General features: G+C 51.5%; 39 protein-coding genes, 2 tRNA genes and 1 pseudogene. 31 read left to right on the top strand and 11 right to left on the bottom strand.

Annotated elements, in window-relative coordinates; translation table 11 throughout:
* Window positions 1-150 precede the first annotated feature (150 nt).
* The 3 genes from dnaX to recR are packed head-to-tail and all read left to right on the top strand — an operon-like array spanning window position 151 to window position 3,000.
* A complete protein-coding gene (gene dnaX, locus BN98_RS08490) occupies window positions 151-2,007 on the top strand; it encodes a DNA polymerase III subunit gamma/tau (protein ID WP_019189411.1) in 1,857 nt (618 codons plus the stop codon).
* 26 nt (window positions 2,008-2,033) lie between these two features.
* A complete protein-coding gene (locus BN98_RS05065; protein WP_019189412.1) occupies window positions 2,034-2,369 on the top strand; it encodes a YbaB/EbfC family nucleoid-associated protein in 336 nt (111 codons plus the stop codon).
* A 16-nt stretch (window positions 2,370-2,385) separates the two neighbouring features.
* A complete protein-coding gene (gene recR / locus BN98_RS05060) occupies window positions 2,386-3,000 on the top strand; it encodes a recombination mediator RecR (protein WP_019189413.1) in 615 nt (204 codons plus the stop codon).
* A gap of 28 nt (window positions 3,001-3,028) precedes the next feature.
* Here recR and BN98_RS05055 read toward each other — a convergent pair whose 3' ends face one another.
* A complete protein-coding gene (locus BN98_RS05055; RefSeq protein ID WP_019189414.1) occupies window positions 3,029-3,784 on the bottom strand; it encodes a gamma-glutamyl-gamma-aminobutyrate hydrolase family protein in 756 nt (251 codons plus the stop codon).
* A gap of 69 nt (window positions 3,785-3,853) precedes the next feature.
* Here BN98_RS05055 and alr point away from each other — a divergent pair, with 69 nt between their 5' ends.
* The 3 genes from alr (at window position 3,854) to BN98_RS05040 (ending at window position 7,453) form a co-directional block, all read left to right on the top strand.
* Window positions 3,854-5,086, top strand: coding sequence for an alanine racemase (gene alr, locus BN98_RS05050; protein WP_019189415.1), 1,233 nt, complete (start codon window positions 3,854-3,856; stop codon window positions 5,084-5,086).
* Between the two features lie 113 nt (window positions 5,087-5,199).
* Window positions 5,200-6,177, top strand: a complete 978-nt coding sequence (locus tag BN98_RS05045) for a DMT family transporter (protein WP_019189416.1) — start codon at window positions 5,200-5,202, stop codon at window positions 6,175-6,177.
* Between the two features lies 1 nt (window position 6,178).
* Window positions 6,179-7,453, top strand: a complete 1,275-nt coding sequence (locus tag BN98_RS05040; protein WP_019189417.1) for an adenylosuccinate synthase — start codon at window positions 6,179-6,181, stop codon at window positions 7,451-7,453.
* Window positions 7,454-8,472: 1,019 nt separating this feature from the next.
* On the opposite strand, the gene BN98_RS05030 is transcribed toward BN98_RS05040, so the two are convergent.
* From BN98_RS05030 to BN98_RS05015, 4 genes are all read right to left on the bottom strand, one after another.
* Window positions 8,473-9,729: an FAD:protein FMN transferase gene (locus BN98_RS05030; protein ID WP_019189419.1), complete on the bottom strand. Its 1,257-nt coding sequence runs from the start codon at window positions 9,727-9,729 to the stop codon at window positions 8,473-8,475.
* A 90-nt stretch (window positions 9,730-9,819) separates the two neighbouring features.
* A tRNA-Val gene (locus BN98_RS05025) sits at window positions 9,820-9,893 on the bottom strand.
* Window positions 9,894-9,983: 90 nt separating this feature from the next.
* Complete coding sequence (locus BN98_RS05020; protein WP_019189420.1) at window positions 9,984-10,193, bottom strand: YtxH domain-containing protein; 210 nt, start codon at window positions 10,191-10,193, stop codon at window positions 9,984-9,986.
* A gap of 392 nt (window positions 10,194-10,585) precedes the next feature.
* Window positions 10,586-10,659: transfer RNA gene (locus BN98_RS05015), tRNA-Val, on the bottom strand.
* 1,411 nt (window positions 10,660-12,070) lie between these two features.
* On the opposite strand from BN98_RS05015, the gene BN98_RS05000 reads away from it, so the two are divergent.
* The 9 genes from BN98_RS05000 to BN98_RS04960 all read left to right on the top strand — a co-directional run bounded on the left by BN98_RS05000 (window position 12,071) and on the right by BN98_RS04960 (window position 20,797).
* Window positions 12,071-13,069 (top strand): phosphate ABC transporter substrate-binding protein, encoded by a 999-nt coding sequence (locus BN98_RS05000; protein WP_019189422.1) that lies wholly within the window; start codon window positions 12,071-12,073, stop codon window positions 13,067-13,069.
* Window positions 13,070-13,289: 220 nt separating this feature from the next.
* Window positions 13,290-14,330, top strand: a complete 1,041-nt coding sequence (gene pstC / locus BN98_RS04995; RefSeq protein ID WP_019189423.1) for a phosphate ABC transporter permease subunit PstC — start codon at window positions 13,290-13,292, stop codon at window positions 14,328-14,330.
* The gene (locus BN98_RS04990) at window positions 14,330-15,229 is read left to right on the top strand and encodes a PstA family ABC transporter permease (RefSeq protein ID WP_019189424.1); all 900 of its coding nucleotides are present in this window, start codon (window positions 14,330-14,332) and stop codon (window positions 15,227-15,229) included. Before pstC ends, BN98_RS04990 begins: the two co-directional genes overlap by 1 nt.
* Before the next feature lie 37 nt (window positions 15,230-15,266).
* Window positions 15,267-16,043, top strand: coding sequence for a phosphate ABC transporter ATP-binding protein PstB (gene pstB, locus BN98_RS04985; RefSeq protein WP_019189425.1), 777 nt, complete (start codon window positions 15,267-15,269; stop codon window positions 16,041-16,043).
* Between the two features lie 24 nt (window positions 16,044-16,067).
* Window positions 16,068-16,721 carry a phosphate signaling complex protein PhoU gene (phoU, locus tag BN98_RS04980; RefSeq protein ID WP_019189426.1) on the top strand — a complete coding sequence of 218 codons (654 nt, stop codon included), beginning with the start codon at window positions 16,068-16,070 and terminating at the stop codon, window positions 16,719-16,721.
* A gap of 60 nt (window positions 16,722-16,781) precedes the next feature.
* Complete coding sequence (locus BN98_RS04975; RefSeq protein ID WP_019189427.1) at window positions 16,782-17,465, top strand: response regulator transcription factor; 684 nt, start codon at window positions 16,782-16,784, stop codon at window positions 17,463-17,465.
* 13 nt (window positions 17,466-17,478) lie between these two features.
* Window positions 17,479-18,597 carry a sensor histidine kinase gene (locus BN98_RS07955; protein WP_019189428.1) on the top strand — a complete coding sequence of 373 codons (1,119 nt, stop codon included), beginning with the start codon at window positions 17,479-17,481 and terminating at the stop codon, window positions 18,595-18,597.
* 52 nt (window positions 18,598-18,649) lie between these two features.
* Window positions 18,650-19,597 carry an L-threonine 3-dehydrogenase gene (locus BN98_RS04965; RefSeq protein ID WP_019189429.1) on the top strand — a complete coding sequence of 316 codons (948 nt, stop codon included), beginning with the start codon at window positions 18,650-18,652 and terminating at the stop codon, window positions 19,595-19,597.
* Between the two features lie 12 nt (window positions 19,598-19,609).
* Window positions 19,610-20,797, top strand: a complete 1,188-nt coding sequence (locus tag BN98_RS04960; RefSeq protein WP_019189430.1) for a glycine C-acetyltransferase — start codon at window positions 19,610-19,612, stop codon at window positions 20,795-20,797.
* Window positions 20,798-20,954: 157 nt separating this feature from the next.
* Here BN98_RS04960 and gltS (BN98_RS04955) read toward each other — a convergent pair whose 3' ends face one another.
* The 3 genes from gltS (BN98_RS04955) to BN98_RS04945 all read right to left on the bottom strand — a co-directional run bounded on the left by gltS (BN98_RS04955) (window position 20,955) and on the right by BN98_RS04945 (window position 24,961).
* Window positions 20,955-22,193: a sodium/glutamate symporter gene (gltS, locus tag BN98_RS04955; RefSeq protein WP_019189431.1), complete on the bottom strand. Its 1,239-nt coding sequence runs from the start codon at window positions 22,191-22,193 to the stop codon at window positions 20,955-20,957.
* Window positions 22,194-22,311: 118 nt separating this feature from the next.
* On the bottom strand, window positions 22,312-23,430 hold the full coding sequence (locus tag BN98_RS07950) for a Maf family protein (RefSeq protein ID WP_019189432.1): 1,119 nt from the start codon (window positions 23,428-23,430) through the stop codon (window positions 22,312-22,314).
* A 289-nt stretch (window positions 23,431-23,719) separates the two neighbouring features.
* On the bottom strand, window positions 23,720-24,961 hold the full coding sequence (locus BN98_RS04945; RefSeq protein ID WP_019189433.1) for an aminopeptidase: 1,242 nt from the start codon (window positions 24,959-24,961) through the stop codon (window positions 23,720-23,722).
* Window positions 24,962-25,091: 130 nt separating this feature from the next.
* On the opposite strand from BN98_RS04945, the gene pepF reads away from it, so the two are divergent.
* Window positions 25,092-26,900 carry an oligoendopeptidase F gene (gene pepF / locus BN98_RS04940; protein ID WP_019189434.1) on the top strand — a complete coding sequence of 603 codons (1,809 nt, stop codon included), beginning with the start codon at window positions 25,092-25,094 and terminating at the stop codon, window positions 26,898-26,900.
* Between the two features lie 763 nt (window positions 26,901-27,663).
* On the opposite strand, the gene BN98_RS04930 is transcribed toward pepF, so the two are convergent.
* Window positions 27,664-28,212, bottom strand: coding sequence for a biotin transporter BioY (locus BN98_RS04930; protein ID WP_019189436.1), 549 nt, complete (start codon window positions 28,210-28,212; stop codon window positions 27,664-27,666).
* A gap of 414 nt (window positions 28,213-28,626) precedes the next feature.
* Here BN98_RS04930 and BN98_RS04925 point away from each other — a divergent pair, with 414 nt between their 5' ends.
* The 15 genes and pseudogenes from BN98_RS04925 (at window position 28,627) to BN98_RS04855 (ending at window position 46,545) form a co-directional block, all read left to right on the top strand.
* Window positions 28,627-29,220 carry a TetR/AcrR family transcriptional regulator gene (locus BN98_RS04925; protein WP_019189437.1) on the top strand — a complete coding sequence of 198 codons (594 nt, stop codon included), beginning with the start codon at window positions 28,627-28,629 and terminating at the stop codon, window positions 29,218-29,220.
* Window positions 29,192-30,268 carry a DUF2871 family protein gene (locus BN98_RS04920; protein ID WP_019189438.1) on the top strand — a complete coding sequence of 359 codons (1,077 nt, stop codon included), beginning with the start codon at window positions 29,192-29,194 and terminating at the stop codon, window positions 30,266-30,268. Before BN98_RS04925 ends, BN98_RS04920 begins: the two co-directional genes overlap by 29 nt.
* 203 nt (window positions 30,269-30,471) lie before the next feature.
* Window positions 30,472-31,491 carry a CoA transferase subunit A gene (locus BN98_RS04915; protein WP_019189439.1) on the top strand — a complete coding sequence of 340 codons (1,020 nt, stop codon included), beginning with the start codon at window positions 30,472-30,474 and terminating at the stop codon, window positions 31,489-31,491.
* A gap of 17 nt (window positions 31,492-31,508) precedes the next feature.
* A complete protein-coding gene (gene gctB / locus BN98_RS04910) occupies window positions 31,509-32,309 on the top strand; it encodes a glutaconate CoA-transferase subunit B (RefSeq protein WP_019189440.1) in 801 nt (266 codons plus the stop codon).
* A gap of 41 nt (window positions 32,310-32,350) precedes the next feature.
* A complete protein-coding gene (locus BN98_RS04905; protein ID WP_019189441.1) occupies window positions 32,351-34,111 on the top strand; it encodes an acyl-CoA carboxylase subunit beta in 1,761 nt (586 codons plus the stop codon).
* 176 nt (window positions 34,112-34,287) lie between these two features.
* On the top strand, window positions 34,288-35,481 hold the full coding sequence (locus BN98_RS04900; RefSeq protein WP_084765313.1) for a 2-hydroxyacyl-CoA dehydratase subunit D: 1,194 nt from the start codon (window positions 34,288-34,290) through the stop codon (window positions 35,479-35,481).
* A 1-nt stretch (window position 35,482) separates the two neighbouring features.
* The gene (hgdB, locus tag BN98_RS04895; protein WP_019189443.1) at window positions 35,483-36,640 is read left to right on the top strand and encodes a (R)-2-hydroxyglutaryl-CoA dehydratase subunit beta; all 1,158 of its coding nucleotides are present in this window, start codon (window positions 35,483-35,485) and stop codon (window positions 36,638-36,640) included.
* Between the two features lie 47 nt (window positions 36,641-36,687).
* Window positions 36,688-37,455, top strand: a complete 768-nt coding sequence (locus BN98_RS04890) for an acyl-CoA dehydratase activase (protein WP_019189444.1) — start codon at window positions 36,688-36,690, stop codon at window positions 37,453-37,455.
* A 60-nt stretch (window positions 37,456-37,515) separates the two neighbouring features.
* Window positions 37,516-37,941 carry a biotin/lipoyl-containing protein gene (locus tag BN98_RS04885; RefSeq protein WP_019189445.1) on the top strand — a complete coding sequence of 142 codons (426 nt, stop codon included), beginning with the start codon at window positions 37,516-37,518 and terminating at the stop codon, window positions 37,939-37,941.
* 11 nt (window positions 37,942-37,952) lie between these two features.
* On the top strand, window positions 37,953-39,065 hold the full coding sequence (locus BN98_RS04880; protein ID WP_019189446.1) for a sodium ion-translocating decarboxylase subunit beta: 1,113 nt from the start codon (window positions 37,953-37,955) through the stop codon (window positions 39,063-39,065).
* A 363-nt stretch (window positions 39,066-39,428) separates the two neighbouring features.
* Complete coding sequence (locus BN98_RS04875; RefSeq protein WP_019189447.1) at window positions 39,429-40,454, top strand: TAXI family TRAP transporter solute-binding subunit; 1,026 nt, start codon at window positions 39,429-39,431, stop codon at window positions 40,452-40,454.
* 3 nt (window positions 40,455-40,457) lie between these two features.
* Window positions 40,458-40,949 (top strand): DUF1850 domain-containing protein, encoded by a 492-nt coding sequence (locus tag BN98_RS04870; protein WP_084765302.1) that lies wholly within the window; start codon window positions 40,458-40,460, stop codon window positions 40,947-40,949.
* A gap of 100 nt (window positions 40,950-41,049) precedes the next feature.
* Window positions 41,050-43,017: a TRAP transporter permease gene (locus tag BN98_RS04865; protein ID WP_019189449.1), complete on the top strand. Its 1,968-nt coding sequence runs from the start codon at window positions 41,050-41,052 to the stop codon at window positions 43,015-43,017.
* A 241-nt stretch (window positions 43,018-43,258) separates the two neighbouring features.
* Window positions 43,259-44,476: pseudogene (gene gltS / locus BN98_RS04860) on the top strand (sodium/glutamate symporter).
* Between the two features lie 287 nt (window positions 44,477-44,763).
* On the top strand, window positions 44,764-46,545 hold the full coding sequence (locus tag BN98_RS04855; RefSeq protein WP_019189452.1) for a Na/Pi cotransporter family protein: 1,782 nt from the start codon (window positions 44,764-44,766) through the stop codon (window positions 46,543-46,545).
* A gap of 52 nt (window positions 46,546-46,597) precedes the next feature.
* On the opposite strand, the gene BN98_RS04850 is transcribed toward BN98_RS04855, so the two are convergent.
* Both BN98_RS04850 and BN98_RS04845 read right to left on the bottom strand, forming a co-directional pair.
* The gene (locus tag BN98_RS04850) at window positions 46,598-48,103 is read right to left on the bottom strand and encodes a 4Fe-4S dicluster domain-containing protein (RefSeq protein WP_019189453.1); all 1,506 of its coding nucleotides are present in this window, start codon (window positions 48,101-48,103) and stop codon (window positions 46,598-46,600) included.
* Complete coding sequence (locus tag BN98_RS04845) at window positions 48,100-48,435, bottom strand: NAD(P)H-dependent oxidoreductase subunit E (RefSeq protein WP_276872985.1); 336 nt, start codon at window positions 48,433-48,435, stop codon at window positions 48,100-48,102. Before BN98_RS04845 ends, BN98_RS04850 begins: the two co-directional genes overlap by 4 nt.
* Window positions 48,436-48,485: the final 50 nt, after the last annotated feature.

Below are 48,485 nucleotides of genomic sequence, written 5' to 3'. Positions count from 1 at the left end.
CCGGCGTCCCCATCCGCGCACCGTCCGTACCGCCGGACCCGCGAACCACGGCACCGCACAACGCTCATCCCCTGCACGCCACAGAACCGCACCCCACCCTTCGCACCCCACCTCGTTCATCGCTATGGTAAAATAAGACGGGAGGTTGCCATGCAAAAAGCTCTATATCGCGCCTATCGGCCACAGACCTTTGATGAGGTGGTCGGGCAGGATGCCATTGTGACGGCGCTGAAAAATCAGATCATGACGGGACAGATCGGGCATGCGTACTTGTTCGCGGGGACGCGGGGCACGGGGAAAACGTCGTGTGCGAAGATTTTCGCACGGGCGGTGAACTGTCTGGATTCGCATGACGGCAATCCTTGCAATGCTTGTGCGCATTGCCGGGCGATTTTGGACGAGACGACGATGGATGTCGTGGAGATGGATGCCGCATCCAATCGTGGCATCGATGATATTCGTGAATTGCGCGAGACCGTGATTTATCCGCCGGCGCAAGTGCGTTACAAGGTGTACATCATCGATGAAGCGCACATGATTACGAAAGAAGCGTTTAATGCGCTTTTAAAAATTATGGAAGAGCCGCCGTCGCATCTAATTTTTATTTTGGCAACGACGGAGCCGGAGCGGATTCCGGCGACGATTTTGTCACGTGTACAGCGGTATGAGTTTAAACGCATTGAGCCGGAAGTGATTGCGAAGCGCTTGGCGATGGTGGCCGAGGAGCAACAGCTTAGGATTACACCGGAAGCCTTGCAAGCCTTGGCATTGGCGGCCAATGGTGCGCTGCGCGATGCTCTTTCCTTGCTGGATCAGGTCATGGCGATGGGCGAGACGACGATCACGGAAGAGGTGGTGGATCGCGTGCTGGGTACGGCGGGCTGGGTTTCCCTCGAGGAACTCACACGCGATGTGCTTGCGGATCGCTTGACTGCGGCGATGGCCTATGCGCATCATTTGCTTGAGGAAGGTAAGGAAGCAGGTACGCTCATCAGCGAATGGATGCAGTATTTTCAGCAATTGCTGCTCGTCAAAGGCGGTGGCGCATCGCTGGCATTACCGATGGCGAAAGCCGAGCGTGAAGCGATGGAAGCGATGGTGGCCAACGTTGCGCTATCGCGGCTTTTGGATTCCATCGATGTATTGGTCGAAACGGATGTCTTGTTGCGCAAATCGGACGCGGCGGAGACGCTCTTCTTAGCCACGGTGGCTCGTTTGGTGGATTACACCTCGCCGAAGCGACTGGAAAGTCGACTGGCGGCGGTGGAAGCCAAACTGCAGATGGTGGAGCGATGGCAATCGCCGGAAAAAGCAGTGCAAGAAGCGGTTGACAAAAAGTGGCTTGCCGCGGGACCGCCGGCAGTCATAGCGACTCCCGCTCCCGCGCCGCAGTCAGCTCCCGCACCACAGTCGGAGCACGCGCCAACCGCAGCACCAAAGCCGCAGCCGACTCCAACTCCCGCACCGCAGTCAGCTTCGACACCGCAGCCAGCGCCCGCTCCCGCGACGCCGTCGTCGGGCAGCGCTTCTGCGATCGACCCGCTTGCATGGTATCGTGATCATGCATCGGAATGGCGTAAATTTGTCGTCGGTAAAAAGATTGTGGCGCCGTTTTTCTTGGATCGATTTGATAAAATAGAGGTGTCGCGTTCGGAAGTGTTTGTAACCTTTGCGCCGGAAAACGCCATGCAGGAAGGCGTCCTGAAGGGCAAGGAAAAGGAGCTGTCCGAAGCGCTGTCAGAATTCACCGGGAAGCCGTGGAAAGTACACATCGGTGAAGTGGCGCACACTACGCCGAATTCCGCAGCGCCTGCAAAAGTAGCGCCACCGGCGACAGCAGCGCCATCGCCGGAAAAAGTGCCGGAAAAAGCGCAGACCAAAGTGCCGGAAAAAGCCACGGAGACGGTGGTGCAACCATCGCCGGCGCAAGAAAAAGCACAAACGGAAGACTGGACTTGGCAAGAATTACAGCGCGTGATTCCGCCTGAACTGTTAGAGAAAAAATAAGGTCGTATTTGATCGAGGAGGAGAAGATGAAGGGTTTCAAAGGGCCGTACGGCGGCAACAACATGGGCAATATGATGAAGAAGATGCAGCGTCTGCAAAAACAAATGGAGGAGACGCAGCAAAAAATCGATGCGACAGAGATTGAAGCCAGTGCCGGTGGCGGCATGGTGAAAGTCAAAATGAACGGCAAGCATGAATTGCTGGAATTGGTATTGGATCCGGAAGTGGTAGATCCGGAAGATACGGAAATGCTGTCGGATTTGATCATGGTTGCGGTGAATGATGCGATTCATCAGGCATCGGCGTTGAACGAATCGGAGATGGGACGTCTGACGGGCGGCATAAATATTCCGGGACTCTAAGCGAAGGGAGAATAGCATGAACGAATTTCCGGCATCGGTGGAGGTGCTGATCGAGAAATATCGGCAGCAGCCCACCATCGGAAAAAAGACGGCACAGCGTCTGGCGTTGCATGCGCTAAAGGATCCTGCCGCGACGCGCGCCTTTGCGCGAGCCCTTTGGGATGTCACAGAAAAAGTGCATCGCTGCCGGATTTGCGGCAATATTACCGAACAGGAAATCTGTCCCATTTGTGCTTCCGTGAAACGGGATCATTCCGTGATCACTGTGGTCGAAGAGGTGACGAATCTCTTGGCCATTGAGCGAGGGGCGAGTTACTTTGGCACGTATCATGTGCTTAACGGGTTGCTTTCGCCCATGGATCAGCGTGGACCGGAGGAAATCGGGGTGTCGCGGCTGCTCAAGCGTGTGAAAGATTCGTTGGCGACGGATACCCCGGTGAAAGAAGTGATTTTGGCGCTTTCGCCCACCGTAGAAGGGGAAACGACGATGCTTTTCCTGGCAGATCAGCTGGAAGCCTTTCCGGTGTGCGTATCCCGCATTGCCAGCGGCATTCCGGTGGGCGGATCGCTGGAATATTATGATGAACTGACGCTCGCACGAGCGATGCAGGATCGCCGTTCGATGAACTGAAGCGCCGAAAGATGGCCGATGGCCGACCTTAGCGATTCTTTTTCTCTTGTGCGCAGCGCACCAGCCAGGCAAAGAGTGCCTGTTGTTTCTCATTAGCGGGAGCCATCATTTCCGGGTGCCATTGAACCGCCAGAAAGTCGGGCTTACCGGGGCACTCCAGTGCTTCGATCACGCCGTCGGCGGCACGCGCCGTGACGCATAACGAAGGCGCTACATCTTTGACCGCTTGGTGATGGAAGGAATTGACATACGGCGCTTGGGGAAACAGCCGAGACAGCAATGAATGCGGCGCAATTTCCAGCGAATGCACCCCATAAAAGCGCGGAACCATTTCATTGCTGTGATAGAGGGACTCTGGCTTCTGCGAAGGCAGATCCTGATAGAGGGTACCGCCGAGGGCAACATTTAACAGTTGCATGCCGCGACAAACGCCTAAGATCGGCAGATCGTGTTTTACCGCCAGTTTAGCCAGAGCCACTTCATGGTTATCCTGTTCAGGCACCACCGGGCCGCATTCTTTGCGTGTGGTTTCACGATAAAGCAGCGTATAAATGTCGGCACCGCCACAAAAAATAATGCCGTCGAGCATGGCCAGCTGCTCTTCCCGCTCCACCTCTGTGCGGACGGTCGGAAGCAGGACCGGTACGGCGTCAGCGGCTAAGAGATTTTGGACAAAATCGTCAGTACAGACGTGGTAGCTTTGCCCGGGCACGCCCATATGAAGCAGGCTGCCGAGCGAATCGTTGTGGGTGTAAGTGGTGCTGAGACCGATTACGGGTTTCATAGCAGGCTCCTTTTCTTATTTTTTCTATTGTAGCCTGTCAAGGAATGAAGTCGCAAGGGGGGAGAAAGGATGAAGTCACAAGCAATCCTAGAGGTCAATTGTCACCTGGTGCGCGCCAATTTGGAAGCCATGCGCAAGGGCCGCCATGCGATGCGCCTTTGGGGCGTGGTGAAGGCCAACGCCTACGGACTGGGCGCAGTACCGGTGGCACGTGCGATTCACGATCTGGTGGAAGGCTTTTGTGTGGCGACGGTCTCGGAAGCGATGCTATTGCGCGAAGCCATTCCGGATAAGCCGATTTTACTATTCGGCTATGTAGCACCCGAAGACGTAGCCGAAATGATTCGTCGCCAGATTGAACCGGCGCTTTCCACGGTAGAGGATGCCATGCGCTGGAATGCCGCGGCAAAAAAGCTGGGGGTGCGCCATCCCGTTCATATTGCGGTAGATACCGGGCATCGCCGGGTGGGATTCATCGCGGAGCAAGACGCTGCCGCACGCGATATTGCTGTCGTTGCTAAACTTCCATTCCTTACTATCGAAGGCATGTTCTCGCATTTGGCTACGGCAGATGAAGCGCCGTTTCCGAATGCCTTTGCAGAGGAGCAACTCTCCCGTTTCCGTACGCTGGCGCAAAAGCTTGAGGCGGCAGGTGTTACCATTCCGCTGCGCCACATTGCGAACGATGCGGGCTTGCTCTTTTTGCCCGAAGCCGATCTCTTCGAGGGCGCGCGTTTGGGGATTTGTCTCTACGGCGCGTATCCGTCGGCAGAGTGTGAAGCGGCCACTACAGTTTCATTGCAGATCCCGTATCGATGGACTGCACCGATTTCGCGTGTCAAATGGATGGAGGCAGGGGAAACCGTGGGCTATGGTCGTACCTGGCGCAGCCGGCGTAAGACCAAAGTGGCAACGGTACAGCTGGGTTATGCAGATGGCTATGTGCGATTGCTGTCCGGCCGCACTGCACTATCGGTGAAGGGTACGCTGTGTCGAGTTATCGGGCGCATTTGCATGGACCAGCTGATGGTGGATGTGACGGATGCACCGCCCGTGGAGGTGGGAGATCGCGTGCTCGTCATGGGTGCGGCGGATTGGAACCAAGCCGATTCCAAAGCCCTGCATGCCGAAACAGAAGCCGCCTTCCAAGCGCTTTTTAGCGATGCTCAAGCGGAAGTTTTTCCGGCACCGCAGGTACCGCGGGGCATTGCCGTCGACTGTTTAGCAGATCGTGCTGAGACGATTTCGTATGAAATTTTGAGCGGTATTGCTTCTCGTGTGCCGCGCTTTTATGAAAGCTAAACATTGACAAGCCATACGGTACGGGCGCATAAATACGTTATACGCTCAAAAATACGTTACAATGGATAGCGGGTGAAATGGCGGAAGGAGCAAACCAAAGAAAGGGCCGAACGATGAAAAAAATAATCTCGCCAAAAGCAGAATTTATCGCATCGATGCTGATTTTCAGCACGCTGGGATTTTTTCGACACGGGGTGTTATTTTCTTCTTCGCTGTTGGTGTTTTTCCGTGCACTTATCGGCAGCGCGTTCTTAGCCTTGCTTTTTGCCCTGGGACGCAGCCATTTTGCCTGGGAGGCTGTTAAAAAACATAAAAAACGGCTCGCCATTGCCGGCGCCATTACGGCACTGGACTGGATTCTCCTCTTTGAAGCCTACAAATATACCACCGTGGCCATAGCGACGATGTGCTATTGCATGTCTTCTTTGATTTTCCTGTTGGCTTCGCCTTTCCTTTTTGGCGAAAAGATCACGCGGCGTCGCGGCATTGCTGCCGCCTGCGCAGTGTTTGGTATGACGTTTGTCTCAGGCATGATTTCGGGAAAGCTAACGGGTGGCTTCGGGATTTTCTTAGCCCTGATGGGGGCGTGTTGCTATGCGGCCGTCATGGCCCTGGGCAAGGATCTTTCCGATATCGATGGCATGAGTCTCGCCTGTGTGGAGATGGGCATTGCCTCCTTGGCGGTTTTGCCCTATGTCCTTTTTACGGAGGATTTCAGCGCGATTCAGATAGATCTGCGCTCTATCGTGTATACTGTTATCTTGGGCGTGGCGCATACGGGCATTGCCTATTCATTGTGGTTTAGTGCCCTGCAGCATCTTGCGGCACAAAGCATTTCCCTGTTGAGTTATATCGATCCGGTCTCTTCGGTGTTTGTTTCGGCCATTCTTCTGAGTGAACCGCTCACACCGATCACCGCGATAGGCTGTGTGATCGTCATCGGCTCTATGGTTTATGGGGAGCTTGGCGATGGCAAAGCCAAACAAACGCCGGCGTCTGCATCGCTGTCCCAAGGCGGAACGACAGCGGCAACGGTTCGAAAATCCGTCGGCGTAAACTCTTTACAACCGTCAAACGAATGGAGGAAGTAATATGGCACATGGCGCCATTGTTGGCATTAACTGGGGCGATGAAGGCAAAGGCCGTATGGTCGATCTTCTCACCGAACAATACGACGTGGTCGTTCGCTACCAAGGCGGCGGCAACGCCGGTCACACCGTCGTGAACGACAAGGGCACATTTGCGCTCCATCTGTTGCCGTCAGGCATTTTCCGTCCCGAGGTGATCAACATTCTTGGCAACGGGGTAGCGGTGGATTGCGAGAATCTGCTCAAAGAAATGCAGGAAGTGGAACAAAAAGGTGTACCCCTGGAGCCTTCTCATTTCATGATCTCCGAGCGCGCTTCCCTTGTCCTGCCCTGGCATCGCGACCTTGACGCCCTCGAAGAGGCGCGTCTGGCTGATCGGAAATTCGGCTCCACCAAGCAGGGCATTGCTCCCTTCTATGCCGATAAAGCCGCCAAGAAAACCATCATGGCCGGCGAATTGCTCTATCCCGAGCATCTGCGCAACCATGTGGAACAGTTGGTCGAATGGAAGAATCTTACATTGACCAAAGTTTACGGCGCTCCGGCAACGACAACCGAAGAGGTTCTTTCTTGGCTTAAACAATATGCCGAGCCCTTAAAGCCATACATTCGTAACACCGCCAAGGTTCTCCGTGAAGCCGATCGTGCCGGCAAAAAGATTCTCTTTGAAGCGCAACTTGGCGCTCTGCGCGACTTGGATCTGGGCATTCATCCATACACCACCTCATCCAACTCCCTGGCCGCTTACGCACCCGTCGGCTCCGGTTTCCCCGCCGTGCACATTCAAGACGTACTCGGCGTCGTCAAGGCCTACTCCAGCTGTGTCGGTGAAGGCCCCTTTACCTGCGAATGGTTCGGCGACCAAGCCGAAGCCCTACGCAAAGCCGGCAACGAATACGGCGCAAAAACCGGCCGTCCCCGTCGCGTCGGCCCCATCGATCTCGTTGCCACCGGTTATGGTGTGGACGCCCAAGGCGCGACAGCCATTGCTCTCACTAAGCTCGACGTACTAAGCTACCTCGACGAAATTCCCGTCGTTGAACGCTACCGCATCCATGGCGATGAAACCGACGAATTCCCATTCCCAGAGCTTTTGAATGACGCCGAACCCGTCGAAACCACCCTTCCGGGATGGAAACAGGACATCTCCGGCTGCCGCACCTGGGACGATCTCCCGCAAGCCGCCAAAGACTACGTCCTCTACCTTGAAAAAGCCATCGATTGTCCAATTCGTTACGTCTCCGTCGGTCCCGAACGCGAAGCGATCATTTTGCGATAAGCAGCAGAAGGTGCGACGTTATAATAGCAATCACAACCAGCAATTCCTCTAATACCAGAAGTTGAAGGCGGCCTGCAAGGCCACCTACCATAATGGCATATTACGAAAGCCGACCCGTACAGGTCGGCTTCTTTTTTTGCGAATTGGCCCCCCACGATAACGAATGTCGTGCCTTTTGAGGAAAAATGGCGGAGGCACGGTCAGAAATGCGGGACAGATGGCATGGCCGACCGTGCCTTTTGCAAAAAATGGTCAAAGGCACGGTCGAAATCGGAGGTTGTGGGGCGCGGCCGACCGTGCCTTTTGGAAAAAAACGTCAAAGGCACGGTCGAAATCGCGAGGCAAAGGGCGCAGGCGACCGTGCCTTTTGTAAAAAAGCGACAAAGGCACGGTCGAAATTGGAGGTTGTGGGGTGTAGCCGACCGTGCTTTTTGGAAAAAAACGTCAAAGGCACGGTCGAAACCGTGGGTTGTGGGGTGTAGTCGACCGTGCCTTTTGCAAAAAATGGTCAAAGGCACGGTCGAAATCGCGAGGCAAAGGGCGTGGCCGACCGTGCCTTTTGCAAAAAAGCGTCAAAGGCACGGTCGAAATTGCGAGGCAGAGGGCGCAGGCGACCGTGCCTTTTGTAAAAAAGCGACAAAGGCACGGTCGAAATCGGAGGTTGTGGGGTGTAGCCGACCGTGCCTTTTGCAAAAAATGGTCAAAGGCACGGTCAAAATCGGCGGTTGAGGGGTGTAGTCGACCGTGCCTTTTGCAAAAAAACGACAAAGGCACGGTCGAAATCGGAGGTTGTGGGGTGTAGGCGACCGTGCCTTTTGCAAAAAAGCGTCAAAGGCACGGTCGAAACCGGAGATCAATGGGCACCGGCGTCCTAGAATAGGCGCCTTCGGCGCCGGAAGGAGTCGGCCTGACGGCCGACGATTGGTAAATAAGGAAGGCGCCCCGCCGGGGCGCCTCCTATGGTAAAAAGCCGACCCGCATGGGTCGGCTCCTCACATCCTGCCTTAAAACACCCCTCTTTATTGCTGCGGTTGTGCCAGCGTCACATCCGCTTGCATACCGGGCGTCGCATTGACATGCATGTTCTGATCCACCCAGAGCACTTCCACGCCGGCGTCCTTGTAGTTCTCCAAAATTTTCTGGGCCTCCTCCGGCGTCGCTATAAAGAAAGCCGTGGAGAGAAGGTCGGCCAGACCGGAATCTGCGGTGCGCACGGTTACCGAGGAATACGCAGTAGCCGGATAGAGCGTTTGCGGATCGATGATGTGCGCATAACGCACACCATTCAGCTCAAAGTAGCGTTGATAATCGCCAGAGGTCACCATCGAGGTATTGGCCTTAACAGCGGCCTTCGCAATAATGTCCTGATTGTCAGAACGCGGATGCACAATGCCAACATTCCACGTGGCACGCCCATCGATAGGCGTTCCGATGACCTTGACATTGCCACCAGCGCTGATAAGACCATGCGCAAAGCCCGCTTCCATCAATTTTTTAGCAATGCATTCTGTCGCGTAGCCCTTGGCCACCGCGCCGGCATCGAGCTTGAGATCCGGGTCTTGGAAGTACACGGTTTTCTTTTTCGGATCCAGAACGAGATCATTGATATTGCGATGCTTGGCCGACGCTTCCAGCGCTGCCTTTGTGGGCAAGGTAATCGGGGCATGGGAAGTGGTATCGCTATGCGACGCATCGTGCTCGTGCTCTTCCTGTTCCGCAATAGCCGCCTCACGCGTGTCATGCCAAAGCGTCAGCGTTGCGCCCATGGCAATGTTCACCTTGCCCAGCGTTTTCGCATAGTTCTCTTTGCTAAACGCGAGCATCGAAAAAAGATCATCCTCTACGGCTACCGGCGCCTGGGCGGCCGTCTTATTCAAGGTCATCAGATTTGTGACACCCTCATATTCCTTGTAGTTATCATAAAGCTTATGCAATCGCTCAAATTCCGTCCGACAGAGCGTAAAATAGCGATCGAATTCTTTTTCATCTTTTGTATACGCGACGAACTGAATCATCGTATCAAAAGCATCATAAAAGGTACCGGTATTTTTGTACCATTTGGTCCCATCTTCGCCATCTACCCAGGTGCCTTGCCCCGTAAGAGGCATTTTTTCCAACGCTTCAGTCGTGAGCTTCGGACCCTCGGAATCAGCAGAAACCGAAGAGGCTGCCGAAGAATCGCTTTGCTCTTGGCCATTCGGCTTTGCCGGCGACTGGCAACCCGCCAGCAGGCACATCGCTACTCCAAGCGCAACCGCTTTTTTGACAAATTTCATGACTCCTCCTTTAGCCTTCCGCCATGCCTTGCAGGCGCTGCCTAATAAAAAAGCCCGATCCGCATTCGCAGGACCGGGCGCTTTACGTGATGGACCACACTGGAATCGAACCAGCGACCTCCACGATGTCAACGTGGCGCTCTAACCGACTGAGCTAATGGTCCGTACTCGAAAAATAATAACAGAATCCGGCGATGGTGTCAATAAAAAGAAGGCCGCCCGCCGGCAGCCTTCTCTTATCCTTCATGATAAAATTACTTTCCAATATTGCCCAAAAAGTCTTTGACGTTCTCAACGCCTTCTTTTGCTTTCTCTTTCAAATCCTCAGCGCCTTCTTTTGCCTTATCTTTCAAATCCTCAGCGCCATCGCTAACTTTCTTGCCGACATCTTTGCCCATGTCGCTGACATTCTTACCGGCCTCATCAATTTTTTCTTTTGCATTCTCCAAAAAATCTTTTGCCATGATAATCTCCTTTTTGTGACGTTTCTTCGCAACATTCCATGTTAAAACAAGCCGTTTCTTTCGCCGCCTTGCTTCGGCTTTTCCGGCGTCGCCCGGAAAGGCAACACCACAGAAAACTTTTTGTTCAAGCCTAAATTTCCTGTCTATTCTTTAATACCCAAAAACCCTTTCCATAAAACGAAAAATGATCACCTCGTATCATAACAATGCACCGCTACGGATTTATCGACCGGCGTCTGTTGGCACTGGTAGGCGTCGCCATTTTATGCCATCTCATAGTAATGGGATAGGAACTATGTTTCGGTAGCAACTGCGTCTGTCCCGGGCCCTTATGACAATGGGAAAGCTTCTATATAAAAAAACGACGAAGCCTGCGCTTCGTCGTTAATGCTTGGATCATGTTGGACTCGAACCGACGACCTCCACGATGTGAACGTGGCGCTCTAACCAGCTGAGCTAATGATCCATACGATTGAAAAATTATAACATGGAATCCCTGATTGCGCAAGCGCCGGCGGCATACCCTGTAGAAAGGTGCGCTTCAGCGCCATACCACTGGGCGTTCACAAAATAAGAAGCACTCGGAAGAAGGCGTGATCTTAAGCAGGGATTGTGGGCGTCGAGACCCGTCCCCGACCGTGCCTTTTACAAAAAAACGTCAAAGGCACGGTCAAAATCGGAGCAAAGAGGTCGTGCCCGACCGTGCCTTTTGCAAAAAAGCGTCAAAGGCACGGTCAAAACCGGAGCAAAGAGGTCGTCCCCGACCGTGCCTTTTGCAAAAAAGTGGCAAAGGCACGGTCAAAATCGGAGCAAAGAGGTTGTGCACGACCGTGCCTTTTATAAAAAAACGTCAAAGGCACGGTCAAAACCGGAGCAAAGAGGTCGTCCCCGACCGTGCCTTTTGGAAAAAAACGTCAAAGGCACGGTCGAAACCGGAGCGAAGAGGTCGTCCCCGACCGTGCCTTTTATAAAAAAACGTCAAAGGCACGGTCAAAATCACAGCGAAGCAGGCGTGCCCGACCGTGCCTTTTGCAAAAAAACGTCAAAGGCACGGTCAAAACCGGAGCGAAGCAGGCGTGCCCGACCGTGCCTTTTGCAAAAAAACGTCAAAGGCACGGTCAAAACCGGAGCAAAGAGGTCGTGCGCGACCGTGCCTTTTACAAAAAAGTGGCAAAGGCACGGTCAAAATCGGAGCAAAGAGGTCGTGCCCGACCGTGCCTTTTGCAAAAAATGAGCAAAAGCACGGTCGAAACCACAGCAAAGCAGTCGTCCCCGACCGTGCCTTTTGCAAAAAAGCGGCAAAGGCACGGTCAAAATCACAGCGAAGCAGGCGTTCCCGACCGTGCCTTTTACAAAAAAGCGGCAAAGGCACGGTCAAAATCGTGAGGCAGACGGCACAACCGACCGTGCCTTTTGCAAAAAAGCGTCAAAGGCACGGTCAAAACTGCGGGGCAGAGGTCGCACCCGCCTCCGAATGTAGCCCCCGACCACGCCTCATGCAAAAAACACGCACAGCCACGCTCCCCCCAAAAGGACTCCGCGACAACGCCACCATGGTCACCCCCGCCCAAATGAACTCTGTGATCGCGCCCCATCCCGCGCTCATCGCTAACAGGCCATTCCACACAGACACGGCGCGGTTCGCATGGATTTTACATAACCTTAACAAAAAGACTCTCCTTGTTTTAACCTGACTCTCTTATGCTATGAACTGTACACAGCGTATGGAGTGGGGTGTTTCCCATGGACTGTCCACGTTGCGTAGTCCTTCTGACAGAGATCTGCGGCATTGCTGCGGATGTCCGAATCATTCGGAAAACGCTGTGCGAGTACAGAAGGACCGAACAATTCTTAAATAAAAGAAAAGGTGGTATTCAATGAAATCAACCATGAAGAAAGTATTGGGCACGTTGTTGGCGTTTGCGCTCGTCGTGACACTGGCTGCTTGCGGTGGCAATGACAAAAAAGACCAGAGCAGCGCTGCTTCCGAAGCATCCAGCAATGCAGCAACTTCGGAACAATCCAAAGCAGATGCTTCGTCGGGAGCCGCTACAAAGGGTGGCGATGTGGATCCGAGTCTGAAGGGCCAGATCAGCGCATCCGGTTCGTCGGCATTGAAGCCGTTGGCAGATAAAGCGGCGGAAGCATTCATGCAGAAGGCAACGGGCGTGGCCATTACCGTAAACGCGGGTGGTTCGGGCCAGGGCCTGAAAGACGCTGCTGCCGGTACTGTTACGCTGGGTATGTCGGATGTTTTTGCTGAGGACAAACTGGAAGCGGATCAGGCAAAAGGCTTAGTTGACCACAAGGTTTGCATCATCACGATGGCTCCGATTGTTAATGAAAAGAACAAAGTTGCTGATTTAACACAGCAGCAGATGATTGACATCTTCACCGGCAAGGTAACGAACTGGAAAGATGTCGGTGGCGATGATAAGCCGATCATGCTGATCACTCGTCCGTCTTCCTCCGGTACGCGTGCTCTGTTCACGAAGTTCGCTCTGAATGGTGCGGACGAGACCAAGGGCTCCATGGAAACAGATAACTCAGGCGAATTGCTGCAGAGCGTAAAGCAGAACGAAGGCGCCATCGGTTATGTGGCTCTGTCCTACCTCGTTGGTGACCAGGCCAAAGGTGTCAAGGCGGTTAAACTGGACGGCGTAGAACCGACGTTGGAAAACACCTACTCGGGTAAATATCCGGTATGGGGCTTCGAACATGTTTATACAAAAGGCGAAGCACAGACTCCGGCAAAAGAATTCCTAGACTACTTCATGGGTGAAGAGTTTGGTAAGAACATCGAAGAGATGGGCTATGGCGTATCTTCGAAATTGGCTGCGGACGCTATGAAGGGTCATGATACCCCGATGAAGTAAAGCAAAGTCTCCTTCACAACTTCGAGTGTTCGTCCGAACATTCGGAAGGTTAGAGTCCGACAATAGGAAACTGCGGAGGCATTGTGAAATGAGAGTTTCGCAATGCCTCTTCCTTTACGGCTGGTGTTTTCGGCAGGGAAGAGCCCCTTAATCGGAACATTTTTGAAGCGAGACGTCCTGTAGAACCGGGACATTCTTTAGAACCAGATTGGACGTGCATATGGCTACGAAACAACAAGAAGCAGCGTCTTCGTCATTGGTGAAGACACGTGAAAAGAGACTGCGCACGCCGGGAGAGGAAAAGTTCAGAAGAGAGTACTTGGGACGCGGATTTGTGACCTTCATGGGGTTACTCATCATAGCCATTACCATCGCTATTCTTCTATTCCTGCTTGTGCGCGGGACAGCCTCCTTCACGCAGTTCAAGCATGGTGTGATGGACTTTCTTTTTAGCGAAAATTGGAATCCTACGGACTCCTTTGATTCACCGGGGAAGGGCAGCATCGGGGCCGCGGTGTATATCTTCGGCTCCATCCTCACCTGCGGTCTGGCCATTCTATTGGCCACGCCGTTTTCGCTGGGGGCAGCGATTTTTATGACAGAAATTGCTCCGAAATGGGGCAAAACCATTTTTCAACCGGCCGTGGAAATCTTCGTTGGTATTCCCTCCATTGTCTATGGCTGGGTGGGCTTGACCGTGTTGGTGCCTTGGATTCGTGATACTTTCCATGCCCCGGTAGGCGGCTATTCCGTGTTAGCGGCCGTGATCGTATTGACAGTTATGATCTTTCCGACCATCACCACGTATATCACGGATACCATTCGCGGTGTGCCGGATAGCTATCGCCAGGCAGCCTATGGCATGGGATCTACGCGCTGGCAGGTCATTAAGAACATCGTCATTCCGGCATCCAGCACCGGTATTTATACCGGCATTATTTTGGGGCTGGCACGTGCATTCGGCGAAGCATTGGCCGTTTCCATGGTGATTGGGCGTACGCGTCTGTTCCCGAACGGCATTTTGTTTCCGACGGCGAACATCACCGGCATCTTGGCTTCCGATATGGGTAATACTATCGATGGAAGTGAAGCAAACATGGCACTTTGGAGTCTGGCATTGCTGTTAATGGTGATCTCTATTCTGTTCATTGTTCTAATCCATGTATTCTCGAATGTTCAGAAGAACAAACTGGAGCAGCAGAAGAGTGCGATGAAGGCGGCGGAAAAAGCCGACGTGGATCTGGATGAGGAGGTGGTGTGATGGACGAGAGAATGCGAAAGCGTATCGCCCAAGCCAAGAATGTGGATCGCTTCATGACGATACTGTTCTCGGCAATCGGCGGCTTCTTCCTGATCTTCATCCTGCTTTTAGCAGGCTATATTATCGTAAATGGCCTCATGAGCTACTTTCCGGGCGTTTTTTCCTTCTCATCCAAGGGTATCGGAAACCAGCTCTTTAATACCATTTATCTGCTGTTCCTTTCGTTGCTATTCAGCTGCCTGGTGGGCATTCCGGCAGGTATCTATATGGCAGAATATGCGAAACAGGGCAAAGTCACCGAATTCTTGCGGATGAGCATCGAATCTTTATCCTCGCTGCCGTCCATTGTTATCGGTTTGTTCGGCTACTTGGCCTTTGTGCTCACTTTTGGTGCCACCTGGAACCTGTTAGCTGGCTCCTTGACGGTATCCATTTTAAGTATTCCGCTCATTACCACCTCCACAGAGGACGCCATTCGCGCGTTGCCACGCAACTTTGTTGAAGGCAGCATGGCGTTGGGATCGACCCATTGGTACGCCATTGTGCACACCTTGCTGCCAGCGGCGCTGCCGCGTATCGGCTCCGGTATCATCTTGGCTGCCGGCCGTGTTTTCGGTGAAGCGACGGCGTTAATGTATACGTCGGGTATGTCTACCCGTATCGACTGGGCAAACTGGGACTTGACCTCTCCGCTAAACGCGTTAAACCCGCTCCGCACCGGCGAAACGCTGGCGTTGCATATTTGGGTTATGCGCTCGGAAGCTGTGGACCCGAACAGTGCGAAAATTGCTAACTTTTCGGCCGCTATCTTGGTCATTGTCGTGTTGCTGTTCTCAGTCATTGCGCGCAGAATTGTCAGCAACATCAACAAAAAGCAAACCGGAAGCGCTAAGAAGTAAAGCGTTCGACGGTTGAGAATCAGTGAAGGAGTCGTTGATGAATACGATTGAAACGCAGAACCAGCCCTTCAAATTCGAGGTGTCTGATCTGGACTTTTATTACGGCGAGTTTCAGGCGCTCAAGGGGATCAGTATGAATGTGAAATCCAATCAGATTACGGCATTCATCGGGCCATCCGGTTGTGGAAAATCCACCTTTTTAAAAACCATCAACCGTATGAACGATTTGATTCCCGATACGCGCGTGGATGGCAAGCTGCTCATGGATGGCAAGGACGTCTATAAAGATATGGATGCGTTGGAGTTACGTAAGCGTGTCGGTATGGTGTTTCAGCAGCCGAACCCGTTTCCGAAGAGTGTCTATGAAAACGTGGCCTACGGACCGCGTATTAATGGCATTCGTGACCGGCAGCAGCTGGACGAGATTGTGGAACGCAGCCTCAAGCAAGCGGCCATTTGGGACGAAATGAAGGATCGTCTACACAAGAGTGCGTTGGGACTTTCCGGCGGACAACAACAGCGTTTGTGCATTGCGCGTACTCTGGCAGTGGAACCGGAAGTCATCCTAATGGATGAACCGACCTCGGCATTGGACCCGATTTCCACGACGAAGATCGAAGACCTTATGTTTGATCTGAAAAAAGAGTTCACGATCGTCATCGTCACCCATAATATGCAGCAGGCAACGCGCATTGCCGATGAAACGGGCTTCTTCTATTTAGGAGAGCTGGTAGAGTTTGGCGATACCGTGCAAATTTTTGAAAATCCGCGCTATGAACGTACGGAGCGCTATGTTACGGGTCACTTTGGATGATGCCCGTCGGTGGGAGGAGAAAGTATGCGTAATAATTTTGAAAACAAACTGGAGGAATTGAACTCCAACTTGGTGTCCATGGGAGAAATGGTGAACCAGTCTCTCTCGTATGCGCTGGAGGCCTTAAACAGCAAGGATACATCGCATATCGATTTTGTGCTCCAACAGGAACCGGAGATCAATCAATTTTGCTCGGAGATTGAATCCGAGGCGTTGTTACTATTGCTGAAAGAGCAGCCGTTAGCGCGCGACTTTCGCTTTGTGTCGGCCGCCATTCGCATGAACACGGATATGGAGCGCATCGGAGATCAGGCAGAGGATATTGCTGTTCTGGTTAAACAGATGCTCAACTTCGGCTATAAACAGCGGAGCTTAGGTAGTCTGACGAAGATGTCAGAAATCACACAAACGATGGTTTCCAACGCCGTACGTGCGTTTGTGGAAGGGGACAGCGAACTGGCGTACGAAGCAGCCCAGATGGATGATGAAGTGGATGCCCTCTTTATCAAAGTCCGCGAAGAAGTCATCAATGATATTCGCACAGAAACCATCGATGCGAATTTGGCCATTGATCTGTTGATGATTTCAAAATACTTGGAGCGCAGTGCGGATCACGCGCAAAACATTGCGGAAGCCGTGGTATATTCCATTACCGGTGCGGTCGAAAAATTTGATTAGCTTTTTCGTCAACCGCTCTGCGCTTATTGCGGTTCTTTCTATCTTTCGAGAGGAAATGTCATGAAACAGGTTTTTATAGTTGAAGATGATCAAAATATACGGGAATTGATCAGCTATGCCTTGAATAACAACGGGTACAAGGCGCGCGGCTTTGCTGATGCAAAGGGATTGTACGAAGCGCTGGAAAAGGAAGAGCCGCCGATTCTCTTTTTACTGGATATCATGCTGGACGGAGAAGACGGTTACACCATCCTTGGAACACTGAAGAATCGGGTGGAAACCAAGGAAATTCCGGTGATCATGCTGACGGCGAAAACCAGCGAATACGACAAGGTGCGCGGGTTGGACATGGGCGCGGATGATTATATCACGAAACCCTTTGGGGTCATGGAACTCTTAAGTCGTGTGAAAGCGGTGTTGCGTCGCTATGGCGATAGCGAAGAGCGCTCGGTTTTAGTTCACAACGAAATCGAGATGGATCCGCAAAAACGGCAGACGTTGGTGAATGGAAATGAGGTACAATTAACCTACAAAGAGTTCGAGCTGCTCTATTATCTTATGAATAATTTAGACGTGGTCTTGTCGCGTGATCGGATTATGAATGAGATCTGGGGTTATGAATATGCCGGCGAAACGCGTACCGTGGATGTCCATATTCGTTCGCTGCGCCAGAAGCTGGGCGATGCGGGCAAGTACATTAAAACCGTGCGCAATGTCGGCTATAAATTGAGCAAGGATGCTTAACAGGAGGGGTGGAATGAAGCGTAATATTTGGTTCCGTTTTTTATTGGCGGGCATGATTTTTGCGCTCGTTTCCACCCTGATTTGTTTGTGGACGTTACATGCGGAACTGCCGGAGAAGACGCCGGTACAATGGGCAAAGATCATGTTTCCAGTGGTGTTGGAGCTTTCGATTGTGGCTGTCGTTTTGTCCACCATTTTCACGGATCGCATCTATGCTCAAAGCTTACGTCCGCTGCGCATGATGGTGAAATATTTAAACGGTTTGCTGTCGGGCAAAGTGACAGATGAGGTGCCCACGCTTGAAGCGGAAGAGGCGCTCGGGAGTCTATTGGAGACGAATAAAGAACGCACGCATTTCTTGCAGCAATTGGCGAATGTGCGCGAAAACGAAAATATGCGTCGCCAATTTTCCGCCAATGTGAGCCATGAGTTGAAAAGTCCGCTCACGTCCATTAACGGTTATGCGGAAATGATTGAATCCGGCATGGTGGGGCCCGAAGACACGCGCCGTTTTGCCGGTATTATCCATCGTGAAGGCATTCGCCTTCTGAATATGATCAATGAAATTATCCAGCTTTCAAAATTTGATACCGGGTATTCGGATTTTGATCAACGCGAGGAATTTGATTTACATAAAGCATTGTTACAGGAGATAGAAACCCTGGGATCGATGGCACAGGATCACCATGTTAAGCTCCATGTGGATGTGGAGGGCACAGGAAAAGATCAGGAAGTGCGCCTGTTCGGCAATCGGCGACTGATGACGGACGTATTGCGTAACCTGCTCAGCAATGCGATCAAGTATTCAAAGCCGGAGGGCGGATATGTCTTGACAAAGCTACGGCAAGACGAGGACAATATACTTATAATCGTGGAAGACGATGGCATCGGTATTGCGCCGGAAAACCAGGAACGCATTTTTGAACGTTTCTATGTGGTAGACCCGGGTCGTACGCGTACAGAGGGATCGGGAACCGGTTTGGGCCTTTCCTTGGTAAAGCATATTGTGCAGGTGCACGGTGGGACGCTTACGCTGGAAAGTGCCCTGGGCACGGGATCACGCTTTACCATTTCCCTGCCGCGCCGTAAGCAAGAAGCCGAATCCGTCGCAATCGACACTCCCGGGGCGTAGGGTTCTTGCGCCTTCGAGGGAGTAACGGTGAAAGGTAGCCGAAGGAGCAGGTATGCAAACGATTCTAATCACAGGCGGATTGGGCCAGATTGGGACAGAACTATCGTCCTATCTCAGGCGCGAGTATGGGGCGGAGCATGTTATTCTGACGGATGTGGTGCAGAAGGATTCCCCGGCGGTGGAAGCCGGCCCCTTTGAACTCTTAGATGTTACAGACGGCAAGCGTCTGGCGGAACTCGTGGACAACTATCACGTGGATACGGTGATGCATCTGGCAGCTCTTTTGTCTGCCGTTGCGGAAGCGCGTCCGCAATTGGCCTACCAAATTAACCTGGGAGGCCTTTTTCAGGTTCTGGAGGTAGCCAGAGAGAAGAATCTCTCTGTCTTCACGCCCAGTTCGATCGGTGCATTCGGACCGACCACCCCGAAAGTTACTCCGCAGGATACGATTCAGCGCCCGACAACAATGTACGGCGTGACCAAAGTCGCCGGCGAACTTCTGTGCGATTATTATTTCCGTCGTTTCGGCGTGGATACGCGCGGCGTTCGTTTCCCGGGACTGATTTCTTATGAGGCTCTGCCGGGTGGCGGCACGACGGATTATGCCGTGGAAATTTACTATAAAGCCATTCGTGACGCGCATTATACCTGCCCGATTGCCAAAGGCACGTTGATGGATATGATGTATATTCCCGATGCGCTGCGAGCGGTGCATGAATTGATGGAGGCGGATCCTTCGAAGCTCAAGCATCGCAACGCTTTTAATATCGCCTCCATGAGCTTTGCCCCGGAGGACGTTGCGGCGGCCATTCAAAAACAGATGCCTGCGTTCACCATGGAGTATGAGGTCAATCCGACCTTGCAGGCGATTGCCGATTCCTGGCCGGATCAGCTGGACGACAGTGCTGCCCAAGAAGAATGGGGCTGGAAGGCAAAGTACGATCTGGACACCATGACCACGGATATGTTGGAAAATTTAAAGAAACGTCTTACGAAATAGGGGAGGAGAATCATGAGCATTCACGACATGCAATATCTTGCGGAAAAAATTGAAGGGTTGAAACAAGACGGTCTCTATAAAACCTTTAAGGTGGTCGAAGGCCCGAATGAAGCGGAATGTGTCATTGATGGAAAAAAAGTCATCAATCTTTCCTCCAACAACTATCTGGGATTTGCTAATCATCCGCGTCTGAAGAAGGCCGCCATTGCCGCCATTGAAAAATACGGGGTTGGTGCCGGTGCGGTGCGTCCCATTAACGGAAACCTGTCTCTGCATGAGGAGCTGGAAAAACTCCTGGCCGAATTCAAGGAAGAGGAAGCCGTTATCGTCTACCAGTCCGGCTTTAACTGCAACGCCGGCACCATTCAAGCGGCGGTTGACGAAGGCGACTTGATTATTTCGGATGAATTAAACCATGCCTCTATTATCGATGGCTGCCGTCTTTCGAAGGCCAAGAAAACCGTCTTTAAGCATAGCGATATGAAAGATCTCGAGCGCGTGCTGAAGGAGCGTCGTGCGGAGTTCAATAAAGTTTTGATCATTACCGATGGTGTCTTTTCGATGGACGGCGATATCGCCAATTTGCCGGGCATCGTTGCCCTGGCGGAAAAGTATGATTGCATGACCTACGTGGACGATGCGCATGCTTCGGGCGTGTTGGGCCGCAGCGGCCGCGGTACGGTGGATCACTTCCATCTCCACGGCAAAGTGGACTTCATCATTGGTACCTTGTCCAAAGCCATGGGCGTTATCGGCGGCTATGTGGCGGGCAAACAGGTCACCATCGACTGGCTGAAGAACCGCAGCCGGCCGCTCCTGTTCTCTACTGGCAATACCCCGGCGGACACCGCTGCCATCATTGAAGCGGTTAAGATGCTGATGGAGAGCGATGCATACACCAACAAGCTATGGGACAATGCGCGCCTGTTTAAAGAAAAGCTTGGCAAACTGGGCTTTAACACCGGTCACAGCGAAACCCCCATCACTCCGATCATCATTGGCGACGAAGCCAAGACGGGCGCTTTCTCCGAAGCACTCTTTGAAAACGGCGTCTTCACCAGTCCGATCGTATTCCCGACCGTTCCGAAGGGGACCGGGCGTGTGCGCTGCATGATCACGGCGGCGCATACCGAAGAGCAAATCGAACGCGCTGTGGATATCATCGCGAAGGTCGGCCGTGAACTAGGCATCATCGAATAATACGAAAAAAACTGGCTGCTATGCCAGCGTCAATTGCAAAAATAAGAGGCTGTGCCATTTGGCACAGCCTCTTTACATCTGTTTTATTCCTCGGATTGCCGTGTGACTTCCGATGAAACGGTACGGGAGAAATATTCGTGCGATATAAAACAGCACCTTACTTTAAGTTCTGCACGAACATACGAATGAACGCGATGGTTTGCGGCTGATAAATAATATCCACCAAGAACGCACCGACAATCGGCACAATCATCATCGCTTTACGTGAATAACCATAGCGATCGTTGACCGCTGTCATGTTCACGATGGCAGAAGGCGTTGCACCCAGGCCGTGACCGCAGAGACCCGCACACATTACTGCAGCATCGTAGTCCGCACCCAAGATGCGGAAGATGATGAAGTAGGAAGCGAGACCCAGGAAAAGCACCTGGCAAATGACAACCAGCAACACGCCGCCAATCAGATCGGACAGCTGCCACAGTTTCAGCGTCATCAACGCCAAGGACAGGAACAGGTTCAGCATCACCGTACCGATACCGTCAACCAGCGCAAAATCAAAGTGGAAGAATTTATGCTTCTCGTTCAGGTTGCGCACGATGACGGCCAGGAACATTGCGCCGACATAAGTCGGGAAGTCCATTTTAATGAGTTTTCCAATCCAACCCGAAATGATCGAGCCGGCAGCCATGCAGCAGATGATGACAACGACGTTTTGAATGATTTCAAAGCTTGTCAGCGTATGTGTTTCGTCCGTCGTATTGATATCTGCAGCTGCCGTCGTGAAGTCTTCATTGGTCGGCTTCAGGTGGTGACGTTCGATAAGCAGACGACCCAGAGGGCCACCCAGCATAACGGCCGAAATCAGACCGAACGTTGCCGCTGCAGCACCCACCGTCTTAGCAATGGGATAGCCCATCCCGACGAAGGTATTGCCGTAGGACAGCGCAGCGCCATGTCCGCCGATCATCGAGATCGAGCTGGCCAGTAACGCATACGGCGGTTCCAGACCGGTGACGGCGGAAATGCCCATACCGATGCTGTTCTGGATGATGGAAACCACACCGCATACCAACCAGTAAATAATCAGCAATTTACCGCCGCTCTTCAGCAGCTTAAGGCTGGCGCCCAAGCCGACCGTTGTGAAAAATGCCAGCATAAATACGCTTTGGAAGGGATCATCGAATACAAAGGTAAAGCTTCCTGTGCTGTGGCCAACCCAAGTAATCAGCATGAAAATAAATCCACCAACGACCGGAGCAGGGATACAGAATTTCGCTAAAAAATTAACCTTCCTTACCAATAAGTACCCGATGAGAAGAAGTATGGCGGCTAACGCGAGCGTCAGCACGCTGTTGAGGTTGATAGTAAACAGATTGTCTATCACTTCAAATTTCATAATGCCTCCTTTTCATAATTGTACGCGACAGATGCACTTATACTATAACATAAAAACTTGAGAAAAGGTTTGTAGATGATAATAGGAATGGCACTGAAATCGTAAAACCGCCAACCTGCTACCGATTGTGGCGCAGGTAGTTGCGCAAGAAGATTTCGTCTTCTATCTCCAGATCGTGATTGCCGGCAAGCCCTTCGATATGGTGCTCAAATTCATGAAAGAGGGTTTCGCGTACATGGGGTTTTAACTGCTCGCGGTTGCACGTCGGAAATTGCTCGCGGAAGGAGCCGTAGTAGAGTTCGATATGGCGGCCGAGCGAATCTCGAACGTAGCGCCCCATCACCAACAGATCGTGGTTACGCGCCTTTGGATGGTATTCCACTTGCGGCTGGATTTGAATCAGACCGTTCAAATCACGGAAGAGAAATTCCGGCAATTCTTCCGCCAATTCCCGTACGATTCCCTCAAAAACGGCGATGGAAGGGAACACGTTATCCTCTGCATCGGTCATACTTGCCGCATTGACCGCGTTCGCGTCACCCGGACGACAAGCCGCTTTGTCACAGTCACGCCAAAGCACCACCCGCCCCGGCACATAATAGGGAGAAATGACCTCCCAGAGGGCGGAGACGGAAAAGCCGATCACTGTATAGGGATCCCCGCGCAGATCCGCAAGAAAGCTCGGCGGCATGTCCTGCAATCCGTAGGCGCCGGCGCGATCCAGAAGGGCGGGGGAGAGATAGGCTTTCAAGAGCGGCTCCATGGCGGGCACATAGGGAGAAAACGTCACTTGCGCAAAGGTCTCGTAATGTATCGTGGCGTGCAAGGTGCGCAGGCATACCGCCGTGATGACGGTGTGCGTTTTGCCGAAATAGGAGCGAAGCATCCGTTCTGCATCGTCAAGATTGTAGGGCTTGTTGTAAATTTCTTCGCCCATGACGACCATGGTATCGGCAGCAATGTAGAGGGTATTTGCTAAGAGAGAAAAGTCGGGATTGTTGCAGCCGGCTTTGGCCGCTGCCAGCGTGCGTGCGGCCTCCGTGGCGCGTTCCAACATGGGTTGTCCTTCGGTTTTTGCAAGCGACGCCGCCCTTATAGCCGGTTCATCGACAGCGACATGGTCACGCATCGGATGCAAAAAGGAGAGCAACGCCCGGCGTCGCGGCGATCCGCTCAACAACACGGTATGTTCAAAATAATCCGGCTTACCATCGATTTGCAGTGAAGTGGTAAACATAAAACCTCCTTCGGAACCTAGGCACAGAAGCGTACCCATCGCTGCCCTAGCGCTAAAATTATCGATTTCAACACAAAGAAATCAAAATCCCACTTCGCAAGTATGATATACTACTATCGGATTAGAAATATCTAATCAATGCATGCATATCAACTGACGTATAGCGTATTTCGTCTTCCTTTGTTCTGCTTTCAAACGAAGCACGAAATGAAGCATCCGACGGCCGCCGAGGCCGTCGGATTTTTCTTTATAGGGGGGGGAAGTGCATCTGCTTTGCCCCCGCCATACCTTATTCAAGAACGAAATTCCCATCCTTAAAGATGTTATGCGTTTTGCCGTCATGTGTCGTTCCAACGATGGAAAGATCCGCTGTGCCCACCATGAAATCTTCATGAATTTGCGAAACGTTGGCACCGTGTTTTAGCAGGTCTTCGTCGCTCATGGCATCACCACCCTCGAGCGTGGTCGGATAGCTGGCGCCAAAGGCAAAGTGACAAGAGGCGTTTTCATCAAAAAGTGTCTCATAGAAGAGCGTTTTTGCGTTGGAAATAGGGGAGTCGTAGGGCACGAGTGCGATTTCGCCCAGACGCACTGCGTTTTCATCCTCAGCGAGCAACGCTTTAAGGGAAGCCTCCCCTTTTTCAGCGGTGTAGGATACCACTGCGCCCTTTTCAAAGTGCAGCGTAAAGTCTTCGATAAGACTGCCGTTATACGCCAGCGGACGCGTGGCGACAAGCGTCCCGTCCACGCCTTCCCGATGCGGCATCGTGAAGACTTCTTCGGTCGGCATGTTCGGCACGAAGGGGACCCCCGTTTGATCGGTAGAAGTGGCAGCTAACCAGAGATGCCCTTCCGGGAGACGCACAGTGAGGTCCGTGCCGTTTGATGCCGTATAATGCACAGACGCAAAGCGATAGGCATTTAACAGATCCGCGCGGTGCTGTAATCGCTTTAAATGTTCTTGCCAAGCTTGCACCGGATCGGGCAAATTTAGACGCATCACCTCAAAAATTTGCTCCCACAGGCGATCCACGGCAGCGTCACTGTCCGCCGCATCCGGATACACTTTCATTGCCCATGCCGGTGAGGGAATGGCAGCAATGGTCCAGGAGATTTCATCGTTCATGGTGTAGTGACGCAACGGCTGAAACTTGCGATTCATCGCCATGGATGCCCTCTGTACGCGATCGGGATCGACACCGGTTAGAGCTTCGGGATCGGCAGAAATCAGGTGAATCATGTGAGTGCCTTTTTTGCAATAGTATTCGCGGCGCTCATAGAGAAAATCCGGCACTGTTTCCAGGACTTCCATGGACGCGTGCTCCAGACGCAGACGGCGAAGCGTGTCATCGCTCCAATCCACCAGCACTTCTGAGGCACCTTTTTCGTAAGCATAGCGCGTCATCAGACGGACAAAGGGAGCCGTCTCCACGGACGCCTGAATCCAAACCGGAACGCCGGCCTGCACATTGGACCCCACCTCCACGACGAGACGGGCATAGGCTTCGAATCGTTTGTCGTTTTGCTTCATAGTTCCTCCTTGAAAAACGGGTACCATAACACCAGCGTACTATGGCAGAATCATCTGCTTTTTATTATAGCCAAAGAAGCGCGTGCCGAACACACGCCATCCCTTGCCGATGCAACGAAAGGATATAGCAATGGAAAAAATATTAAATCGTGCCGATGTGCCTGTGGAACAAACCTGGGATCTGACGCCCATCTATCCAAACGAAGAAGCGTTTGAAACAGATTTTTCGCGTATCGAAACCTTAGCAAAAGACTTTGTTGACGCCTACGCCGGCCACTTGAAAGACGCCAAGACCGTTAACACTGCCCTTAAGGCCTATAGCGATATACAGGAGCTTGCGGAGCGTCTTTTTGCCTATTCGGATTTACAGGTGGAAGCCGATACGAGCAACAAAGAGAATATTGCGCGTGCTGCTCGCACGGGTTCCCGCATGGCAAAGATTTATGAAAAACTGGCTTTCTTTGCCATTGAATTAGCCCACTTGGACGACGCTGTTCTGGAAGAGGCCTCCCAACAGGCTCCTGACCATGTGCGTTTCCTAGGCAAGATTCGAAAAAATAAAGCCCATTATCTCTCCGCCGAGACTGAAGCAGCCCTTGCTGCCATGGCGCCGACACTCGACAGCCCTTATCAAATTTATAACGATATCAAAAACGCCGACACATGCTTCCCGTCGTTTGAAGCCCATGGCAAAACCTATGCCATGACCTATAACGCCTTTGAGAATCGCTACGAGTCCGACCCAGACCATACCGTGCGTCATACCGCCGCCGACCTTTTCTACGCCGAACTGGCGCGCCACAAAAATGGCACGGCCTCCGCTTACAATGCCCGGGTGCAACAGGAGAAAATTGAAGCCGACCTGCGTGGTTACGACTCGGTTTTTGACTATCTCTTAGCAGAGCAAGAAGTGCCTCGTGCCCTTTACGATCGCCAAATCGACGTCATTATGGAGCGCTTGGCACCCATTATGCAAAAGTACGCCACCCTCATCGGCCGTGTCCACGGCATTGACAGGATGACGACCTACGACCTCAAGCTGGAACTGGACCCCAACGTTTCTTCAGAAATCTCCTATGCCGAAGCTGCCGATTTTATTAAAGACGGCCTTTCCATTCTTGGCGATGACTATGTGGCCATGCTGGATCGCGCCTTTGACGAGCGATGGATCGATTACGCGGAAAATCGCGGCAAGAGCACCGGCGCCTTCTGTGCGGATGTCTACAGTGTCCATCCTTATGTGCTCTCCAGCTTCAACTACCACATCAATGAAGTAGCTACTTTGGCACATGAGTTGGGCCATGCCGGACAGAACATTCTCACAGCCAAGCATCAGCCCTTCCTTAACAAAGAAATGTCCATGTACGCCGTAGAATCCCCTTCCACCACCAATGAGCTCATCATGGAGAACTATCTTTTAAAGAAGGCCGGCGATGACAAACGTCAGCGTCGCTGGGTGTTGTCCCAGATGGTCTCCCAGACCTATTACCACAACTTTGTAACCCATCTCCTGGAAGCCGCGTATCAGCGCGAAGTCTATCGCATAGTGGAGCAAGGAGGCTCCGTGGATGCGGACTCTCTTACCGCCATTTATCGAGAGGTTCTCTCCCGCTTCTGGGGCGATGCCGTCGAAATCAAGGACGGTTCCGCACTCACCTGGATGCGCCAGCCCCACTACTACAACGGCCTATATTCCTACACCTACTCCGCCGGCCTCACCGTCGGCACCCAGATGGCTCTGCGCCTGATGAAAGGCGAACCCGGCGTCGTCGACCAATGGCGCGCCTTCCTCTCCGCCGGCGACTCCGTTGACCCCATCGGCCTTGCCGCCATTGCCGGCGTCGATATCACCACCGACAAGCCTCTGAAGGACACCATCGACTACATCGGTTCCATCGTAGACGAGTTGGTGTCGTTGACAGATGAACTGGAGAAATAAAAAAGATCATTCTTAGCGGTTGGGGCTGACCTTATGGGTCAGCCCCTTCCTTATATCTATTGATGCCCGGCACAGCTGGGCTTCCTTTTTATATAAATCGTCGGCCGAAGGACGACTCCTCACGGACGCCGGAGGCGCCTTTCTTTCGACAACGCGCGCGTTTTGCGGCCGCATTCAAATTTTCTGACCGTGCCTTTGCTCAATTTTTTCAAAAGGCACGGTCGGGGACGACCCGCGGGCTACGATTTCGACCGTGCCTTTGATGATTTTTTGTAAAAGGCACGGTCGGACATGACCTATTTGCTCCGGTTTCGACCGTGCCTTTGCTCACTTTTTTCCAAAAGGCACGGTCGSACACGCCGTCTGTGCCGACTTTCTGACCGTGCCTTTGCCTGTTTTTTCAAAAGGCACGGTCGCACACGCCGTTTGCGCCCACTTTCTGACCGTGCCTTTGCCCAATTTTGTTAAAAGGCACGGTCGTGCGCATGGTGAGCGACAAGCCGCAAATCGCTAAGGACGACACGCCGGCACCGTCGACAATAGCCGCCCGATAAGCCTGCGACTCCTGTGCAGGAAAACGGCAGAAAGCAGCCAAAAAGGAGAAGACAGCCCCGAAGTAAGAGGGCATTACGCAAAGAAAGCCGTCCGCTTGGCATATGACAAGCGGACGGCTTTCTTCTGTGGCATGGCCACAGCACATACGGGGATGGTGATGCCGGCATCGCCGAGAGACAAATTCTTCCGTCCGGGTAGAAAAGACGGTTCAGTGTGCGTATTTTTCAGGTCCCTGTAGCAAGGGATAGACATGGGGCAGGGCAATTTTAGCAACGATAAAGGCGATGCCAGCTTTGATCAGATCGCCGGGGATAAAGGGAATGAGACCGACCTGGAGAATTTTCATGAGGTTCATGGATTTGCCGTTGAGGACGTTAAGCACATAGGCCATATAGGGAAGGCCGATGAGATAGCAGGCAGCTGCGGTGACCAGCGTTGCTACGAGCAAACCGACAGTGGTCTTTCCGAAGGCGGTGCGATGGGCAATCAGCGAGCCCAACACAGCGGCAACGATGAAGCTGATGAGAAAACCAGAAGAGGGCGATACAAAGAGCGCGCCACCCTTTAAGGCCAGCATCAATACGAAGTGAACGGCCATAGCGAGACCGGCATCCACCGGGTTCAGGAACAGTGCGGTAAGAATGACGAATATCGTCTGGAATGTAATAGGGATGGGCCCGATGGGGATGCGGATCAGGGATCCGACAAAAGTCAGGGCAGCCATAATAGCAATGCGGGTAATGCGTCTAGCGTTCATAAAGTACCTTCCTTCTAGCGATAATAATGGCACGCATAAATTGACAACCTAAAAAAAATATAGGTTAACAAGCTCCACTACAGTCTAACAAAAGGGATTCACGCATGCAAGGGGAAGAGAAGTAATGCTGTTCTTCGGCAGCACGCAGCTATTCTGCTTACCGGCAATTTGTGCATCGCTAACGAGAGCAGCATGAAGGAACAGCAATATGTCTTGCCAGTAGAACTTGTTAAGCTTGATGTGTATCATTTCGATTGACAAAGGATTTTTCACGCCTTAAAATGACACTGTGTCATAAGTGACGCAGTGTCATTTTTGTAGCTGGATTTATGCTCAAATCGCACGTTGCATTGTATGTATATACGGCAAGGATGATGGCTACCTCATCCATGTCGATGCTCGAAAGGAGGCATTATGCCGACAGGAACCTATTTTCGTTTGCGGGAAGATAAACGCCGGGCGATTTACCGTGTTTTGGTAGATGAATTTGAAACTCATCCGCTGGAGGAGATCACGATAAAGCGCATTGTGGAACGGCTGCATCTTCCGCGCGGCAGTTTCTATCAATATTTCTCCTCGTTAAATGATTGCTACTTCTACGTATTGGACAAGGAGCTGACAGAGGTGCATGCGCTTTTTGCCGCCTTAATCAAGAAAAAAGGGGGAGATCTTTTTGCGGCGTTGGATGCGTTTGGCGATGCGGCAGCGGATCTTTTGTATGATCCCAAGCATTATGGTCTGTATCGGCAACGCTATCTGTTCATGAACGCTGCTCTGGAGCGGGAATGGCACCGTTACCGTGAAGAGAGCAAAGACTACACCCGGGACATGGAACCCTGGGTGAATCCCGAAAAAGCTGATTTTCTCGGCGCTGTGGTGCATCACCTGATTCGGCGATTATTTGCCGAAGAATGGAGTCGGAAGGAATTTCTATTGCAGTATCGTTGTTATCTTTGCTGGTTGAAGGGAGGATTAAACAATGATGTATTTGATGGAACCGTTCTTTGATATTGCCTATTTGGGCGTTGTGCTTGCCATGGGGCTTCGCCTTTTGATGGAAGAGGGAAAAGAAGCTAAAACATTTGGGCTGATGGCTGTTCTGCTCGGCCTTGGCGATGCTTTTCATCTGATCCCGCGTGTGATGAGCAATCTCACGCCCGATGGCTTCGACCGCTATATTCCGCTGCTTTCTTGGGGAGAATTTGTCACCAGTATCACGATGACCATCTTTTATCTTCTCTTTTATCGCTACTATCAGAGCATGAGCGGCGATAAGGGTGAACGAAAGAGCCGGCTGGTATATGTTCTGGTTGCACTTCGCCTTCTTCTTGTCCTCTTACCGCAAAATGAATGGGGAACAGTAGGCAATTACTTTTTTGGCCTTCTCCGCAATGTTCCCTTTGCTCTTCTTGGCCTGGTGCTTGTTATCTGGACGGCCAAGGCCAAGGAAAAGCCGGGCCTTCAGCACACCGCTCTGTTGATTGCTGCGAGCTTTCTGTTCTATGCCCCCGTCGTCATCGGCGCGCGCTTTGTTCCCCTCCTCGGGCTTCTGATGATTCCAAAAACCGTTGCCTATGTGCTTCTGGTGGGTGTCGGCTATCGCCACTTTATTCCGCAGCTTCGTCCTTCGGCATTGCTTAAGCAGGCGATCACGTTCTTAGTGCTCGGCCTTTCCGGCGGCGTCTTTTACCGTGAATTTACCAAAGCCTTCGGATGGACGACACATACCGCACTAAGCGTTGTACATGTCCACCTTCTGGTCTTGGGCTTTCTATTTTTCTTGTTGCTTTTTGTTCTACTACAGCAGGAGAAGTCACTAAAGGGCTATGTGCGGCCGCTTGCCGTCTACGTTATCGGCCTAACCGGGACGATCGTTGCTTTTATGGTGCGTGGCATCTATTCTATTACGGCGGAGGGCGTTGCCCTCTTTCCGGATGCCATGCTTTCCGGCATGGCGGGTATCGGTCACATTCTTTTAGGTATCGGCGTGGTTTGGATGATGCTTCGTATGCTGAAAGAGAAAACACACACATTGCCACAGGAGAAATCGGCTTGAAAAACTTCGGTGGAGGTCTGAGGATGCCTAGCGCGCGTCTTTCGCTATGTTTTGCAAGCGCTTAGGTATCGATTCGAGGCGGCGGTTTGGGACGCGTTATCGGATTTTGGCTTTTCGGTGGACGGAAGTCTGAAAGTTCTGTAGAATAACAGAGAAGGCTTACTACAATGAAAAACCTTTGCAAATGAAATGAGGAGGGAATCATGTCGGACAAAGTGATGTCCATGAAGGATGCCGTCGCTAAGTATGTCGAGAGTGGCGATGTCATGTGCTTCGGTGGTTTTACCACGAACCGCAAGCCGTATGCTGCAGTATTTGAGATTCTTCGTCAGGGACAGAAGGATTTCATCGGTTGGTCCAGTCCTGCCGGCGGAGACTGGGATCTGTTGATTGGCGAAGGCCGTGTAAAAGCGTATATCAACTGCTATACGGCAAACTCCGGATTCACGAACGTTTCTCGTCGCTTCCGCGAGGCCATTGAAAAAGGCGAAATTCTTTTTGAAGATTATTCGCAGGACGTGCTGATGCTACAGTTGCATGCCGCCGCATTGGGCCTTCCGTTCTTACCGACCCGTTTTATGGCGGCCAGTGGTTTAACGAAATATTGGGGCATGTCAGAAGAAGTACGAAAGAAATTGGAAAAAGTAGATGATCTGAAACTGGTGGAAATGGACAATCCGTTCCAACCGGGCGAAAAATGCGTCGCTGTACCGGTACCGAAGCTGGATACGGCGATTATTCATGTGCAAAAAGCCAGCCCGGACGGCACCGCCATCATTTATGGCGATGAATTCCATGATGTAGATATTGCTATGGCGGCGCGCAAGACAATCGTGACGTGCGAAGAGCTCGTCAGCAATGAAGAGATCCGCAAGGATCCGTCACTGCCGAATGTGTTTGCTGGTTGCGTGGATGCGGTGGTGCATGTGCCGTTTGGCGCATGGCCGTCACAGTGCTATGACTACTACGATGATGATCCGGACCTGCTTCGTGAATACGACAAAGCATCCAAGTATCTGGATGATAACGATGCAAAGGCCAAAATGGACAAGAAGAAGATCCCCTATGATCCGGACAATATGCCGGAGAACTTCAAGGACTTCTGCGAAAAATGGATCTACAGCTTAGAGAACCATGAGCAGTTGCTGGATAAGATCGGCGGTAGCCGTCTTGCTAAGCTAAAAGTTGTGCCGGGTCTCGGTTACTCGACCTACGTGAAATAAGCAGGAGGGGAATCGACATGTCAGATTACACAAAGTACACCAAACAGGAAATGCAGGCCTATGCCATTGCGAAATCCATTAAACCGGATATGATCGTTACCATCGGTACAGGACTTCCGCTGATCGGCGGAACCCTTGCCAAGCGCGTGATTCAGCCGAGCTGTCATTTGATCGTTGAGAGCGGTCTGATGGACTGCGCTCCGGTCGAAGTACCGCGCAGCGTCGGCGACTGCCGTTTCATGGCTCATTGCGCCGTACAGTGGCCGAACGTTCGTTTCGTCGGCTTTGAAACCAATATGTACCTGCACGGATTCGATAACGCTATCGCCTTCATCGGCGGTGCCGAAATCGACCCGTATGGCAACGTGAACTCCACATCCATCGGCGATTACAATCATCCGAAAACACGCTTTACCGGTTCGGGCGGTGCGAATGGCATTGCCACCTATCAGAACACGGTATTGATGATGCAACATCAGAAGCGTCGCTTCACGGAACACATTGACTACGTGACGAGTCCGGGTTGGGTTACCGGACCAGGAACCCGCGCGGCTGCCGGCTTGCCGGAAGATCGCGGCCCGCAGATGGTTGTAACGGATCTGGGCATCATGAAGTTTGATGAGCAGACGAAGAGAATGTATCTGGCGTACTACTATCCGTACACAACGCCGGAAGAAATTCAGGAAAATACCGGATTTGAGATTGACCTCAGCCGTGCAGAGAAGATGGAGGGACCGGATCCCGAAATCATCCGCATCATCCGTGAGGAAATCGACCCGGGTCAGGTCTTCATTAAAGTACCAAAGGAAAGCAAATAGTCCCGACGCACGGGAGAACAGAGAAGGGAACTGGAGAAACGATGAGCGAGTATATGTATTCCATGCCCGGCTATTTTCAGACGATGCCGACGGTTGGTGGACCGTTGAATCGTCCCAATCCGGAGAATGAAAAAGAATTAAAGGACATTGAAGCAGACATTGCTAAGCGCGTCAAAGAAGCGGCCGATGCCGGAAAATCGGACGAAGGCATTCATAAATCCGGCCAGATGACGGCTTGGGAGCGCGTATTGTCATTAGTGGATGATGGAATTTTCCTTCCGCTGAATAGCCTGTACAATCCGATGAACAACAAGAACGGATCGACGGGCATTATCAAGGGCTTGGGCCGCATCTCGGGCCGCTGGACAGTGGTTGTTGCTTCGGATAACAAGAAGCTGGCAGGCGCTTGGGTACCGGGTCAGTCCGAGAACTTGATTCGCGCTTCCGATACAGCAAAAATGCTGCACATCCCACTGGTATACGTATTGAACTGCTCCGGCGTTAAGCTGGACGAGCAGGAACTGGTATACGGTAACCGTCGCGGCGGCGGCGCTCCGTTCTACCGCAACTCGGAATTGAACCAGTTGGGCGTTCCGGTCATTGTCGGTATCTTCGGCACGAACCCGGCAGGCGGTGGCTATCACTCCATCAGCCCGACGATTTTGATTGCACATCAGGATGCTAACATGGCCGTCGGTGGCGCTGGTATTTTAGGCGGTATGAACCCGAAGGGCTACATGGACATGGAAGGCGCCGAGCAACTGATCGAAGCGACCAAGCGCGATACCTCGACACCGCCGGGAACGGTTGGCGTTCACTACAACGAGACGGGCTTCTTCCGTGAAGTTTATGCCGATGAACAAGGCGTTTTAGCAGGCATCCGCAAATATGTGGGATTCCTGCCCTGCTACGACCCGCAGTTCTTCCGCGTAGACGATCCGAAGGAACCACTGTATTCGTCGGAAGATCTGTATTCGATCGTTCCACTGAACAAAAAGAAACAGTACAAACCGGCCGATGTGTTGGGACGTCTGTTTGACGGCTCAGAATTCATGGAATTCAAGAAGGGCTATGGTCCGGAAATCATCTGCGGTTTGGCAAAAGTTAATGGTTTGCTGGTTGGCGTTGTGACGAATAACCAGGGCCTTCTGATGAATTATCCCGAGTATAAAGAAGGATCCGTCGGCATCGGCGGTAAACTGTATCGCCAGGGTTTGATCAAAATGAACGAGTTCGTGACGTTGTGCGCTCGTGATCGTGTGCCTCTGGTATGGATTCAGGATACGACCGGTATTGATGTCGGCGATCCGGCCGAACGTGCGGAATTGCTGGGCTTGGGACAGTCTTTGATCTATTCCATCCAGGATACGCACATGGCATCGCTGGAAATCACCCTGCGCAAGGGTACCGCTGCGGCACACTATGTCATGGGCGGCCCGCAGGGACATACGTCGAACGTCTTTTCCCTGGGCACTGCTGCTACAGAGATGAACGTTATGACCGGCGAAACCGCTGCGGCAGCAATGTATAGCCGTCGTCTGGTGAAAGAGCAGAAAGCGGGCAACGATCTGGAACCGGTCATTGAAAAGATGAACCAGCTGATCAATGATTACACAGAAAAGTCCACGCCGCAGTACTGCGCAAAATTGGGTCTGGTGGACGAAGTGGTGAACATGGTTCATCTGCGCTCCTACATCCAGGCCTTTACGGAGAGTTATTATCAGAATCCGCAATCGATCGCGCCGGTCCATCAAATGATGACCCCGCGCATCATTCGCGATTTTGATGCCATTCAAAAATAAGGTACCGTCGAGTGTGGAGCTCGGCTTGTACTCATGGCAACATCTATGGAGGAAAGGAGATTATTGTGACGGAACAAAAAGAAACGTTACAGGATAAAACCGTAACGGAGGCCCCGAAAGCAGAGGGGACGCAGGAAGCTCCGAAGAAAAAGAGGGAAGTATTACCCGGTGTCAAAATGCTTCAGGACATCGTGACCGATGTTTATCAGGCGGCGTGGGACGCGAAAAAAGCGGGCCGTCCGGTAGGTTGGTCGTCATCGAAGTTCCCGTGCGAATTGGCAGAAGTATTTGATCTGGCCGTTGTGTATCCGGAAAACCAGGCAGCTGGCATTGCGGCGCGTCACGACGGAGAACGTATGTGCCAGGAAGCTGAGAACATGGGCTTTGATAACGATATTTGCGGTTATGCCCGTATCAGCTTGGCCTACTCGGCCGGCGTTGAGACGACGAACGAGAGCCGTCGCGTGCCGGAACCGGATTTCGTGCTCTGCTGCAACAATATTTGCAACTGCATGACCAAATGGTATGAGAACATTGCGCGTATGCACAATATTCCGCTGATCATGATCGATATTCCGTATCGTAATGAAATCGGCGTGTCCGAAGACAATGTCGCCTATATTAAGGGACAGTTCATGGATGCCATCAAACAGCTGGAAAAGATCTCGGGCAAGAAGTTTGATGAGAAGAAATTCGAGGAAGTCTGCGCCAACGCCAACCGTACTTCCAAGGCTTGGTTAAAGGTGTGTGATTTCCAGAAGTATGTACCGTCTCCGATGTCGGGCTTTGATCTGTTTAACCACATGGCAGATATTGTTACGGCTCGTGCCAAGAAGACGACAGCGGCTGCCTTCGATCAGCTGGCCGTGGACCTCGAACGCTATCGCCAGGAAGGCAAATCCACAGCGCCGTTTGAAGAACAGTACCGTATCCTCTTCGAGGGTATTCCGTGCTGGCCGGCTCTGCGTGATCTGTTTAAGCCGTTAAAGAAGGACGGACTGAACGTCACCGCCGTTGTGTATGCGCCGGCATTCGGTTTCGTCTATGATGATTTGGACAGCATGTGCGCTGCCTACTGCAAGGCACCGAACAGCGTATGTCTTGAAGAAGGTGTGGAATGGCGCGCTAAGCTCTGCCGCGACAATAAGGTTGACGGCGCCTTGGTACACTACAACCGCAGCTGCAAACCGTGGTCCGGTTATATGCCGGAAATGCAGCGCCGCTGGACAGAAGAACTGGGCATTCCTTGCGTCTCCTTCGATGGTGACCAGGCGGATCCGCGTAACTTCAACGCCGCACAATATGAAACACGTGTGCAGGGACTTGTAGAAGCTATGGCCGATCGTCGTGCGAAGATGAAGGAGGACTAAGATGAGCATGCAGGAACAATTTGATGCTTTTGCTCAGGTTGCTAACAACCCGGCAGCACAGCTAAAGAAATATAAAGCCGAAGGTCGTAAAGCCATTGGCGTTATGCCGTACTACGCACCGGAAGAATTGGTCTTCGCAGCCGATATGGTACCGATGGGCATGTGGGGAACGAATGATAAGAACATTAAAGAAGCTAAGGAATACTGCGCTTCGTTCTATTGCTCCCTGGCACAACTGGACCTGGAAATGCTGTTGGACGGTACGCTGGACGACTTGGACGGCGTGATCATGACCGTACTGTGCGATACACTGCGCCCGATGAGCCAGAATATCCGTGTGGCGATGGACAAATTGGGGAAAATGCCGACCATCTTCTTGGCACATCCGCAAAACCGTCGCCCGGAATACGGCATCCAATACACCATTTCCCAATACAATAACGTGAAAGAGCAATTGGAAGAAATTGCCGGTAAAAAAATTACCGATGAAGCGTTGAAAGAAGCCATTAAGGTTTACAATCGCAGCCGTGAAGAACGTCGTCGCTTTGTGAAATTGGCCGGCGAGCATCCGGAAGCAGTATCTGCCGTCAACCGCAGCGCGGTCTTGAAGGCTTCATACTTCATGCTGAAAGATGAATACACGGACAAACTGACCGCATTGAATGACGAGCTGGAGAAATTGCCGGCTTCCGATTGGAACGGTGTACGCATCGTTACGTCGGGTATCATCTGCGATAATCCGGATCTGCTGCAAATTTTGGATGACAACAAGATTGCCATTGCTATGGATGATGTGGCTCATGAGAGCCGCAGCTTCCGCACCGATGTGCCGGAAGATGATGATCCGATGCGTGCCCTGGCACAGCAATTTGCGGATCAGGATTACGATGTATTGCTCTACGATGAAGCATCGGCAGAAAATCGCCGTGCCGAATATGTCTGCGATTTAGTGCGCGACAGCAAGGCACAGGGTATTGTCGTATTTATGCAGAACTTCTGTGACCCGGAGGAAATGGAATATCCTTCTCTGCGCCAGGAGTTTGATAAACAGAATATTCGTCATATTCGTTTGGGCATTGATCATCAGATGCGCGACTTTGGCCAAGCCAAGACAGCTCTGCAAGCTTTTGCAGATGTTTTGGCTGATGAAATGGCCTAAGGTTTTGTCAAGAATTAGAAACAGTGAGGAAATCCGTGACATATACTATGGGAATTGATATCGGTTCCTCGGCCTGTAAAGCGGTTATCTTGAAGGATGGCGACGAGATCGTCGGCACCTTCAAGGTGGCTGTGGGCACAGGTACTACCGGGCCGAATCGTGCGTTTGAAGGCGTACTGGAATCCGCCGGGCTTTCGGCTGACGAAATCGATTATGTCTTAGCGACAGGGTATGGCAGAAATACCTTTGAACGTGCGGATGCCCAAATGAGCGAATTAAGCTGTCACGCCAAAGGCGCGAATCATCTCTTTCCGGATGTGCGCACTGTCATTGATATCGGTGGGCAGGATGTGAAAGTCATTCAGATTGATCATGGCGCCATGGTCAACTTTCAGATGAATGATAAATGCGCAGCCGGAACCGGACGTTTTTTGGATGTCATGGCGCGTATTTTAGAAGTCGATGTGTCCGACTTGGCTTCTTTAGCGGCTAAATCGACAAAGAAAATTGCGATCAGCTCGACTTGCACCGTGTTTGCGGAGTCGGAAGTTATTAGTCAGCTGGCAAACGGAGAAAAGAAAGAAGATGTGGTTAACGGCATTCATTATGCCATTACCGCACGTGTGGTCGGCTTGGCACGACGCGTGGGCATTCGTGACCGTGTTGTCATGACCGGCGGCGTCGCACAAAACGCCGGTGTCGTAAAAGCCTTGCAGGATCAGCTTGAACACGAAGTTTCCACCTCTCCTTTATCGCAATATGTCGGAGCGCTGGGCGCTGCACTATATGCCTATTCGAAAGCCAATCGCAAATAGTGGACGATTTATTGATTTTGTTGGATAATGCTAAAGAGGCACATACGGAAGGAGAAATCTATGCAAAAAACTTATCACGTCACAGTAGAGGGAAAAACCTATGAAGTGACTCTGGAAGAAGTCGGCAGCGCAAACGGCCCCGTAACGCGCGCACCGCAGGCTTTCGCGCCGGTGGCACCGGTTGCTCCCGCAGCTCCTAAGCCGGCAGCAGCTCCCGCTGCTCCTGCGGCACAGAAAAAACCGGCAGAACACCATGCCGCCGCATCCGGTGAGGGTGAGGACCAGGAAGCACCCTTACAGGGCAACATTTGGAAGATCGTAGCGTCGGAAGGCGATGAAGTCGCCGCTGGTGATACGGTTATCATCTTGGAAGCTATGAAGATGGAAAACGAAATTGTCGCACCGCGTGATGGCGTCATCGGTAAGATCTATGTCACCGAAGGTCAGACGGTCGACACCGGTGAGGCGCTTTATTCGCTTAAGTAAAGGAGTCTGCCATGATTGATATGCTGATTTCCTTTTTTAAAAGCAGCGGTTTCATGGCACTGGATCTCGGATCGATCATTATGCTCGGCGTGGCTTGCTTGTTTTTATACCTGGCCATTGCGAAAGGGTATGAACCATACCTCTTAATTCCGATTTCCTTTGGCATGTTGCTTGCCAACCTGCCATTAGCAGGGCTGATGGATCAGGGCGGCTTGCTGAACCTCCTCTATGAAGGCGTTCACTTAGGCATTTATCCGCCGCTGATTTTCTTGGGCGTTGGCGCGTCTACGGACTTTTCACCGTTGATTGCAAACCCCAAGAGCCTTCTATTAGGTGCTGCAGCACAGTTGGGCATCTTCTTCGCCTTCACGGGTGCAATCCTGCTGGGCTTTAATTCGCAGGAAGCCGGCTCCATCGGTATCATCGGTGGTGCAGACGGTCCGACTGCACTGTATTTAACCAGTCGAATGGCGCCGCATCTTCTGGGGGCGATCGCAATTGCTGCGTACTCCTATATGGCGCTGGTTCCGGTTATTCAGCCGCCCATCATGAAGCTGTTGACCACGAAGGAAGAACGCCGCATCAAGATGACGACGTTGCGTCCGGTAAGCAAACGGGAGAAGATTCTCTTTCCGATTATCGTAACGATTGTCGTTACGCTTATCGTTCCTCCCGCAGGACCGCTGATTGGTATGCTGATGCTCGGCAACTTGTTTAAAGAAGTCGGCGTCGTACCGCATCTGGTCACGGCTGCGAAGGATACCATTATGTACACGGTTACGATTCTTCTGGGCACGACGGTCGGTGCGACGGCGCGTGCGGAGAATTTCCTTACGGCGCAGACGCTTGGCATTCTGGCTATGGGCTTGGTTGCTTTTGCCGTTGGCACGGCAGGCGGTGTAATTTTCGGTAAAATCATGTGCAAGCTTTCGGGTGGTAAGATTAACCCGTTGATCGGCGCTGCCGGCGTTTCGGCTGTTCCGATGGCAGCACGTGTGGTACAAAAAGTGGGACAGAAAGAAGATCCCTCGAATTTCCTGTTGATGCATGCGATGGGACCGAATGTAGCAGGCGTTATCGGGTCGGCTGTTGCCGCCGGTCTGCTGCTCAATATGTTTGGATGACGGGAAGGCCGGGTAACCGGGCACCCGGTATGAAGTAGCAAATGCCTTGCTACTTCGGCCAAGAGGAAAACGTTATTACTTATACGAACGTTACATTTCCAATTAGTAGACGTTCAGAAGACGTTTTTGGGAAAACCTTTCTAACACGATGCGAGGGATGAATAGGCGTAGACTTACGATTCTTTCCTTCACGTAAACGTGTTTCGGAAAGCAGGAGGCAGGATTCGACGTGACAGCTCAGGCGTCGGAAACTGTTACACATAGTTGACGATTTTCTTGCGTAGCAAGAGGCAAGAGGGCAGATCTTGTCCTCAGCACCTGTCGGCGTACTTGATGGCGGCGGCAGTTCGAAAGGAGAGCTTTATGAAAAAAACACTTGGTATCTTTTTAGCGTTGGCGTTGGCCGTTGGTCTGACAGCCTGCGGCGGCAAAGGCGGCGATAAACCGGCTGAAGAGTCAAAGGCTGGAACCGCTTCAACGGCGGCGCCGGCAGCTTCTACCGGGAAAGCAGTAAACTGGAATTTTGCCACCGGCGGATCCACCGGTACGTATTATGCTTTTGGTGGTGTTATTGCGAACGTCTTTAGTGAAAAAGTTCCTGATATCAAATTAACCGTGCAATCCACCGGCGCCTCCAAGGCAAACATCTTCTCGTTGGACGACAATGAAGCCCAGATCGGCTTTGTACAGAACGACGTTATGGACTATGCCATGAAGGGCGAAAGCCTCTTTAAGAAAGATGGCAAATTTGACAGCTTCGCTACCGTTGCTGCTCTGTATCCGGAAACCTGCCAAATCATCGGTGCCAAAGGATTAAAATCCGTTGCCGATCTGAAGGGCAAGAACGTCTCTGTTGGTGATGCCGGCTCGGGCGTTGAATTCAACGCAACGCAGATCCTTGCTGCTTACGGCATTGATATCGAGAAAGACATTAAGAAACATAACCTTTCCTTCGGCGATTCCGCAGAAGCATTGAAAGATGGCAAAATTGACGCATTCTTCATCGTTGCCGGTGCGCCGACCACGGCTGTGACCGAATTAGCAACGACCAACGACATCTCCCTTGTAAGCATTGATAAAGAACATGCCGACAAGCTGATGAAAGACTATCCGTTCTATTCGGAAATGAACATTCCTAAAGACACCTATAAGGGCCTGGAGGGTGATGTGTCAACCGTTGCTGTAAAAGCAACCATCATCTGCCGCAAGGATTTACCGGAAGATGCCGTCTACAAACTGACCAAGGGCATTTTCGAGAACAAAGACACCATTGCTCAATCCCATGCGAAGGGCAAATTGTTGGATCCGAAGTATGCTACCGAGTCCATTTCTGTTCCGTTCCATCCGGGTGCTGCGAAGTACTTCAAAGAGATTGGAGTCATGAAATAACCGATGACATCACGTCAAGGGATTATTAGTCGAGTGACGGCCGTGGCCGTGTTCATGGCCGTCCTCTTGCTTCTGATCGGGGGCTGCGCTTCAAAGGAGTCTGAGCTGGTCCTGCGCAGCGGAAAAACGGGCGAGGTATTCGCCCGTTACCCCCTCTCAGAAGGCGATCAATTTACCGTTACCTTTATTCATTCGGTCAATCAAAAGCCTTACAGCGATACTTACCAAATTGAACAGGGCAAGATTTACGTGGAGGAGACACGTTACGCCGAGTTTGGCGCGGGCGTGCAAACCGAACTGAATGCAGGAGAGACGCTTTCTACCGGCAAAAACGGTGAAATTGTGGTCTCCAACATTCATAAAGAAATTCCGCATCTTTCCTATATTGTGGGAACGGTCTCGGATCATATCCTGACGATGGGCAAGAAAAAGGTCAGTTTGCGAGACCTATGCGGACGCAATGCGAATGTAGTTTTTACGTTTGAAAACAAATAGAAGAATCCGCTACGGATCGAAGACGCGAACGGTAATGCCGCCACTTCTTTCCTTGCGTTTGTCCTCTATATCAAAAAGAAACAAGAAAGGAGAAGCGGCGATGACTGATGATTTCAAAGACACGTCCACCCCAACACCGGAATCGGTTGATACCAGTACCGGCACCATGGCGGACGTGGAAGAAATTATGAAAAAGTACGACCGTGAGTCCAATACCCGTATTTGGACCGGAACGCCGGGAAAAATTATTAAGTACGTGATGGCGGCATTTGCCCTGTTAATGATTTGGCTGAACCTGTTTGCCAACTGGGATGAACGTATCCGCCGTTGCTTGTTCCTCGGTACCATCATTATCTTTGCCTTCCTGATGTATCCTTTACGCAAAAAGGATGCCGGAAAAGTGAACCACATGCCCTTCTATGATGTGATTCTGATGCTCTTGGGCGCAGGAAGCTTTTTCTATTACATTATGAACTTTAAAGCGGTCATTGATCAGGCTACCCGTATCGGACAATTGGAAGTTGTCCTAGGTATCATCGGTATTGTTATCCTTGCAGAAGCATGCCGCCGTGTCGTCGGCTTGCCGATTCTCTTTGTGGCCGGCTTCTTTGTTATCTATTCCTTTGCTCAAGGCAAGGCCTTGCGCGTGATCATCTATAACCTCTTCTATACTACGACGGGCGTTATCGGTACGCCGATTGGCGTTTGCTCCACTTACATTGTGTTGTTCATCATCTTCGGGGCATTCCTCGAAGGAACCGGTATTTCCGATTTCTTCATTCAAGTGGCTAACTCCATTGCCGGCGCATCCAAAGGCGGTCCGGCAAAGGTTGCGGTTATTTCTTCCGCTCTCTGCGGTATGGTTTCCGGCTCGTCCGTTGCCAATACGGTTACCACCGGTTCTGTTACGATCCCACTGATGAAGAAAACCGGTTATCGTTCCGAATTCGCGGGTGCTGTTGAAGCCTCCGCTTCGACCGGTGGACAGATCATGCCTCCGATCATGGGTGCTGCTGCCTTCCTGATGGCAGAGATGGTTGGCGTGCCTTATGCGGATATTGCTGTTAAGGCAATCCTGCCCGCATTCCTGTACTTCTTGGGCATCTTCATCGCCGTTCATCTGGAAGCGTTACGTACCGGACTGCGCGGCTTGAAGAAAGAAGATTTGCCGCATTTCGGTAAATTGGTGCTGAAACAGGGCTATTTGCTGTTGCCCTTGATCATCCTCGTCTGGATGGTCATGGCGGGCTTTACGATGGCTCGTTCGGCGGTCATTGCTACCTTGGTGGCCATCGTCGTCAGTATGTTCCGTAAAGAAACGCGCATGACGCCGAGTGGCTTTATCACTGTGTTGGAAAATGGTACGAAGAATACGATCTCCGTGGCCATCGCCTGCGGCGTTGCCGGTATCATTGCCGGTGTCGTCACGATGACGGGTCTCGGCCAGGTTCTGATTTCGGCCATCGTCGGCATGTCCAACGGCAATTTGTTGATCGCTTTAATGCTGACGATGCTCACCTGCATCGTCTTGGGCATGGGCGTTCCGACAACGGCAAACTACATCATCATGGCAACCACATGCGCTCCGATCCTGGTCTCCGGTATGGGCGTCAATGCGATTGCTGCGAATATGTTTGTTTTCTACTTCGGCATTATCGCCGACATCACGCCGCCGGTTGCTTTGGCAGCTTACGCCGGCAGTGCGATTGCGCGTTCGAACCCGATGAAGACTGCTTTTACGGCCACTCGTCTGGCGATTGCGGCATTTATCGTACCGTACATCTTTGTCATGAGTCCTGCGCTGCTCTTCATTGAGACTACACCGCTGGAGATCATTCTGATCGTGTTGACTTCGATTGTCGGTCTCTTCGGCGTATCGGCCGGTTTGGCGGGCTTCATCTATAGCAAGATGCCGATTTGGCAGCGTATCCTTTCGGTCGTGGGCGGTCTGCTTCTGATTTACCCGGGGCTTGTGACGGATATCGCCGGTGTGGCTCTGGTTGGTGTTGTGATTGCCTTGCAATTCGTAGGCAGAAAGAAGAACGGGGAAACGCCTGTAGCCGCCTAAGCGCGGAGCAGGTAACCGAATCCTTTTAAGAATGAAATGCCTCATGGCTAAGAAATTTTTAGCCATGGGGCGTTTTTTGCTTTTTGCTCATGGTTGATAAATTATGAATGATTCGTCAAAAGTTGAGAAAATATGTTCTCGATTTATCAAGAAAAAGGGTAAAAAATTGTCGACAGGGGGATTCCCTACAGACGTTCTATGCGTCTATAATGAGTGGCCTGTCTGAAGAAAGGAGGAGGTTATGCCATTATTAGAATTAAACTTAGCAAAAACATTGATGTTGGCGGTGCTTTTGGTGTGGCTCGGACGTTTTGTCCGTTCCAAGGTCACGTTCCTGGTGAACTGGTCCATTCCGGAAGCGGTGGTAGGTGGAACGCTTTTTGCGATCTTGACTCTGATTCTGCATTCCACGGGAATGTTAGAATTTAAGTTTGATACAAAGCTGCAGAGTTTCTTCATGTATCTGTTCTTTACTGCGAGCGGTTTCGAAGCCAGCGCATCGCTGATGAAGAAAGCATCTGGGAAATTGTTGATTTTTATTGTCCTTGCGGGCGTGCTTGCCGTGCTGCAAAACGTGACGGTGGTCGGCCTTTCTCCTGTAGTTGGGATGGATCCGAAGCTCGGACTTATGACCGGCTCAATTCCATTGACTGGCGGACATGGTAACGCCGCGGCTTATGCACCGTTGGCCGAAAAAGCCGGTGTGCAAGGCGCTGTGACCGTTGCAGTGGCTGCGGCTACATATGGCTTGGCGGCGGGGTCGATTTTGGGCGGCCCGGTAGCGACGCGCTTGATCAAGAAGTATCATCTTTATGATCCGAATGAGAAGGACACCTCCGATGCATAAGCACTCGAAGAAGCCGGTAAAGTGATTCCGCTTGACGGCAAGCGCTTTGCCTTAGGCTGCGCTTTAACGCTGATTGCCTTTGGCATCGGTGCCTTTTTGATGGATCTTTTCAGTCTCATATTCCCGGGGTTGAATTTCCCCATCCACGTCATGGGCATGGTGGGCGGTGCCATCGTTCGCAATATCTACGACGCTTTGAAGAAATCGTCCAAAGCAACGCCGGAGAAGGAGATTGACATTCTGGGTTCTGTTTGTCTTTCCATGTTCGTCTCCATGGCGGTTATGACAATGCGTTTATGGGAATTGGCAGCCTTGGCGATTCCGCTGATTTTGCTCTTAGTCGCAGGTACCCTTGTCACCATTCTGTTCACCTATTTCATCACCTTCCGCGCCCTCGGCAAAGACTACGATGCCGCTGTCATGGTGGCTGGACATATCGGTTTTGGTCTGGGCGCAGTACCAGCCTCTATGGCCAACATGAACGCCTTGACCGATGTCTATCGCTATTCTAAGTTGGCCTTTATCATTGTTCCCGTGGTCGGAGGTATGTTCTCCAACTTCACCAATGCGGCCAATATCACGTTCTTCATGAATTTAGTGGGAATTCATTAGTGACACTTTCGAAAATAAACAGGCAGTCGGGGCGGATACGCCCCGACTTTTTTTGGACATAGTTTCAATACATGAATAATTTCTTTCCTTTCAGCCCCTTTATCATCGCTAAAAGGTAAATTTTTGTTAAAAAAATGTGAGGAAGATAAGAACTTTTCGTCGAATTCATGTACAATAAAAGAGCGGCTTAGCCGTCAAAAATGGCTGCGCCGTTTTGAAAAACGGCATGCCGTACCGAAAAATCGGTTAGGAAATGAACACTCGAAGCGTGAGGGGATACCGCGGTTATGACAGTATTCGATTATTTGGGATTGTTGGGTGGCGTTGCCATGCTACTCTTTGGTATGTCGCTGATGGGGGATGGGTTAAATGTGGTCTCCGGCGGCAAGATGGAGGGACTGCTGAAGCGGCTGGTTTCCAGTAAGATCAAGGGTGTATTGCTGGGAGCGGGGGTGACGGCGGTAATCCAAGCATCGGCGGCGACGACGGTGATGGTGGTTGCGTTGGTAAACTCGGGCGTGTTGCAGTTGCAGCAGGCGGTTTCCATCATCATGGGCGCCAACATTGGTACAACGATTACGGCGTGGATTTTAAGTTTAAGCGGTCTGTCAGGCGAAAACTTTTGGATACAGATGTTGAAGCCCAGTTCGTTTTCACCGATATTGGCCTTAGTGGGCGTCATCATATTATTTCGGGCAAAGAACGAGAATCAAAAGGCGAAATCCAGCGTACTTTTGGGCTTTTCCGTGCTGATGTTCGGCATGGAGACCATGATGCGATCGATGGAGCCTTTGCAGACATCCGCAGCCTTCTTTAAGATTGTGAATTTATTTTCCAACCCGGTGCTTGGATTGTTATTGGGCATGGGCATTACGGCACTAATTCAATCGTCCTCGGCCTTTACGGGTATTTTACAGGCGTTGTCGTCGACGGGAGCCATCACCTTTGGTGCAGCCATTCCGGTCATCATGGGCCAGAATATTGGTACCTGCGTTACCGCGTTGTTGTCGGGTATCGGGGCAGAAGTGAATGCCAAGCGCGCCGCCATCATTCACTTGATTTTTAACGTTCTCGGAACAGGACTGTTCCTGTGCGCCTTTTATCTGGGCAATTTGCTTTTCCATTACACGTTTTTAAACGATACCGTCAACGCGGTGAATATTGCGATTATTCATACGACCTTTAACGTAGCAACGACATTGGCGTTATATCCGTTTTCAGATAAGCTGGTGGAATTATCCGCCAAAATTATTAAAGATAAAAAGCCGACGGTGGTAGAAAATGCCGTGGAGCAGGATCTCAAATTGTTGGAACCGCGTCTGTTAAATCGCCCGGACTTTGCCGTGCAGCAAGCTTATGCCGTTCTGTGTCAGATGATGAAACTGACGGCCCAGGAATTTAAGGAGACCGCCCTATTGTTCGAAGCGTATACACCGGAACGCCATGAGAAAATCGAATGGATGGAACGGCAAGTTGACCGCTATGAGGATGCATTACAGGATTACAGTGTAAAAATCTCGAAGGCTTCGTTGTCTGATAGCGATGCGAACAAGCTGACGGTGCTGATGTATTCACTAAACGATATTGAGCGCGTGAGTGATTACGGCATCAATCTTGCCGATCAGGTGCTAAAAAGCGTGGAGTCGCCGCAAAAATTTTCCTTACTGGCGAAGCGGGAGTTAAAGGTCTACACCGATGCGGTAAATGAGATCGTGCATAACAGCTGTATTGCGCTGGAAAGTCTCTCTTATGAGAAAGCGATTCAAATTGAGCCATTAGAAGAATGCATTGACGAGATCAACCAGACGCTGTCCCACCGTCACATTGAACGTTTGCAAAATGGTGAATGCAGCGCCATCAATGGCCCGATCATCATCGAAATGTTTAACAGCTTAGAGCGTATTGCGGATCACTGTTCCAATATCGGCATCAGTGTAATTCAGTACACGACGAAGAAATACCTGGCGCACGAATATCAATCGCATATTGATAAATCCAGCGAGAAATTCCGTCAGAAATTTGATTACTATGTCGCCAAATATCCTTTGCCGGCTGCGGCGGAAAAGTAAAGTAAAAAAGAGAGCCTCTAAAGGCTCTCTTTTTTTATGCTGTCGCCTGCGATCAGACAGGCTTATCTTCTTGGGGAATATTCGTATTGTCCCATGGCGAGGCAAAGGACGACGTAGCGGAAAATTGTGCATTGGCTTTGCGTGCGCGATGCCGTGGTACGATAACACCAGGCCCGCCAATGCAGCCTGCTTCACAGGCCATGCCTTCCAGAAGCATGCCGTCTTTGCGCCCGGCTTTTGCCATGCGCATGAGCATGACACAATTGGCCAAGCCCTCGGCACTTTCCACGGTAATGTCGCGATCCGCATCAATTTCTTTGGCCCGCGCGACGACGGCTTTGGCAACGCCGCCGGCCACCGCATAGCCACGGCCGGTTTTGGAGGCATCATCAAAGTTTTCTTCGGTCTCAATGGATGATGGTTCAATTTCCTTAGCCACCAACATGCCCATCAGCTCTTCAAACGTGATGACAAAATCCACCATGTCGTGTACGGCCGGCTGCAGTCCCTCCAGTTTTTTGGAGATACAAGGACCGATGAACACCACCTTGCAGCCCGGATGTGCTTTCTTGATTTGTTGCGCTGTATACACCATTGGTGTGGAACTGTCTGAAATCAACGGATCCAAATTCGGGAAATTCTTCTTTACCATCAGCTTCCAGGAATAGCAGCAGCTTGTGCCCATGAAAGGCCGTTCATTCGGCACGCTCTCCAAAAACTCCTTAGCTTCATTCATGGTGGTAAGATCCGCACCCAGACCAACCTCCACAACATCCGCAAAGCCCAATCGACGAATGGCTTCACGCACTTGGGCGGGGCTTGTCAGAGAACCGAATTGTCCCGTAAACGATGGAGCGATGATGCCATACACAGGCGTATCTTTTTTCATCGCTTTAATGACTTGATAGATTTGCGATTTATCCGAAATTGCACCAAACGGGCAGGCGGTAATGCAGGCGCCACAACTGACGCATTTGTCCGCATCGATATCCGCACGTCCCAAATAATCCGAACCGATGGCTTTGACCCCGCAGGCTTCAGCGCAAGGACGCCCCGTTTCCAGCACGGCATTATACGGGCATTCTTTTACGCATTTCTTGCATTTAATGCATTTTTTTTGATCGATCACCATCTTATCTTTTCCAAAATCGATGGCATTCTTCGGGCATGCATTTTTACAGGGGTGTGCCAAGCATTTACGGCAATTGTCGGTAATCAAAATGTGACGTTCGGGGCATGCTTCGCACGCAATTTTAATCACCGAAACCAGCGGGGGATGATGCACCCGCGTTGCCACATCCACTTTTTCAATGCCCTCGGTAATAGAACCGGTGACATCTGCCGCACGGGCATCCAGGCCCAGTGCCATACGCAGACGCTCTCCGTACACCGCTCGTTCGCGAAAGATATTCTCTCGGTAATGAGCTACCTCTCCAGGGAGTGCACGATAGGTTTCTTCATAGAGATCGTGCAGACTCTCGTCATTGTAGGCCATGCGAGCAATGCTCGCAAAAGCTCTACGGCGGAGCCGGATGACATCTACATAACTATACTTCATTCTTCCTCCTGTAAATCGTCAAGGATTTTCTCCATGACTTGAGGGCTCGTTGCCTTTTGCATGACCTCATTATCAATGGTCACCACAGGTGCTACGCGTTTGTCCGATCCCTTACACGTCCCATCACAAGAGCACAACTCAATCTCAAAATCTGCGCCCTCCCGAATGCTCGGATACTCGGCCAAGTTTTCCTTCAAGTCCATGAGATTATCCATGATGTTATCGGCACCATAAAACATGCATCGCGTGCCGGTACAAATTTTGACTCTCATTGATCCTCCTAAAGTATAGACTAGTGGGTGAAAAAATTCACGAAAATTGCATTTGCGCATCGCCATTTTTAGCTGATTTTCAAGGCGGACACGTTTTCATGCCACTGGAT

The sequence above is a fragment of the Levyella massiliensis genome (assembly GCF_000308275.2).
Lineage (GTDB): Bacteria > Bacillota > Clostridia > Tissierellales > Peptoniphilaceae > Murdochiella > Murdochiella massiliensis_A.
Note: the sequence above shows the minus strand (reverse complement) of the source record. Positions and strands in the feature narration are given on the sequence as shown.

Bases quoted from the DNA above. Each gene is read 5' to 3' on its own strand.
- dnaX (WP_019189411.1), top strand. From the start codon at position 151: ATGCAAAAAGCTCTATATCGCGCCTATCGGCCACAGACCTTTGATGAG.
- BN98_RS05065 (WP_019189412.1), top strand. From the start codon at position 2,034: ATGAAGGGTTTCAAAGGGCCGTACGGCGGCAACAACATGGGCAATATG.
- recR (WP_019189413.1), top strand. From the start codon at position 2,386: ATGAACGAATTTCCGGCATCGGTGGAGGTGCTGATCGAGAAATATCGG.
- BN98_RS05055 (WP_019189414.1), bottom strand. From the start codon at position 3,784: ATGAAACCCGTAATCGGTCTCAGCACCACTTACACCCACAACGATTCG.
- alr (WP_019189415.1), top strand. From the start codon at position 3,854: ATGAAGTCACAAGCAATCCTAGAGGTCAATTGTCACCTGGTGCGCGCC.
- BN98_RS05045 (WP_019189416.1), top strand. From the start codon at position 5,200: ATGAAAAAAATAATCTCGCCAAAAGCAGAATTTATCGCATCGATGCTG.
- BN98_RS05040 (WP_019189417.1), top strand. From the start codon at position 6,179: ATGGCACATGGCGCCATTGTTGGCATTAACTGGGGCGATGAAGGCAAA.
- BN98_RS05030 (WP_019189419.1), bottom strand. From the start codon at position 9,729: ATGAAATTTGTCAAAAAAGCGGTTGCGCTTGGAGTAGCGATGTGCCTG.
- BN98_RS05020 (WP_019189420.1), bottom strand. From the start codon at position 10,193: ATGGCAAAAGATTTTTTGGAGAATGCAAAAGAAAAAATTGATGAGGCC.
- BN98_RS05000 (WP_019189422.1), top strand. From the start codon at position 12,071: ATGAAATCAACCATGAAGAAAGTATTGGGCACGTTGTTGGCGTTTGCG.
- pstC (WP_019189423.1), top strand. From the start codon at position 13,290: ATGGCTACGAAACAACAAGAAGCAGCGTCTTCGTCATTGGTGAAGACA.
- BN98_RS04990 (WP_019189424.1), top strand. From the start codon at position 14,330: ATGGACGAGAGAATGCGAAAGCGTATCGCCCAAGCCAAGAATGTGGAT.
- pstB (WP_019189425.1), top strand. From the start codon at position 15,267: ATGAATACGATTGAAACGCAGAACCAGCCCTTCAAATTCGAGGTGTCT.
- phoU (WP_019189426.1), top strand. From the start codon at position 16,068: ATGCGTAATAATTTTGAAAACAAACTGGAGGAATTGAACTCCAACTTG.
- BN98_RS04975 (WP_019189427.1), top strand. From the start codon at position 16,782: ATGAAACAGGTTTTTATAGTTGAAGATGATCAAAATATACGGGAATTG.
- BN98_RS07955 (WP_019189428.1), top strand. From the start codon at position 17,479: ATGAAGCGTAATATTTGGTTCCGTTTTTTATTGGCGGGCATGATTTTT.
- BN98_RS04965 (WP_019189429.1), top strand. From the start codon at position 18,650: ATGCAAACGATTCTAATCACAGGCGGATTGGGCCAGATTGGGACAGAA.
- BN98_RS04960 (WP_019189430.1), top strand. From the start codon at position 19,610: ATGAGCATTCACGACATGCAATATCTTGCGGAAAAAATTGAAGGGTTG.
- gltS (WP_019189431.1), bottom strand. From the start codon at position 22,193: ATGAAATTTGAAGTGATAGACAATCTGTTTACTATCAACCTCAACAGC.
- BN98_RS07950 (WP_019189432.1), bottom strand. From the start codon at position 23,430: ATGTTTACCACTTCACTGCAAATCGATGGTAAGCCGGATTATTTTGAA.
- BN98_RS04945 (WP_019189433.1), bottom strand. From the start codon at position 24,961: ATGAAGCAAAACGACAAACGATTCGAAGCCTATGCCCGTCTCGTCGTG.
- pepF (WP_019189434.1), top strand. From the start codon at position 25,092: ATGGAAAAAATATTAAATCGTGCCGATGTGCCTGTGGAACAAACCTGG.
- BN98_RS04930 (WP_019189436.1), bottom strand. From the start codon at position 28,212: ATGAACGCTAGACGCATTACCCGCATTGCTATTATGGCTGCCCTGACT.
- BN98_RS04925 (WP_019189437.1), top strand. From the start codon at position 28,627: ATGCCGACAGGAACCTATTTTCGTTTGCGGGAAGATAAACGCCGGGCG.
- BN98_RS04920 (WP_019189438.1), top strand. From the start codon at position 29,192: ATGATGTATTTGATGGAACCGTTCTTTGATATTGCCTATTTGGGCGTT.
- BN98_RS04915 (WP_019189439.1), top strand. From the start codon at position 30,472: ATGTCGGACAAAGTGATGTCCATGAAGGATGCCGTCGCTAAGTATGTC.
- gctB (WP_019189440.1), top strand. From the start codon at position 31,509: ATGTCAGATTACACAAAGTACACCAAACAGGAAATGCAGGCCTATGCC.
- BN98_RS04905 (WP_019189441.1), top strand. From the start codon at position 32,351: ATGAGCGAGTATATGTATTCCATGCCCGGCTATTTTCAGACGATGCCG.
- BN98_RS04900 (WP_084765313.1), top strand. From the start codon at position 34,288: ATGCTTCAGGACATCGTGACCGATGTTTATCAGGCGGCGTGGGACGCG.
- hgdB (WP_019189443.1), top strand. From the start codon at position 35,483: ATGAGCATGCAGGAACAATTTGATGCTTTTGCTCAGGTTGCTAACAAC.
- BN98_RS04890 (WP_019189444.1), top strand. From the start codon at position 36,688: ATGGGAATTGATATCGGTTCCTCGGCCTGTAAAGCGGTTATCTTGAAG.
- BN98_RS04885 (WP_019189445.1), top strand. From the start codon at position 37,516: ATGCAAAAAACTTATCACGTCACAGTAGAGGGAAAAACCTATGAAGTG.
- BN98_RS04880 (WP_019189446.1), top strand. From the start codon at position 37,953: ATGATTGATATGCTGATTTCCTTTTTTAAAAGCAGCGGTTTCATGGCA.
- BN98_RS04875 (WP_019189447.1), top strand. From the start codon at position 39,429: ATGAAAAAAACACTTGGTATCTTTTTAGCGTTGGCGTTGGCCGTTGGT.
- BN98_RS04870 (WP_084765302.1), top strand. From the start codon at position 40,458: ATGACATCACGTCAAGGGATTATTAGTCGAGTGACGGCCGTGGCCGTG.
- BN98_RS04865 (WP_019189449.1), top strand. From the start codon at position 41,050: ATGACTGATGATTTCAAAGACACGTCCACCCCAACACCGGAATCGGTT.
- BN98_RS04855 (WP_019189452.1), top strand. From the start codon at position 44,764: ATGACAGTATTCGATTATTTGGGATTGTTGGGTGGCGTTGCCATGCTA.
- BN98_RS04850 (WP_019189453.1), bottom strand. From the start codon at position 48,103: ATGAAGTATAGTTATGTAGATGTCATCCGGCTCCGCCGTAGAGCTTTT.
- BN98_RS04845 (WP_276872985.1), bottom strand. From the start codon at position 48,435: ATGCGCAAATGCAATTTTCGTGAATTTTTTCACCCACTAGTCTATACT.